This window comes from Oryzomicrobium sp., from assembly GCF_021287045.1.
GTDB lineage: Bacteria > Pseudomonadota > Gammaproteobacteria > Burkholderiales > Rhodocyclaceae > Oryzomicrobium.
Window position 1 is genome coordinate 337383 of the sequence record NZ_JAJTBG010000001.1, and the last position, 56347, is coordinate 393729.

Consider the following 56347-nt stretch of genomic DNA (forward strand, 5'->3'; position numbering starts at 1 on the left):
TGGAAGGCAAAGCCCCGGTCGTAGGTGATGGTGCCTCGGTCACCGGTCTGGCCGCCGGTGACGTTGATCTTGAGGCCTTCGGCCGGGCCGGGGCCGCCCGTGAGGGCCTGGCCGCTGCCGGAGGCCGGGTAGCCGCCGATGGTGCCTTGTACGTCGGTGCCGGCTGTGTTGGAGCGCGATGAGCCGAACAGGGCCGAAGCGCCGTCGCCGGAAATGGTGACATTGGAGGCTGAGCCATACTTGTTGGAGGTCACCAGCAGGCCGCCGGTGCCGGTACCATTGGTACTGACGGCGGTACCGAACAAGGTGCTGGCATTGGCGCTGGCGTTGCCGTTGCCATCGGTGCTGCTCACGCTGACCTGGGACGTGGTGCCGACGCTGGTGGAGGTCAGGGAAATAGCGCCGTTGCTGACGCTGACCAATACTTTGTTGTTGCCGAAGGCGGTATTGAGCTTGGTCTGCAGGCTGTTGGCAAGATCGCCGACGGTGGCAAAAGTTGCCGGGTTGGTGCCGTCGGTGAGATCGATGCTCTGTGTGTTGCCGTCGACCGAAATTTGGAGGGGATCGCCCGGGTTGTAAGTCAGCCCTGCGGCGGCAGAACCGGCAACCTTGCCTTGGGTACCGTCAACGCTCACCGTGACGCTGCTGCCTGCCTTACTCAGGGTGGTGGAACCGTTGATCTTCGACTGCAACTCGGATGCCAGCTGTTGCAGGGTGTACTTACCAGCAGTCAGCGCAATCGAAGCGGAGGTTCCATCTACCGCGACGGTGAGGTTCTGGTTAGTGTTGTCGATCGTCAGGGTCGACGGGGCAGCGCTCGGGGTGAGCTTGCCCTGGCTCGCGATCTGGGTGATGTTGATGTTGTAGGTGCCCGGCGTCGCCTTGTTGTTCGACGACGAAAAACTGATCAGGCTATCGCTGGTCTTGCCCAGGCTGGCAAACAGGCCGGTGATGTCGTTGTTCGGGTCGTTGAAAGCAGCGGTCAGCTTGGTATTGTCGATTTGCAGCGTGCCGTCCCGCTGTACGCTGATGCCGACATCCGACAGGCGTTGAAAACCACCCGCCGACGTGGAAAGCGGAGAGCTGACGGCGTTTTGCAGCTGCGTGGTGATCGTGCGCACGGTGGCGTCACCCTGCAGGATCGCCGCGGTCTTGGTGTCGGCGTTGTAGGCCGATGCCTGCTTCAGAGCCTTGATGGCATCGTTATATGCCTTGACGAAGCCCTGGATGGCGGTTTGGGCGGCCGTGGTGTCCTGGCTGACTGTCAGGGTGTTGGTAGTGCCGGGGACTGCCTTGGTGAGGTTCAGCGTGACGCCCTGGATGGCGTCGGTGATGGTGTTGCTGGCCTTGGTGATGAACATGCCGTCGATGGTGGCGGTGGCGTTCTGCGCCGCCATGGTCTGGGTCATGTTCTTGCCGGCCCCCGCTGCCGTAGTCGGATCGTAGGCAAGCTGGGAAAGGCCATTGGCGTCGCCATTGGCGCCGTCGGCATCGCTCACCGTAATCTTCATGCTGTTGGCCTGGCCGGTGTCGTTCGACGAAATGACGAGGCGGTTGCCGGTGCCGTCGTTCACGATCGAGGCCGTCACCCCCGCCTTGGCGGAGTTGATGGCGTCACGGATGCCGGTCAGGCTGTTGCTGTTGGGGTTGATGGTGATGCTGGTGGAACTCTTGTCCGGGTTCACGGTGAACGTGTTGTTCACGCTGTCGTAGGTGCCGAACTGAATCGTGATCGAACCCGTGCCGACCGGGGCGCTGGTATTGGCGAAAGTGGTCGATGACAGCTTCTGCGCCTGGGCCAGGGTCTTTACTTCCACCGAATAGCTGCCGCTCGTTGCATTGGTGCCCGCAGATGCGGAGAAGACCGTGCTGTCCGAGACGGATGTCTTCATCGTATTGAACGCCGACGCGGAGCCCAGCGCGGTCAGGGAGCTTTGCAGCGAAGACAGGGTGCCTTTCAGGGAGCCGAAGGCCGACAGCTGCGCCTGGTAGCTGGCTTCTTTCTTGTCCAGTGCCTGGAGGGGCTGGCTCTCGATCGACATCAGCTTCGAGACGATGCCGGTGACGTCCAGGCCCGAGCCGATGCCGGGGGAAGAAATACTGGCCATGACGATGCTCCTGAAAGGTGGGTGGGGACGTGTCCCCGGTGTTGCTTACAGACTCAGGCCTTCTGCGACACCAGCAGCCCCTTGAGCTTGTCGAGGGCCTTGGCGAGCGCCAGCATGTCCTCGGAGGGAATCTGCTTGATGACTTCCTTGGTCGAGGTGTCGACCACTTTTACCACCAGCTTGTCCGTATCCTTGTCCACGTGAAAGTCAAGGCTGGTGTTGGTGTCTTTGATGAAGTTCTGAATTTCCTTGACGGCTTTGTCCAGTTCAGACCGATCGACCTGGGTCGATGAACCGGATGCACTCCGGCTTTCTTGAGCATTTACCGTGCCAGATTGCGCCTGTTGTGCGGCCCCAGAGGCGGAAGACGCAGCATTCTGAGACGCGGTGCCAGGCGTGGGCGCGGTGGATGGCTGAATCGCCGGGATGGTGCCTTGAGAACCGAGGGGCTGGATATTCATGATGAACCTCCTATCGCTCCATGGAGAGAGGGCGCGGAAGCGTTTCCGCTGCCGCGCCCTTGAAGCTCAACCCTTACGCGCTGTTAGCGGAGCAGGGAGAGCACGCTGTTGGGCAGCGAGTTGGCCTGGGCCAGCATGGCGGTACCGGCTTGCTGCAGCACCTGGGCGCGGCTCAGATTGGCGGTTTCCGAGGCGAAGTCGGTGTCCTGGATGCGCGACCGGGAGGCCGTCAGGTTCTCCGACGTGGATTGCAGGTTGGAGATGGCGTTGGTGAAGCGGGACTGCATGGCGCCGTAGTTGGCGCGCTGCCCGTTGATGGCGGCCAGGGCCGAATCCACGATGGCCAGGGTGCGGTTGGCCGAATCCACCGAGCTCACGTCCAGATCGCTGACCTTCTGCAGTTGACCGGAAGTCAGGGTGGCTCCCGTGATGAACGACGTGTCGTTATTGTTACCCTTGGCGGCGCTGATACTGAAGCTCTTGTTCGAATCGAAGGTCAGCTGGCCGCTGACGATGGTGCCCTGGCCGGCAGTCACCGAGGTACCGGCAACCTTGATATCCGAGCCGGAAGCGGCGGCGTCTTGGCTGCCGAGACCAACGTTTTCACCCGAGGCATTGAGCAGGGTGATGCCATCGCCGGAATCGTTGATCCGGGCGGTGACGCCGGTCTTGGACGACACGTCGTTGAAGGCATTGACGGCGGCCGAGAGGCCGTCGGCGTTGTTGGCGCCGACGGTGAAGGAGACGGTTACCGGCGTTTTGGTGCCAATGTTGGAGTTGGAGAAGACGTCGAGGGTGTAGCTCTGGTTTGCGGCAAAGGTGACGTCGAACTCGGTCTTGGCGCTGGCGGTGACGCCGGTGTTGCCGGAGGCCTTGTTGATGTTGGCGGCAACGGTCTTAGCGCTGTCTCCAGCAGTGATGGTGACGGCTGAACTGCCGGCCGAGCCGTTGATGGTCAGGGTGTCGGCGGCGATGTTGCTTTTCAGGACCGTGGTGCCGCTGGTATAGGCGGCACCGGCTTGGGCGGTGGACTGGTTGGTGCCCGCCGTCGAGTTCATCGTCAGATCGCCGACACCGTTGGCGGTCGCGGCAACCTGGGCGCCGATGCGGTAGTTGCCGTAGGCGCTGGTGCGGAAGTTGGCCGAGGTCATGGTGATGGTCTGACCGGCGTTGGCACCCACCTGGAAGGTGGCGGAGGTCATGGAACCGTCGAGCAGGTTCTGGCCGTTGAACTGGGTGGTCTGGGCGATGCGGTCCAGTTCCTGGCTGAGCTGGCCGACTTCGGCGTTGAGGGCCTGGCGGTCGGACGCGGAGTTGGAGGCGTTGGCGGACTGGACGGCCAGGGCGCGGATACGCTGCAGGATGTCGCCGGAGGACTGGAGGGCGCCTTCAGCGGTCTGGGAGAGGGAGATGCCGTCGTTGGCGTTGCGCTGGGCCTGGTCCAGGCCGTTGATCTGGGCGGTCATCCGTTGGGAGATGGCCAGACCGGCGGCGTCGTCCTTGGCGCTGTTGATGCGGAGGCCGGAAGACAGGCGCTGCAGGGAGGTGGACAGCGAGTTCTGCGAATTGGTCAGGTTACGTTGCGCATTCAGGGAGGCAACGTTGGTGTTGATGATGGCGGGCATTTGATAGCTCCTTTAGCGAAAGTTCAGGCCTTCGACATCTGGGGCACCGAAGTGCTTTGTCAGCGTCTTGAGTCCTTTAACGTCGGGAGAGTGGAGAACTTGAGGCCGGCATTCAATTTTTTTTGGGGGGCATTCGAGCGTTTCGAAGGTCAGCATCCCATGGCGGCCTTAAAAAGAAAAAGCCCGCCATGGAGGCGGGCTTGCAGGCAGGGATCGGCGGGTTAGCCTTGCAGCAGCTTCAGCACGTTCTGCGGCAGGTTGTTGGCCTGGGCCAGCATCGCGGTGCCGGCCTGCTGCAACACCTGGGCACGGCTCAGGTTGGCGGTTTCGGCGGCAAAGTCAGTGTCCTGGATGCGCGACCGGGATGCAGAAAGGTTCTCTGAAGAGGTCTGCAGGTTGGAAATGGCGTTGGTGAAGCGGGACTGCATGGCGCCATAGTTGGCACGTTGCCCGCTGATGGTGGATAGTGCGGAATCGACCATGGCCAGGGTGCGATTGGCCGCATCGACCGAGCTTACATCCATGTCGCTGACTTTTTGCAGCACGGCAGCATCGGCCGTGTTGATGAAGAAAGACGTGGAGTTGTTTGCGCCATTGGTCGTGGCGATGCCGAAGCTTTTGCCAGAATCGATGGTCAATTGGCCGTTGACCGAGGTGGCATTTCCTGCCGTTATCCCCACCCCGGCAGCTGTAACCGTGCCGCCCGAAGCTGCGGTGTTGCCGATGCCCACGTTTTCGCCCGAAGCATTGAGCAAGGTGATGCCATCGCCGCTGTCGTTGACCCGGGCGGTTATGCCGGTTTTGGCGGATACGTCGTTGAAGGCGTTGACGGCGGCTGACAGGCCATCGGCGTTGTTGGTGCCGACGGTGAAGGAAACGGTTACCGGCGTGGCGCCGTTGTTGGAATAGAGATCGAGGGCGTAGCTCTGGTTCGCGGTAAATGTGACATCGAATTCGGTCTTGGCACTGGCGGTAACGCCCGTGGTGCCAGACGCCTTGTTGATGTTGGCGGCGACGGTCTTGGCGCTGTCCCCGGCGTTGATGGTGACTACGGAACTGCCGGCGGAGCCGTTGACGGTCAGTTTGTCGGCAACGATAGCGCTGGTCGGAGCGGTATTTGCGACATAGACGGCGGACGCACTGGCGGTGGACTTGTTGGTGCCTGCAGTTGATCCCGTGGTCAGGTCGCCAGGGCCGTTCGCGATCTGGGCAACCTCGGCGCCGATGCGGTAGTTGCCATAGGCGCTGGTGCGGAAGTTGGACGAGGTCATAGTGATCGTCTGTCCCGCATTGGCACCCACCTGGAAGGTGGCAGAGGTGAAGGAACCGTCGAGCAGGTTCTGGCCGTTGAACTGGGTGGTCTGGGCGATGCGGTCCAGTTCCTGGCTGAGCTGGCCGACTTCGGCGTTGAGGGCCTGGCGGTCGGACGCGGAGTTGGAGGCGTTGGCGGACTGGACGGCCAGGGCGCGGATACGCTGCAGGATGTCGCCGGAGGACTGGAGGGCGCCTTCAGCGGTCTGGGAGAGGGAGATGCCGTCGTTGGCGTTGCGCTGGGCCTGGTCCAGGCCGTTGATCTGGGCGGTCATCCGTTGGGAGATGGCCAGACCGGCGGCGTCGTCCTTGGCGCTGTTGATGCGTAGGCCGGAAGACAAGCGCTGCAAGGACGTGGACAGGGAGTTCTGGGTGCTGTTCAGGTTCCGCTGCGCGTTCAGCGACGGAATATTGGTGTTGATCATTTGCGGCATCGTAATCTCCTCGTCGGGGTGACACCCCAGTGCAAGCTGGACATGAGTGCTGTGCGGGCCGGAACCAAGCCGGCACGGACGTCCGACTTTGACGAGCGGAATTAAGCATCAGCCGTGCCAGGTTTTGTCAGGCCCCGACTGGCGTGGGGTTTGCCAGGCATGGCAGGCTGGTGTCAGGTGGGGCGGCAATATTTGCCGCCGGCATTGCCGGGGGGCGGCGAGGCCGGCCATCCCCTGCATTCAGGCTGACTGCGACAAGCGGTTTGGACAGGTGACGGACGCCTCGATCTATGCCGAGCCGGCCATTGCCTCCGCCGGGCGCTGCCGGTACAGTCGCCCCCATGCCTGAAATCCTGCCTTTTTTCGCCCGACTTCATGCCCGCGGCCGACTGCTGTTGGGGCGCTGTTTTTCCCGCTCCGCCCTGGCGGCACTGCCGGCGGCCCTGGTCGTCACCGGGCCCGGTCCGGCGGCCCAGGAGTTCCCCCGCATGGAGCTGGCCGCCGGCATGTACCGCATCGAGGCGGAAGTGGCGGCGACCCCCGACACCCGGGAAAAGGGGTTGATGTACCGCACCGCGCTGCCCCTCAACCAGGGCATGCTGTTCGTCTTCCCCCAGGCGGCGCGCCATTGCATGTGGATGCGCAACACCCTGCTGCCCCTGTCCGTGGCCTTTCTCGACAGCCAGGGGCGCATCATCAACGTGGCCGAGATGCAGCCTCGCACCGACACCAACCATTGCGCATCCGAGCCGGCCAGCTACGCCCTGGAGATGAACGGCGGCTGGTTCAACGCCCGGGGGCTGAAGGCCGGCGTCCACCTCCAAGGGATCGAACGCGCCCCGGCGGCGCGCTGAGGTCCGGTGGCCGGTCGTCCCTTGCTTCCTTGATTCCGCAGTGAGCTCCGCTGTACCCCGTTCGCCCTGGCGCGGCCATGTGGCGGTGCCGGACCGGTTGCGTCCGTTGCGCGCCTGGCTGACCGGCCGGCATTCCCTGACCCGCCGCCTGGTGGCGGCCAGTTCCTCCTTTGCCGTCGTGCCGCTTTTCGAGGGCCGGACCGTCCCCCGTCCGGACGAAGCGCGCCTGCTCGGCCTGCGCCCCGGCGTTCTGGCCCGGGTGCGCCAGGTGGCCCTGGTGTGCGATGGCCAGCCGGCAGTGTATGGGCATACCCTCTTGCCCCTGGCCCCGCGCCATCCCTTCGACCGGATCTTTCGCGGCCTGGGGCGGCGTCCCCTTGGCGGCGCCCTGTTCGCCGACCCTCGCATCCAGCGCGGCCCCCTGCGCTTTCGCTGGCTGGACGGCCGCCACGGCCTGGGCCGCGAGGCGGCTCGTCATGCGATGGTGGAAGACCAGGCGCTGCTGCCCCGCTCGTCCGGCCGCTTCCTGGCGCGGCGTTCCCTGTTTTCCGGCGCCGGCAAGTCGGTGCTGGTGACCGAGGTCTTCCTGCCGGGCCTGCCGCCGCCGCCCGCCGGGTAGGGCGGCGGGCGCGGGTCAGAAGCGTGTCAGAGGCTCCGGATATAACCGGGGCATGAAATTTCCTACTCCTTTTGCAGCCTTGCGTCCGGGCCGGATCGGCCTGGCCGCCTTCGCCTGGGCCCTGGCCGCGTGCCTGCCGGCGGGGTTCGCCGCCGCCGAGGACGGGCCCGCCACCATGGTCGGCGTGATGCCGGCCCAGGTGGTGGTCAAGCGCCTGCCCGGCGCCTCCCGCCTCCCCAGCGACGATGCGGTGGCCGGCAACGACGGGGACACGGGCGGATTCACGGTGGACGTGGACGTGCGCGCCCCGGTGCCGCGCCGGGTGGCTTACACGGTGTTGAGCGACTTCGCCCACATGGCCGCCTTCGTGCCCAACGTGGAAAAGAGCGAGGTGCTGTCCCGGGACGGCAGCCACCTGCGGGTGCAGCAGCAGGGGCGGATGCGCTACGGCCTGTTCTCGGTGGGCTTTTCGTCGGTGCGGGACGTGGAGCTGCTGCCCGACCGCATCCTGGCCAAGGGCGTCGCCGGCACCACCAAGCACATGGAATCGGAGCTGCGCTTCGAGGCGGTGCGGGCCGAGGGGGCGCCGGAGCCCCCGGAGACCCGCTTCCACTACCACGCCTGGATCGTTCCCGAACTCGGCCTGCCGCCCCTGATCGGCCCGGCGGCGGTGCGCCACGAGGTGGCCGAGCAGTTCACCGCCATGGTCCAGGAAATGATCCGCCGCCACGCCCAGGCTGCGCACTGACGGGGGCACGGTTGCCCCAGGTTTTCTTCAGTGCAGAAGGGGCGCGGGGAGAACAAAGCAAAAAGGGCGGGTAGGGCGGGGTGGCTTTAGCCCGATACTTGAATTTTTTTAATGTTTCGTACGGAGCATGGCTACAAGATCCAATAGGGGTGCGGACCTTTGTTTTCATGCTGGCGAAATATATTAATTTTTTTCAAGTATCCGGCGTTCGATACACGCCCCGACCCCTCACCATCGCGGCACCCGGCTGAGCTGGCGGCGCGGGGGCCCCGTCTTGGCGAATGCGTGGTGCCCCGCAGGCCTGGCGGTTCGCCATGGCGGCGCTTCCTGGCCTGGCGGCAAACCATCCCGGCAGTCGGGTTGCCTGGGCCGGCAACCCGTCCGGCAGCGGCAAATTTCGGTCTGGGGGGATCAGGCCGTATCATTCGCACCGACATCGCTTTGCCCCCTTCATTTCCGATCCCCGTTCATGAGCTACAACGCCAGCGACATTGCCGTACTGAAGGGCCTGGAGCCCGTCAAGCTGCGGCCCGGGATGTACACCCGCACCGAGAACCCCCTGCATATCATCCAGGAGGTGATCGACAACGCCGCCGACGAGGCCATCGCCGGCCACGCCAAGCGCCTTTCGGTGATCCTCCACGACGACGGCTCCGTCTCGGTGGCCGACGACGGCCGCGGCATCCCGGTGGAAATCCACCCGGTGGAAGGGGTGCCGACGGTGGAAGTGGTCTATACCCGCCTCCACGCCGGCGGTAAGTTCAACAAGGGCGCCGGCGGTGCCTACACCTTCTCCGGCGGCCTGCACGGCGTCGGCGTGTCGGTCACCAACGCCCTGTCCACCCGGCTCGAAGTCGAGGTGGTGCGCGACGGCGCCATGCACCGCCTGGTGTTTTCCGGCGGCGACGTGATCGAGCCCCTGGTGCGGGTCGGCGACGCGCCCAAGCGCGCCAGCGGCACCCGGGTGCGGGTCTGGCCCGACGTCAAATACTTCGATTCCCCGACCATTCCGCGCCACGAGCTGGAGCGCACCCTGCGCTCCAAGGCCGTGCTGCTGCCGCGCTTCCAGGTCAGCTTCACGGTGGAAAAGACCGGCGAGGAAAAGGTCTGGATGTACGAATCGGGCATGCGCGACTACCTGGCCGAGCAGCTTTCCGGCAGCGACCTGCTGGTGCCGATGATCGTTGGCGAGAAGTACATCACCAGCCGTGACGACGACACCTTCGCCGAGGGCGAGGGCGCCGCCTGGTCGGTGGCCTGGAGCGAGGAGGGTGGCGGGGCGGTGCGCGAGTCCTACGTGAACCTGATCCCCACCCCCGGCGGCGGCACCCACGAAGCCGGCCTGCGCGAAGGGGTGTTCGGTGCCCTGAAGACCTTCATGGAGCACCACAGCCTGGTGCCCAAGGGCGTCAAACTCTTGCCCGACGACCTGTTCGGCCGGGCCAGCTTCGTCCTCTCGGCCCGGGTCCTCGATCCGTCCTTCCAAGGCCAGACTAAGGACCGCCTGAACAGCCGCGACGCGGTGCGCCTGGTCGGCAGCATGATCCGCGACCCCTTCGAGCTGTGGCTCAACGAGCACGTGGACGACGCCAAGAAGCTCGCCGAGCTGGCCATCAAGCAGGCCCAGAGCCGCCTGCGCGCCGCCCAGAAGGTGGAAAAGAAGAAGAGCAGCGGCGTGGCCGTGCTGCCCGGCAAACTCACCGACTGCGAAACCGACGAGGCCGCCCGGGCCGAACTGTTCCTGGTAGAAGGCGATTCCGCCGGCGGCTCGGCCAAGCAGGGCCGCAGCAAGGAATTCCAGGCCGTGCTGCCCCTGCGCGGCAAGGTGCTCAACACCTGGGAAGTGGAGCGCGACAGCCTCTACGGCAACGCCGAGGTCCACGACATCGCCGTGGCCCTGGGCATCGAGCCCCACGACTTCAACGACAACGCCGACCTGTCCGGCCTGCGCTACCACAAGCTGATCGTGCTGTCGGACGCGGACGTGGATGGCTCCCACATCCAGACCCTGCTGCTCACCCTGTTCTGCCGCCACTTTCCGATGCTGGTGGCCCGGGGCCACGTCTATGTGGCCCAGCCGCCCCTGTTCCGCCTCGACGTGCCGGGCCAGGGCAAGAACCGGCCGCCGAAGAAGCTCTACGCCTTGGACGAGGAAGAGCGGGAGGCCCTGCTCGACAAGCTCGGCCGCGACGGCATCAAGGCCGACCGGGTGTCGATCAGCCGCTTCAAGGGCCTGGGCGAGATGAGCGCCGAACAGCTCTGGGAAACCACCCTCAACCCGGATACCCGCCGTCTGGTGCAGATCAGCATCGACCGGGCCGGCTGGGACGAGATGGTGGCCATGATGCGCATGCTCATGGGCAAGGGCGAATCCGGCTCCCGCCGGGAATGGATGGAACGGCGCGGCAACGAAGTCGAAGCCGACGTTTGACGCAGATTAGAGTAGGCAGACCATGACCCACCCCACCGACGACCTGACGCCGGACCTGTTCGCCCCGGGCGCCGCCATGGCGACGGAGACGGAAACCGGCACGGCCGTGCAGGACGAGGCCGACCTGGCCCTGTCCGCCGCCGGCGACGACGCTCCGGCCGACGCCGCCGATCTGGACCTCCCGGCCCCGGGCCCCGCCGCCCCGCCGGCGCCTCCCCAGACCCCCACTCCCTTCGTCTGGGACGGCGAATCCCCGTTCCCCCTGCACCGCTACGCCGAGGACGCCTACCTGCGCTACGCCATGAGCGTGGTGCGCTCCCGGGCCATTCCCGACACCGCCGACGGCATGAAGCCGGTGCAGCGGCGCATCATCTTCGCCATGCACGAGCTGGGGCTCAACGCCACCACCAAGCCGGTCAAGTCGGCCCGGGTGGTGGGGGACGTGATCGGTAAGTACCACCCCCACGGCGACACCGCGGTGTACGACGCCATGGTGCGGGTGGCCCAGGACTTTTCCCTGCGCTATCCCCTGGTGGACGGCCACGGCAACTTCGGTTCCCGGGACGGCGACGGGGCGGCGGCGATGCGCTACACCGAATGCCGCCTCACCCCCATCGCCCAGCTGCTGCTGGCCGAGATTGACAAGGGCACCGTCGACTTCCAGCCCAACTACGACGGCGCCTTCAAGGAGCCCCAGTACCTGCCGGCCCGGCTGCCGATGCTGCTGCTCAACGGCGCCTCGGGCATCGCCGTGGGCATGGCCACCGAGATTCCCTCCCACAACCTGCGCGAAGTGGCCAAGGCCGCCGTGGCCCTGCTCAAGAAGCCCGAGCTGACCACCGCCGAGCTGCTCGAACACGTCCAGGGCCCGGACTACCCGGGGGGCGGCCAGATCATCTCCACCGCCGCCGAGATCCGCGACGCCTACGAGAGCGGCCGCGGCTCCCTCAAGGTTCGTGCCCGCTACACGGTCGAGGAACTGGCCCGGGGCCAGTGGCAGCTGGTGGTGACCGAGCTGCCGCCGGGCACCTCGTCCCAGAAGGTGCTCGAAGAGATCGAGGAACTGACCAATCCCAAGGTCAAGAAGGGCAAGAAGACCCTCACCCAGGAGCAGAGCCAGACCAAGCAGCTGATCCTGGCCCAGCTCGACCGGGTGCGCGACGAATCGGACAAGGACCACGCCGTGCGCCTGGTGTTCGAGCCTCGCTCCTCCAAGCTCGACCCCCAGGAATTCGCCACCCTGCTGCTCGCCCACACCAGCCTGGAGAGTTCCGCCTCCATCAACCTGGTGGCCCTGGGCCTGGACGGCCGGCCCGGCCAGCGCACCCTGCGCGGCCTGCTCGACGAGTGGACCACCTTCCGCCGCACCACCGTGCAGCGGCGCTGCGAGCACCGCCTCAACCAGGTGGAAGACCGCATCCACATCCTCGAAGGGCGGCGCCTGGTGCTGCTCAACATCGACGAGGTGATCGCCCTGATCCGCGAGTCGGACGAGCCCAAGGCCGACCTGATCGTGCGCTTCCACCTCACCGAGCGTCAGGCCGAGGACATCCTGGAAATCCGCCTGCGCCAGTTGGCCCGGCTGGAAGCGATCAAGATCGAGCAGGAACTGTCGGAACTGGAAATCGAGCGGGGCGAACTCAACCGCCTGCTCGACGATCCGGCCGCCATGACCGCCCAGATCATCAAGGAGATCAAGGACGACGCCGCCAAGTACGGCGACGAGCGCCGCACCGTCATCGAGGAAGCCTCCCGCGCCCAGGTCACCCAGGCCGTGGTGGACGAGCCGGTGACCGTGATCCTGTCGAAGAAGGGCTTCATCCGCACCCGCCAGGGCCACGGCGTGGATCTGGGCACCATCACCTTCAAGGAAGGGGACGGCCTGTTCGCCACCAGCGCCTGCCGCACCGTGGACCAGGCCATCCTGCTGCTCGACAACGGCCGGGCCTGCTCGATTCCCGTGGCCAGCATCCCGGGCGGCCGGGGCGACGGCGCGCCGATCACCTCCATGATCGACACCGCCGGGGCCAAGCTCGCCGCCTTCGTCGCCGGCCCCGCCGACCTGGGCCTGCTGATCGCCACCAGCGCCGGCTACGGCTTCACCTGCCGCTTGGGCGACATGATCGGCCGCACCAAGGCCGGCAAGCAGTTTGTCACGGTGGACGACGGCGCCGCCATCCTGCCGCCGACGCCGCTGAAAACCGGCGAGGTGCCCATGGTCGCCGCCCTGTCCTCGGACGAGAAGCTGCTGATCTTCCCCCTGCTCGACGTTAAGGAACTGTCCGGCGGCGGCAAGGGCGTGATCCTGATGGGCCTGGCCGACAACGCCAGCCTGATTTCGGTGGCGGTGGTCACCGACCCGGCGGTGGTGGTGGAAGGCACCGGCCGCGCCGGGGCAAAAAAGGTGGCGACCATTGCCGGCGGCGCCATCGGCGAGTACCTGAGCCAGCGTGCGCGCAAGGGCAAGAAGACCCCGGACGCCGCCGGCAAGCCGGTGCTGGTGCGGGCCGTGGAGGAAAACAAGGCCTGACTGGCCAAAGCCGATCAGCCTTTTCCCAGGGCCTGCGCCAAACCCCGCGCCAGGAGCCAGTCTCCAGGCACACCCCGTTCACACCCTGTGAAACGCCGCGCCAGTCGCGGCGTTTCACATGATGGGGAGCCTTGTTAGCCGGGGGCGGAGGGGCGCGTCCGACCGATTCGGCTGCCGGAGCGGCGGGGTGGCGGGGCGGGATTACGGCAATTTGCCGCTTTTTGCCAGTTTTTGCGCGTTTCTTCCCGGCGGCTCCGGTATACCATTGCATTTGCACAATGCTATTTCTGCCGGACACGAGGGATACCCATGGACCCCATCGCAAGCGAGAACAAAACCGGGGCCGCGCTGAACGCTCAGCGCTTTCAGATGCTGGAAGACATCGCCAAGGAGTTGCAGGGCGATGTCACCTTTCCCACCTGCTTCGACGTGGTGGTGCGCCTGCGCAAGGCGCTCAACGACCCCGACGTGGCCCTGGGCCATGTCGTCACCCTGCTCGGCGCCGAGCCCCTGATCAGCAGCAAGCTGCTGCACCTGGCCAATTCCGCCGCCTTCTGCCCGGGCGACAACAAGGTCCGCGACCTGCGCGGCGCCGTGGAGCGGGTGGGGCTGAAGACTGTGCGCACGGTGGCGATCTCCACCGCCATGAAGCAGCTCATCCTGGCCCGGGACATGGCCTGCTTCAGCGAGCTGATGACCAGCCTGTGGGAGCACTCGCTGCAAACCGCCAGCGCCGCCAGCGTGATCGCCGCCCGGCTCACCCGCATCAACCCGGGGGAAGCCATGCTGGCCGGGCTGATCCACGACCTGGGGGCCTTCTACATGCTCTACCGGGCGGCCCAGTACGAAGAGCTGCGGGTCCGGCCCGACACGGTGCGCTACCTAATCATCCAGTGGCACGAGAGCATCGGCGACACCCTGTTCCATGCCCTGGGCCTGGAAGAAGGGTTGATCGAGGCCCTGCGCGACCATGACCAGCCGCGCCCTGTGCCGGTGACGCCGAAGAGCCTCGGCGACGTCATCTTCGTCGCCAACATCCTGGGCGGCGGCCTGTTCGAGTGGCTCGGCCAGGATAAGGAAATGGTGGCCGAATGGGAGGAATCCCTCGGCGATACCTACCTCTCGCTGCGCGACGAAATCAAGCAGCGTTGCGAGGAAATCCGCGCCGAGTTCGTCTGACCCGTCTGACGCCCTGGACGCTGCCCGATCCGGGGGCCTCTCCGGCCTGCCGGCGCAACGGCCTCAGGGTGCGCGGCCTAAGTGCCGCCCTGTGTCAGCCAGTCAGCGCCCCGGCGCTGTTGCGGCGGCGGGAGCAACTGGGGCGGCGGGTGCGGTGGCCGCGGTGGTCCGCGGCAGCTGGCGCTTGGGAATGCGCCAGCTCGGGTCCGGGTCGTAACGGCTCATCTCCCGCGCCAGCACATCGGTGCGGGGGCCCAAATTCTTCTCGAAGACGATCCCGTTCTGGTTGACGATGAAGGTCATCACCCCGGTTTCGCCGTAGCGCGCCGGGAAGGCCACCAGGGCAAAGCCGCCGCTCAGGCGCCCGTTTTCCACATAGTCGGCCGCCCCGCCCGGGGCGTGGGCCCCTTGCCGGGTCAGGATGCGGTAGTAGTAGCCGTGGTACGGCGCCGGCGCGATGCCGCCCGGGGGCTGCTCGCCGCTGGCCGCCGCGGCCACCATGGGGCCCAGAGGGCTTTCCGGTTCATTCTGCCCTTCCTGCCCCTGGGGCCAGTACAGCCCGTCCTGCCGGCCGTCGCTGCTTCCCAGCCGCTCGGCGTAGCGGCGCCGGCCATCGGCGTCGGTGTGGCGCAGGGCATATTCCCGCTGGGCTTCCACATAGGCGCGGCAGACCTGGATGGCGTTCAATTCGTTGCGGCCGATGCGCCGGGACAGGATTTCTTCCTCGCCGGCCCGGGTGTCGAAGCGCCAGCCCTTGCCCGCCTTGGCCAGGGGGATGGGAAACGGGAAATTGTCCTGGCCCAGGATCAGCAGGGCCCGGTCGTCCCCCACCGGCTCGATGGCGTGGTGGGCGTCGTAGGCGGCAGCCAGGGTGGCCCGGGCGTGTTGCGTGGCGGCCGGATCGTCGCTGTGGAGCAGGCGCTGGCCCCGGGGGCCGAAGAGGCGCGCCAGGTCCGCCGTCCGGCCGCTGTGCCAGGCGGCGGCCAGGGCCTCGCCGGCCTGTTCCGGCGTGGCGAAGGTGCGTTGCCCACCCATGCCGTGCCCGCCGGCCTGGGCGCCGGCGGCATGGAGCACCAGGGCGGTGGCGAGGGCCGCGCCGATGCGGGCGAGGGGGGTACGGTGAATGGGCTGGATGCGGGGGATGGTGTGGGCCATGGTGGTTCCGCCGGTGTCGTCCATGCGTCGTTGAAGGGGCAAAACTGGGCCGGGGCTGGCTGGATCAGCGGTGGTGGCCGCCGCCTTGCTGCCGGCCGCCGCTGTCGCCGCCGCCATGGGGGGCCGGCGCCGGCATGGACTGGCGGCTTTCCCAGCCGCGCTCGGCCTGGCCGCGGATTTCGGCGCCCCGGCCGTAGGATTCGAACACCGGGGGCGGGGCCGGGCGATAGACCGGGGCCGGCGCGGGGATGGGCCGTTCCACCGCCGGTGCGGGCCGAGGCGCCTGGAATGGGCGTTCCTGGGGCCGGTTGAACTGCCGTTCCGGCGGTGCTTCATAGAGCGGGGCCGACGGTTGCTGGGGCCTGGATTGGGGAACGGGTTGTGAAACGGACGGGGGGGCGTTGGGACGGTTCGGCGTCTGGAAGCCGGCACTGCCCGGCGAGCGGGGTTGGACCGGCGTCGGGCCGGCACCGGCCTGGCCGCGCAGGGCGCCGGGCACCTGCCCGGCATTGGGCCCGGCGGCGGGATAGCCGCGGAACGTCCGCTGGGCTTCCGGGGAGCCCTGGGCGCCGAGGAAGCGGGCACGGGTGGCCGGGTCCCGATAGGGCACGCTGCCCCGGTGGGCGGGATCGTGCTGCCAGATGCCGGACGTTACCGGCGGGCGGTGCCAGTTGATGGCGTTGAAGCGGGCCGGATCGACGCGCAGGTAGTGATGGTGCCAGTCGAAGATTCCCCAGCCCCACAGGGGCACCACCACGGCAAAGGCCAGGCCGTAGTCGATGCCGAGGGCGAAATCCGTCGGGTAGAGGGGGAAGTAGTAGGGCGGGTAGGCCGGGTAGGGCCAGACGCCGTACACCGTGGCCGGATCGTAGGCCGGCAGGTAGACGTACTGGGCGTCGGCGGGCTCGATCAGGGTCTCCGGGCCGTCCTCGGAGACCACGGCCTGGGGCGTCGAGCGCAGGGTGCCCGCCGCCCGGGCCCGGGCGCGCAGGCGCTGCACCGCGTCCATCACCTCGGGTTGCTGGGCCAGGAAGGCGTCGCCGAGGCGCTGCATCCAGGCCAGCTGGTCGTTCATCATTTGCAGGATTTGGGGAAAGGGCACCAGGGACTTCACGCTCGGGTCCCAATCCTGGGCTTGCAGGGCCACCGCCAGCCGGTTGCCCTTCAGGTCCGCGTTGCCCGGCTCCTGGAGCCAACGGGCGGCCTCCACCACTTCCAGGGGGTAGGTGGCGGCGATCAGGATTTGCCCCAGCAGGGGGTCAGGATAGAGGGCGATGGGGGCCACCAGCTGTTCCAGCTGGGGTGCGCTGAACGGCGCCGGTGCCGGTGTCTGGACCTGGGCATAGTCCGCCGCCGGCCAGGCCAGGGCCAGGATCGCGGCAACCCAGGCTAGGGCGCGCCACAGCGTCGCCTTCATGATCGGCCTCCTTGTGGTGACGGACACCCGAGCGCGGCGATGCCGCGTTCGGGCCTTCAAGGTTAGAGGGCCACGCTACCGCCCCGGTTCGTCCCCGCCCTGTAAAAAAGCGTAAGCCCCGGCCAGACCGGGGCGGCTGCCCTGCTAGAGGGTGTAGAAGCCGTCGTCGTAAGCGGTGGCGTAGGCTTTCCAGTCGTCCTTCACCTGCTCGGCGCAGCCCTCGGCCAGGGACAGCAGGGTGGGGCGCCAGCGCGGGTCGTGGCCGAAATCGATCAATTCGTCGGCACTGGCCGAGCCGTCCCGGCCGCTGCTGCGCAGCTGGTCCCAGGCCGCCAGTTCGCCCATGGTGCGCAGCACGCTTTCCAGGCGGCGCAGCTTGCGCCCGTTGCCGCCGTCCAGGGCCACCCGGTCCTCGCTGGGCAGGAGGCCGCGCAGGATGTAGGCCTTCTTGCCCATCGTCACCGGCTGGAGAAAGGCCATGGATACCGCCTGGGAGCGCCGCTGCACCGCCACCACCCGTTCCGCCTCGCTCTTCCAGCGGGGCTGCTTGAGGTGCAGGTGGGGGACCAGGGAGGAGGGCAGGGCCTCCTTCAGGTCCAGGATGTAGTTGCCGTCCGGCGAGCCCTTGCCGGCCACCAGGATGGCGTAGCGGTCCACCCCCAGGCTGCCGGTGCCGGCGATGCGCCGGGCCACGTCGATGACCTTGTAGAACTCCGGGTTGGGCTGGGTCTTGGCGAAGGCGGCCATGAAGGCTTCCACCTTGGCCCGCTGCTTGGCGCTGGCGGGCAGGGCCTTGCGGCCGTCGGCGCGCAGGACCCGCTTGCGCCCCTTGGGGGACTTGAGGGTGCTACGGCTGTCGAGGAAGGCGGAGCGGGGGCGGTTGCGCAGGCTGTCGAGCAGTTCGCGCACCAGGCCCTCGGCGGTGTCCCGCTCGATCCAGCGGGCCTTGCCCTGGGCCAACCCATTGGCGTAGCCCTCTAGGAACACCTGGCCCAGGGCCAGGGCCTCGGCCCGGTTCACCTTGAGGCTGGCGGCGGCCACCAGGATGCTGGTGAGCAGCCGCACCGGGTCCCAGGTGCAGGGGGCCAGGGCCGCCTCGTCGAAATCGTTCAGGTCGAAGTAGGCGAGCCGGTTGTCGCCCTTGTAGCTGCCGAAGTTCTCCAGGTGCAGGTCGCCGCACACCCAGGCCGCCGGGGCGTGGCGGAAGATGCGTTCGTTGGGCAGGCGGTCGTAGAACAGGTGGCAGGTGCCGCGCAGGAAGACGAAGGGGCTCGCGCGCATGTTGCGGTACTTGAGCACCAGGCGCTCCGGGTCGCGGCCGGCGTTGTAGTCGCGGATGCAGGTGAGGGCGTCGAACATGGCGGTCCTTTCTTCGTGGCGGGGGACGGGAACGGCGGGGCGGATCGCGGGACGGATCAGGGCGCCACGGCGAGCAGGATCTTGCCGATGTGGGCGCTCGATTCCATCAGCCGGTGGGCTTCAGCCGCCTGTTCCATGGGGAAAGTGGCGTGAATGCGGGATTTCACCCGGCCCTCGGCAAGGGCCGGCCAGACGTGTGCGAGCAGGGCGTCGCGGATCGCTTCCTTCTCCTCGCGGCTGCGCGGGCGCAGGGTCGAGCCGGTGATGGTCAGGCGCTTGGTCATCACCGGCAGGAAGTCGAAAGGCACCTTGCTGCCATTGAGGAAGGCGATGTACACCAGCCGGCCGTCGCGGCGCAGCAGGGAAACGTTCTTCTGGATGTAGTCGCCCCCCACCATGTCGAGGATCACGTCCACTCCTTCGCCGTTGGTGGCGGCGCGGATTTCCTCGACGAAGTCCTGGCGGCGGTATTCCACCACCCCATCGGCGCCGAAGGCGCGGCAGGTGGCGGCCTTCTCGGCGTTGCCCACGGTGGTGAACACCTGGGCGCCGGTGAGCTTGCCGAGCTGGATGGCGGCCAGGCCGATGCCGCTGGAACCGCCGTGCACCAGCAACCGCTCGCCGGCCTTGAGATGGGCGATGTCGCGCAGGTTGGACCACACGGTGAACCAGTTCTCGGGCAGGCCGGCGGCCTGTTCGAGCGGCACGCCGGCCGGCACCGGCAGGGCGTGGCCGGCGGGCACCGCGCAGTATTCGGCGTAGCCGCCCCCCGGGGCCAGGGCGACGACCGGGTCCCCCACCCGCCAGGCATCCACGCCCTCGCCCAGGGCGGCCACCTGGCCGGCCACCTCCAGGCCCAGGATCGGCGAGGCCCCCGGCGGGGGCGGGTAGAGCCCCTTGCGCTGGAACACGTCGGGCCGGTTGATGCCGGCATAGCGCACCTGGACGAGAATCTCGCCGGGGCCGGGCTTGGGCACCGGGCCTTGGGCCACGTGCAGGGTGGCCGGGTCTGGGGAGGGGGTGTAGGCGACGTAGCGCATGGAGTCGGGCAGCATGGCATCCTCGAAAAACGATGAAACGCGCCCAGCGCAAGCGGTGGGCGGCAAGGTCCCGGGGCGGGGGGCGCCTGCCGGGCGGGTCTGACGATGCAGCCATGATATACGGCTGGTGCTGACCGGGTTCCGCCGAAGCGCGCGGCAGCGTGCCGCCGGGGCGCTACAATGGCGCCCCGCGCCGCGTTTCCGGTGTTCAGCGGCGACGGCGGGCGCGTCCCCCCGGCCTTTGTGCATCCATTCCTCGCCTGTCTTCTCGTCTGCCCATCACCATGCCGCTTCTCACCGCCACCGGCGCCTGCCTTGCCTACGGCCACGTGCCGCTCCTCGACCACGCCGATTTCCAGCTCGACAAGGGGGAGCGGGTGGCCCTGATCGGCCGCAACGGCAGCGGCAAGTCGTCCCTGTTGAAAGCCCTGGCCGGGGTGGGGCACCTGGACGACGGCGACATCTGGCGCCAGCCGGCCCTCAAGCTCGCCTACGTGCCCCAGGAACCGCCGCTCAACCCGGAATCCACCGTGTTCGAGGCGGTGGTGGACGGCATGGGCGACACCTCGGCCCTGCTCGCCGAGTACCACGCCGTGTCCCATGCCATGGCCGAGGCGGACGCCGACCACGAACCCCTGCTGGCCCGCATGCAGGAACTGCAGAGCGAACTGGACGCCCGGGGCGCCTGGTCCTACGCCTCCCAGGCCGACCGGGTGATCGAGCGCTTCGGCCTGGACCCGGACGCCAAGGTGGCCAGCCTGTCCGGCGGCCAGAAGAAGCGCCTGGCCCTGGCCCAGGCCCTGGCCATCGGCCCGGAGGCGCTGCTGCTCGACGAACCGACCAACCACCTGGACCTGGACGCCATCGCCTGGCTCGAAGAGCAGCTGGTGTCCGCCGGGGTGACGCTGCTGTTCATCACCCACGACCGGCGCTTCCTCGACCGGCTCGCCACCCGCATCGTCGAACTCGACCGGGGCAAGCTGGCCAGCTACCCGGGCTCGTTCTCCGCCTACCAGGAGCGCAAGGAGCAGGAACTCAAGGACGAGGCCCTGGCCAACGCCCGCTTCGACAAGCTGCTCAAGGAAGAAGAGGTGTGGATTCGCAAGGGCGTCGAAGCCCGGCGCACCCGGGCCGTGTTCCGCGTCCAGCGCCTCGACCAGCTGCGCAGCGAGCGGGCGGCGCGGCGCGAGCAGCAGGGCCGGGTGGACTTCAACCTGGACGCCGGCGAGAAGAGCGGCAAGGTGGTGGCCGAGCTGGCCCACGTCGGCAAGGCCTTTGGCGACAAGACGGTGATCCGCGACTTCTCCTGCCGCATCCTGCGCGGCGACAAGATCGGCCTGATCGGCCCCAACGGCGCCGGCAAGACCACCCTGCTCAAGCTCATCCTCGGCCAGCTGGAGCCCGACTCCGGTACCGTTCGCCTGGGCACCAAGATGCAGGTGGCCTACTTCGACCAGTTCCGCGAGGCCCTGGACCCGGAGGCGGCCCTCACCGACGTGATTTCCCCGGGGTCCGATACGGTGGAGATCAACGGCGAGAAGAAGCACGTCATCGGCTACCTGGGCGACTTCCTATTCGCCCCGGAGCGGGCCCGTTCGCCGGTCAAGAGCCTGTCCGGCGGCGAGCGCAACCGGCTGCTGCTGGCCCGCCTGTTCGCCCGCCCGGCCAACGTGCTGGTGCTCGACGAACCGACCAACGACCTGGACATCGACACCCTGGAACTGCTGGAGAATCTGTTGCAGGACTACCCGGGCACCGTCTTCCTGGTCAGCCACGACCGGGCCTTCCTCGACAACGTGGTGACCCAGGTGATCGCCGCCGAGGGCAACGGCGTGTGGCGCGAGCACGTCGGCGGTTACGACGACTGGGCCCGTTGGCGGGTGGCCCAGGGGGCGCGTCCCTCGGGCTTCGCCGACGCGCCCGCCGCGAACGCCGCGCCGCGCAAGGCGTCCAGCGATGCCCCCGTGGAGAAGGCCGCCCCGTCTGGGGTTTCGGCCGATGCCCCGGCCAAGGCCAAGCCGGTCAAGCTGTCCTACAAGGAGCAGCGCGAACTCGATGCCCTGCCCGATCGCATCGCCGCCCTGGAATCCGAACAGGCCGCCCTGACCCAGCGCCTGGAAGACCCCAACCTCTACGCCAACGCCCCCCAGGAGGCCAACGCCTTCGCCGCGCGCCTGTCGGCCATCGACGACGAGCTGCTGGAACTGCTCGGCCGCTGGGAGGAGCTGGAGGCCAAGCAGAAGGGCGCCTGAGCGCCCCGGCCTACTCCTGGGACTCGGGGATGGCCTGGCGCACCGGCAGGATGACCTGGAAGCGGGTACCCACCCCTACCTCGCTGTCCACTTCGATGCGCCCGTGGTGGCGCTGGACGATCCCGTAGGAGAGGGAGAGGCCGAGGCCGGTGCCCTTGCCCACGGGCTTGGTGGTGAAGAAGGGGTCAAAAATGCGGGCCAGGTTTTCCCGGGAGATGCCGCAGCCGGTGTCGGTGATGCCGATGCACACCTCGTCCTGTTCCGGCAGGTGGCGGGTGGTGACGGTAATGCGCCCCTTGTCCTGGATGGCGTGGGCCGCATTCACCAGCAGGTTGAGGAACACCTGGTTGAGCTGGCTCAGATTGGCCTCGATGGGCGGCAGCTCCCCCAGGTCGGTGACCACCTCGGCCTTGTACTTCAGTTCGTTGTGCACGATGTTGAGGGTGGAGGCGATCCCCGGGTTCAGGTCCACCCAGGCGAACTTGCCCTCGTCCGGGTGGGAGAAATCGCGCAGGTCCTGGACGATCTTGCGCACCCGGGCCACCCCGTCCCGGGATTCGGCCAGCAGCTTGGGCACGTCGTCGCGCAGGAATTCCAGGTCCCGCTCCGCGCTGGCGGCGCGGATGCGCTGGCGCAGCGGATGCCCGTCGGGCAGGGCGTCACCCACCTCTTCGAGCAGGTCGGCAAGGGCGAACAGGTCGTCCAGGTAGGAGCTCAACGAGCCCAGGTTCGATTGGACGAAGCCCACCGGGTTGTTGATCTCGTGGGCCACGCCGGCGGCCAGCTGGCCGATGGAGGCCATCTTTTCCGAATACAGCAACTGCTGCTTGGTGTCTTCCAGGCGGGTGATCAGGGCCGCCTGTTCCTTCTTTTCTCGTTGCAGGGCGACTTCCGTTTCCTTGCGCTCGACCAGTTCCCGGCGCAGTTCGTCGTTGCGCTGGTTGAGTTCGGTCGAGGTCAGGTCCAGGGCCCGCTTGATCAGGTCCAGGTCCCGGTCGGATTGTTCGTAGGCTTCGCTCACGGCGGCGAACAGGGCCGGCCAGGCCGGGGCGTCGGGTGCGGGCAGGGGGGCGTCCTCCGCCGTTTTCAGGTAACGGCGGAGTTGGCGCTGGAGCAGCGGGTGCATGGCGGGGCGTCGCTCGGTCAGTCGTCGAGGTGAATGGCACCGTCGGGGCCACGCCGGACCTGGGTGATGCCCGGCTCTTCTGCCTCGAGGCGGCGGCGCTCCAGTTCCTCGGCGGACAGCTGGCCCAGCTCGCCGCGGCGCTCGTCGGCCAGGCGTCGGGCTTCCTCGTCCTTGGCCTGGTCCGCCAGGGCCGCCGCCAGGGCGTCGGCCATCTCCCGGTCGTCCCAGGGCTTGATCAGGTAGCGCTGGAGGCCCACGTCGTTGACCGCGCTGACCAGCACGTCGAAGTCGGTGACGCCGGACAGCATCAGCCGTCGCGCCCGGGGCTGGAGTTCGCTGAAGGCCTTGAGGAAGGCCAGCCCGTCGAGTTCGGGCATGCGGTAGTCGCTCACCACCAGGGCGAAGGGCACTTCCAGGGCCCGGGCCAGGGCCGCCCGGGGCGAGGTGTGGGCCTCGACCTGGGCCGTGCCGGCAAGCTCCCGGCGCAGGAGGCGTTGCAGGGCGGACAGCACGTGGGGTTCGTCATCCACCAGCAGGATGCGGGGCAGGGGGTGTTCAGCCATGGCGGGGGGCCTCCACGGGGGGGCGGACGTGCAGTTGCAGGCGGCCGCCCTCGGCGCGCTCGTAGTCGCCGATCTGGCGGATCAGGCCTTCGTCCAGGATGTAGTCGGCGGCCAGGAGCAGGACGCCCTCCCGGCTGATGAAGTCGCGGGACAGCACCATGCCCGGCTTGAGGTCCGCCGGGGCCAGGGCCAGGTCGGTGACCTGGGCTTCCTTGGCGCCGCCGGAGAGGGCGAAGAAAGTCTCCACCACCTGGGGGTCGTAGCGCTTGCCCTTGCCCTGGAGCAGGTGCTGGCGGGCCTCCTGCTCGTCCAGGCGCCGGCCGGTGACGCTGCCCTCGCGCAGGCCGTCGTAGTCGTTGGCCAGGGCCAGGATGCGGGCGCCCAGGGGGATGATCAGACCGGACAGTCCTTCCGGATAGCCCTGGCCGTCGTAACGCTCGTGGTGGGAACGGATCAGCCGGGCCGCGCCGCGCAGGTCCTCCAGGGCCATCAGGGCCTGTTCGCCCTTGGCTGGGTGTTTGCGCCACAGGCCGCGCTCGTCGGCGCTCATCTGGGGTTCCGGCTTGTTCAGCAGGTGGTCGGGGATGCCGATCTTGCCGATGTCGTGGAGCAGACCGGCAAGAAAGACGTCCTGGACTTCCCAGGGGGCCAGGCCCATGTGCTTGGCGATGCGCCGCGCCAGGTCGGCGACCCGGCGGGAATGGCCGGCCATGCGCCCCTCGCGCAGCTCGATCAGGTTGGCGAAGACCCGGATCGAGGTCATGAAGCCGGTCTTGAGCTTGTCGTTGGCCTTGCGCAGTTCCTCGGTGCGGGCCCGGACCTTGTCCTCCAGGCTGGCGTTGAGGGCCTTCAACTCTTCGTTCTGGGCCTGGGTGAGGGCCTCCAGCCGGGCCTTTTCCCGCTCCAGGGACTGGCGATCGAGCACGTCGCGCACCGTCAGCAGCACCTCGCCGTCGTTCCACGGCTTGGCGATGTAGCGGTAGATCTCGCCCTGGTTGATGGCCGCCACGGTGGATTCGATGTCGGCGTAGCCGGTGAGCAGGATGCGCGCCGGCCGGGGCCAGCGGGCCTTGACCTGGGCGAGGAAGCGGGCGCCGTCCATCTCCGGCATGCGCATGTCCGAGATCACCACGTCCACCGCGCCGTTCTCGGCCTCGAGCAGGGCCAGCCCTTCGGCGCCGCCGTTGGCGATCAGGACCCGGTAGCCGGTGGGGCGGAACAGGCGGCGCAGGGCCGAGAGGATGTTGGCCTCGTCATCCACGCACAGGATGGTGGCGGGCTGGGGGGCGCCGTCGGTCATGGGGTTGTTCCCTCTTTGGTCTGGCTGGGCTGGCGTACCGGCAGGACCACGCGGAAGGTGGTGCCCTGGCCGGGTTGGCTGGTGACGAGGATCTGGCCGTGGTGCTTCTGGACGATGCCGTAGGAGAGGGAGAGGCCGAGGCCGGTGCCTTTGCCCACGGGCTTGGTGGTGAAGAAGGGGTCGAAGATGCGGTGCAGGTGCTCCGGCGCGATGCCCCGGCCGGTGTCGGCCACTTCGACCCAGACCCGTTCGTCGGCATCGCTGCCGCTGTGCCCGGTGCGCAGGGTGATGCGTCCGCGCTCGCCGTCGGGCATGGCGTGGGCGGCGTTGACCAGCAGGTTGAGGAAGACCTGGTTGAGCTGGGAGGGCAGGCATTCGATTTCCGGCAGGGCGCCGTAGTCGCGCACCACCTCGGCCCGGTACTTGACCTCGTTGTTGACGATGTTGAGGGTGGAGTCGAGGCCCTGGCGCAGGTCGGCCCGTTGCCAGTCCTGGCCGGAATCGAGGCGGGAAAAATCCTTCAGGTCGGCGACGATCTTGCGCACCCGGTCGATGCCCTCCTGGGACTGGGCCGTCAGGTCCGGCAGGTCTTCGAGCAGGAAGTCGAAGTCCCGCTCTTGCTTGAGCCGGGCCACTTCCTGGGCAGCGGGGTGCTCGGGCGGCAACTGGGCCGCCGCCGCGTCCAGGGCTGCGAGCACGGCATGCACGTCGCTCAGGTAGCGCTCCAGGGTGGTGAGGTTGGACTGGACGTAGCCGATCGGGTTGTTGATCTCGTGGGCGACGCCGGCGGCCAACTGGCCGATGGATGCCAGCTTTTCCGACTGCACCAGCTGTTCCTGGGTTTCCTGGAGGCGGGCGTTCACTTCCACCAGTTCGGCGTTGCGGCGGCGCAGCTCGGCTTCCGAGGCTTCCCGTTTGGCCACGTCCTCTTCCAGGGCCTGCTTGGCCTGGGCGAGCTGGGCGGTGCGGCGTTCCACCAGGGTTTCCAGTTCGGCATGGGCGTTGCGCAGGGCGGCTTCGGCTTCCTTGCGCTCGGTGATGTCCACCAGGGTTTCGATGGCGCCGATGATCCGCCCCTGGTCGTCGTGCAGTGGGGCGGCGGTGAAGAACAGCCAGCGCCCGCCGGTGCCGAAGCGGGGAAAGAATCCCTCGGCCTCGTAGGCGCCGGGGATGACCTCGGAGCGGCGGTAGAAGTTGCCGTAGAAGCTGTCGATGCGCGCTTCGATGTCGCCGTCCACGATCAGGTCGGCCAGCACCGGCCGCTCCGTGTCGTAGAAGCCGGTCCAGGCCAGTCGGGTACCGAGCAGGCGGGCGGCGGGGGTGCCGGTGATCAGGCCGCAGGCGGCGTTCCAGTGGGTGACGCGGTGCTCGGCGTCGATGACGAAGGTGGGCACCGGATCGCCGTCGATGATCTGTTGCAGCACCTGCTGGATGTGGCGCTGGGCGGCTTCGGCCTGGCGCCGCTCGGTGATGTCGATGGCGGTGCCCAGGGCGGCGTAGCCGTCGTCGTAGTCGATGCGGGTGGCGGTGACTTCGAGCCAGCGGATGTCGCCGCCCTTGGTGCGGATCGGTACTTCGTAGATCGGCGCCACCGGTTCGCCCCGCAGCCGTGCGGCGGCCCGGGCGCGCAGGCTCTCCTGGGCGTCCGGCCGGGCCAGCTGGTAGAACGGCATGCCCAGCAGCTCGTCCCGGCTGTAGCCGGAAATGCGCTCCATGGCCCGGTTGGCGTAGATCAACCGTTCGCCCTGGTGGAGAAAAACCGCGGCGCTGATGGTCTCGGTGAGGCCGCGGAAGCGGGCCTCGCTGTGGCGGAACTGCTGCTCGGCCTCCACCAGCCGGGTGATGTCCGAGCCCAGCCCGACGTAGCAATACGGAGCATCGCCGTCCCCGGGCAGGGGCACTACGGTGAGCTCGATCCAGAACTCGCTGCCGTCCTTGCGCCGGTTGGCCACTTCGCCGCGCCAGTCGAACCCGGACCGGGCGGTCTGCCACATGGTGCGGAAGAAGTCCTCGGGGTGGCGCCCGCTGGAGAGCAGGGCGGAGCGCTGCCCGATCAGTTCGTCCCGGGTGTAGCCGCTGGCGTCGCAGAAGCGGTCGTTGACGTAGAGGATGATGCCCGCGTCGTCCACCACGCTGACTTGCAGGTGGCGCAGCAGAACCTGGTCGCCCAGGGCGGCGGAAAGGTCAGGCAATGAGGGCATGGAGGGTGTCCTCGAATTCGCCGGCGATGCGGTCCAGGGCTGGTGGCAGGTTTGCCCAGGAGATGTTGAGGCGGGCCCAGGCGGTGTCGGAAAGGGTCGGCACCGGCTCGTCGGGAGGGGTGGCCAGGGCCAGGGCGTGGGACAGAACGTTGGCGGTGTGGGTGAGGTCCGCCAGGGAATCGGCGGTGGCGTCGTCGGGCTGGTGGTGCAGGGCGATGGCCTCCCGGATCGCCACCGGCAATCCCCAGCGCTCGGCCAGCAGGGCGCCGGCCTCGGCGTGGGTGGTGCCGATCATCTGGCGTTCCACGTCGAGCAGGGGGCTGGCGTGCCGCTGGATCCTCTGGTGGATGGCTGCGTAGTGGGCCGGGAAGGAGACGGCCAATACCAGTTGGCCGATGTCGTGGAGCAGGCCGGCGGCGAAGGCCGATTCCGGGTTGCGCCCGGCCAGCAGGGCCAGGTGGCGGGCGGACACGGCGGTGCCGATGCTGTGGCGCCAGAAGGGGTGGGGGTCGAAGTGCTTGTCTGGCTTGAGGGTGGCAAGGGCCTGGACCGCCGCGGCGGATATGACCAGGGAGCGCACGGCGCGGAAGCCGAGCACGACGATGGCTTCCTGGATCGACACCACCTGGCCCTGGAGGCCGTAGAAGGGGGAATTGGCGACGCGCAGGGCCCGGGCGGCCAGGGTCTGGTCGGCGGCGATGCGCCGAGCGAGCAGGCCCGTGTCCATGTCTTCCATCTCGTTCAGGCTCAACAGGTCGGAGGCGATGCTGGGCAAGGTGGGCAGGGCCGCGATCCGGGCGGCGATTTCCTCGAGACTGGGCCGGGGCGGGAGATGGTCGGACATGGTCAGTCCTCCGCTTTGCCCAGTTGCCGCGTCAGCAGTACCTGGAAAAGGGCCCGACTGGCCGGGTTGTCGCCCGCCTGGGCGAAGCGCCGTTTCAGTTGGCGACGGATTTCCTTTTCCCGGGCGGTGGCCGGGTCGCCGGCCGCTGGGTCGGGCGGGACGACGGGCAGGCTGGCGATGCCCTGGCGGGCCAGTTCTTCGAGCCGGCGGGCATCGAGCCGGGAGCCGGCGGTGAGGATCGTCTGGCCGGCGGCATCCAGCAGGTCGGCGCCCAGGTGCATGTCCGGCGCGATGTCGGCGATCGGCATCCAGAGCGGCGGGGTCGTCATGGCGCGGCTCCTTCCGGGATCAGGGTGATGGCGAGCCCTCGCCCCGCCGAGGACAGGCCCAGGGCGTGGCGGCAGGCCCGGTAGGTGCGGCCGCCCAGGGTCACCGGCAATTCCTGGGCATTCTCGCGCAGGAAGCTGTCCACCACCTGAGGCGGGAGCACCGTACCCAGGGGCAGGCCGAGCAGACCGCCCTGGGGGCCCATCAAGTCTTCGGCCAGGCTGTTCATGGCGACGATCAGGCCGTCCTCGTCCACGCCGAGCAGGGGCCAGGGCAGGACTTCCAGGACCTCGTGCAGCACGCCCAGGGCGGTTTCGTTGCGGCTGATGCGCTCTTCCCGCTCGGCGAGCAGCTGTTGCAGGCGCCGGTTGGTCGCCTCCAGCTCCCGGTTGGCCCGCTGCACGGCGCTGGCCAGGCGCAGGTTCTCGTCCGCCAACTCTTTCTGGCGGAAGGCCTCGGCGATGTGTTCGCGCAGGTGGTCGTCGTCCCAGGGCTTGGTCAGGAACTTGTAGATGGCGCCCTCGTTGATGGCGCCGGTGATCGATTGCAGCTCGGTGTAGCCGGACAGGACGATGCGGACCGTGTTGGGGAAGAGAACCTTGGCGCGGCGCAAGAATTCGACCCCGGTCATGCCCGGCATGCGCTGGTCGGAGATGATCACGTCCACCGGATGGTTGGCCAGTACCTCCAGGCCCTCTTCGCCACCCGCGGCGGTGAGGATCTCGTAGCCTTCCTTGCGCAGCAGGCGCTTCATGGCCGAGAGAATGTTGGCCTCGTCGTCCACCAGCAACAGGGTGCGCTTCTTCTCCTGGGGGCGGATCAGGTCGCCTGGAATCGCCTTGCCTGCCATGAGCATCTGCTCCATCTCGGCGGCCGGCACGGGGCGGCTGAAGTAGTAGCCCTGAATCTCGTCGCAGCGGTTGGCGATGAGCAGGGCCAGTTGGGCCTCGGTTTCCACACCTTCGGCGATCACCTTCATTTGCAGGGCGTGGGCCATGGTGATCACCGCCCGGGTGATGGAGATGTCGTTGGGATCGGCGGCAATGTCCTGGACGAAGGAGCGGTCCACCTTCACCGCATCCAGGGGGAAGCGCTTCAGGTAGGCCAGGCTCGAATAGCCGGTGCCGAAATCGTCCACCGATAGCCGTACCCCCATGGCGCGCAACTCGGTGAGGATGGCGATGGTGTCTTCCACATCCTCCATCAGCATCGATTCGGTCAGTTCCAGTTCCAGCCAGCGCGGCGGCAGGCCGGTATCGGCCAGGGCCTGGCGCACTTTGGCCACCAGGTTACCTTCCTGGAGCTGGCGTCCCGACAGGTTCACCGCCATGGTGAACGGCCCCAGCCCCTGGGCGTGCCAGCGGGCGGCCTGGATGCAGGCCTGGCGCAGCACCCAGTGGCCCACCGCCAGCACCAGCCCGCTTTCTTCCATGGCCGGGATGAACTCGGCGGGGGATACCAGCCCGCGCTGGGGGTGCTGCCAGCGGATCAGGGCCTCGGCGCCGATGATGGTGCCGTTGCTACAGCTGACCTTGGGCTGGTAGTGGAGGATGAATTGGTCTTCCTGGATCGCCTGGCGCAGGGAGTGTTCGGTCTGGAGCTTGGTGCGCAGCCGCTCGTTGGCGGCGGCCTCGAAGAAGCGGTAGCTGCCGCCGCCGTTTTCCTTGGCGTCGTGCAGGGCGGTTTCCGCCCGGTAGAGCAACTGGTCGATGCTGTCGCCGTCGGTGGGAAAGGCGGCGATGCCGATGCTGGTGCCCAGGTACAGAGTGTGGCCGTCCACATCGAGGGGGGCGGAAGTCTGCTCGATCAGGCGGCGGGCGGCATTGGCGATGTCGATAGGGCTGTCCAGTTCGCTCAGGAAGACGCCGAACAGGTCGCCGCCGAGCCGGCCGAGCAGGTCACCGGCGCGCAGGTCGCGCCCCAGGCGCCGGGCCAACTGGGCCAGGGCCTCGTCCCCGGTCCGGTAGCCCAGGTTCTCGTTGACGCTCTGGAAACCGTCCAGGCCCAGGCAGAACAGCACCGCCTGGCGGTGGTGCCGCTCGGCATGGCGCAGCGATTCGGCCACCTGCTCGCGGAACTGGTTGCGGTTGGGCAGGCCGGTGAGCTCGTCGAAGTGGGCCAGGTGGTGGGCCCGGGCCTCCGCCGCCAGGGCGTCGGTGACGTCGAAGGCGATGCCGCCGATGGTGTGGGGGCGCGGGCCGTCGCCGATGGCGAAGCTCTTCATGTGCAGCCAGCGCACCTCGCCGGTGGGGCCGATGACCCGGAAGCGGATATCCAGCCCCCCGTAGGGGCGGCGGTGGAGGGAGGCCCGCAAGCGGCCCACCTCTTCCGGATGGACCCGGTTCAGCCAGTCGAAGCGGTCGGCGAAGAGCGCGTCCCGGGAGGCGTTCCAGACCTTTTCATAGGCCGGGTTGGCGTAGACCACCCGCCGTTCGATCACATCCACCAGCCAGAGGCTTTCCGGCAGGAACTCGGCCAAAAGGGCAATACGTTCCGCCAGCCCGGCCGGAGGCGGGCTCGTGGTGATTGTGGACGTGGGTTCCATGCCGGGCGCGTATATGGGGTTTGGCTTCAATCTTTTCGCCAAATCCCAAAAACTGCAAGGGCATATGTCCTATGCCTAGCACCGCATTCGGGGGGAAGACCTGTTTCCCCTGGGGGCGGAGCGGTCAGCCTTTTATCGACTTGGCGTAGCTGGCCCGGTCCAGGTCGGCGATCTCGGCGGAAAGCTGGATCGTCAGGCCGTCCACCGCCGGCACCCCGGCGTGGAGGGCCCCGGCCACGGCGGCGGCCAGTTCCTGCTTCACTTCCGGCGGGCGGCCGGAGAGGATCGCCAGCCGCACATGGACGAAGCCCCGGCCGGTGTTGTGCACGCCGATGGCGTAGTCGTCGAGGCGGATCGCCCGGCTCTTGATGTCCGGCTCGTCGAAATGGCCCGAGGCGGCCAGCTCGGCGTTGATGCCGGCGAGCAGGGTAGGGGCGTCCAGGGCACCGTCCAGGTTGGCGGTGTATTCCAGGGTCAGGTGGGGCATGGGGAATCCTTGGGCGGTGGCGCCCGCCGCGACGGCGGCGGGCAAGGGGCAATGGTAAGGCCGGCCGGGCAGAGGTGTCCGAACGCGGCGCCCGCAAGGGGCGCCTAAAGCGGGGCGCCTTCGGCCCACAGCCAGGGCAGGCCGGCCACGGCGGCGAAGAACAGGGCCAGGTGGAACAGGCACCACAGGCCGTAGCGGCGGGCGAGCTTGGCTTCGGACAGATTGCTCACCAGGAACAGGCGGCCGTCGGCGGGGCGGGCGAGGAGGTGGATGTCCGGGGCGGCGCGCAGGGCGTCGTGGTTGCGCGCCACCTCGCGCTTGGCCGCCTGGCGGGCGAGCAGCCATTCCTGTTCGTCGATGGTGCCGTCGCCGTTCAGGTCGAAGCGCCTGGCCAGGGCGGCCGGGTCCTTCTTCCATTCGGCCAGCAGGTCGCGCACGTCGGCGTTGGGGTCCAGCTCCCCGGACAGGCCGGTGACGGTGCGGAAGTCGCCGATGGCGTAGAGCGGGTCGCCATTGAGCAGCAGCCACAGGGTGGTGCGGGTGTCGTCGGCGACGGTGGTTTCCTTGTGCCGGGTGACGATTTCGGCGCCAGCCGGGTCGATCAGGCACTGGCCGGTGCCGTCGTCGAGGATGAAGGAGCCCTCGGACTCGCTGCGCTGCACCTCGGTCCATTCCCGCTTGTGGTTGCGCTCTTCCACCAGGTAGCGGAACCACAGGCAGGGCACGTGGCGGCCCGGGGCGACGATGGGCAGGCCGTCCAGGGGGCGGCCGGTGCCGGTCAGTTCGGCGTAGCCCTGGGCGGCGGTGGCTACCTTGGCGGTGGGAGTGTCGGTGATGGCGCGGCGGCGCCGGTAGGCCGAGGCCCAGGCGACCAGGCTGATCGCTGCCAGCAGCGCGATGCACACCAGCCAGCCGAGGCGGGAGTGGGTCTGGGCGGCGATGGCCAGCAGCACCAGCTGGACACCGGAGGTGGCCCGGTGGACGCTGCTCCAGCGGCTGAGGCGCAGGCCGTCGAACACAGCGGGAGGGCCTTAGCCGAACAGGGCCTTCAGATCCACGTCGGCCTTTTCGGCGACGCTGAATTCGAGCAGGGGTTGGGATTCGAAGCTGCCCAGGCGGGCCACCAGCACGTCCGGAAACTGCTCCAGGCGCACGTTGAGCAGGTTGGCCGCCTCGTTGTACAGCTCGCGGCGGTCGGCGATGGCGTTTTCCAGGCCGGTGATGCGGGTCTGCAACTGCATGAAGTGTTCGTTGGCCTTCAGTTCCGGATAGGCCTCGGCTACCGCGAACAGGCGCAGCAGCCCCTGGCGCAGGCTGCCTTCGGCCTCGCCCAGGGCGCCCACGTCATGGGCTTCCCGGGCCTGCTGCACCTGGGAGCGGGCCTCGATCACCCGTTGCAGGGTGGTCTGCTCGAATTCCTTGTACTGCTTGCACACCTCCACCAGCTTGGGCAGCTCGTCGTGGCGCTGCTTGAGCAGCACGTCGATGTTGGCCCAGGCCTTGGCCACGCCGTGCTTGAGGCCGACCAGGGCGTTGTAGGTCATCACGGCGTAGAGGACGACCACGGCGATGAGGCCGAGGAGGACGGCGGTGCTGATGCTCATGAGGGGGCTCCGGGAAGAGGGGCGGCCGGCGGGCGCACACGCCAGGGAAGACGAGGACATTCGCCGCGGGCGCCGGCTATCATACCGGGATGGACGACCTTCGTTATGACAAGCCCGTGGGCCATGCCGCACCGGCCCGGGGTGCCCGCCGACTGTGGCTGGCGGTGGGCGCGGCGGCGGCGCTGCTGGCCCTGGTTGCCGGCTTTTTCGCCTACGGGCGGCCGGATCTGCTGCTCGACTTCGCCAACCTGCGCTACTGCGGTTGAGGCGGGGGAGGGGGGGCAGCCTCATCCTGCGGCGCGGGCGCGGAATCCGGCGCGCCGCCATCGCTGCCACTGTCGCCATCGCCTTCGCCCGTGCCGTCGTCGGGAGGCGGGGCGCCGACCCGGGCGCGCACCGCTTCCGGGGTCAGGTTGAGCAGTTCGCCGATGGCCGCGTAGTCGTCGGGCAGGGCCGCGTCGTCCCAGCCGTTGGCCGAGTGGCGGGCCAGATTCACCGCCAGCACCACGTTGCGCACCCGGGGGTGCTTGGCGTGCTGGTCGTCCATCAGCCGGGGCAGCAGGTCGGGCAGGGCCCAGGCATGGCACAGGGCTTGTTGCAGTTCGATGAGCTGGATGCCCAGCACCTCCTGCTGCACGGCGGCGCTGCGCAGGGTCCGGTCGCCACGCTGACGGGCCAGAATCTCCAGGGCCAGGTGGGGGGCGAAACACCACAGCAGGATTTCCGCCAGGTCGTGGAGCAGGGCGGCGATGCGCACTTCCTCGGCGTTCAGGTCGTGGCGCCACAGGGCCCAGTCGTAGGCGTAGCGCGAGGCACGCTGGGCGCGGCGGGCCACGTGGAGCAGGCCGAGCAGGGCCTGGGGGTGGGCCTTCAGGGTGTCTTCCACCACCAGCACGTTGTGAAAGTGGCGGAAGAAGGGCTCGATGCCGAGCATCATCACCGCCTGTTCGACGGTGGTGATTTCGCCTTGCAGGCGCTTGCCCCGGTAGGGCTGGATGTAGGCCAGCACGCGCACCGTCATGAGCGGGTCGTGCAGGGCCACGGCGGAAACGTCGCGGCCGTTGATGCGGTCCAGGTCCTGGGCGAGGGCCTCCAACTGACGGGCCGTGTGGCGCAGCACCGGGATTTCGTTTTCGGAGAGGTAGGCGACCCAGGAATCCAGGTCCGGCAGGGTGGTCTCGATCATGGCGGGACGATCCGGCGGAGGATGAGTTGCCCTAGGGTATCCCGGGGGCGTAGCGCCGCCAATAGGGATGCGCCAGCATTCGTGGGAATCGGCGAGAATTCTCAGGGATTCGTGGCGTAATGCGCAGTGCGTAGTGTCGAAGCACTGTCCTTGAGCCATACGGATGTGTCAGGCCCGCGGCGGACGCTTTGCGTTGCCGTGGCCCTCACGCAAGATGGCGGCACGGATGCTCCCCCACTCCCGGGCGGCGTTGCCGCCGCTGTCTGCCTGGGGGCGGTTTTGTCCAGGTTTCATGCGTTCGGGGTATCGGCCGTTTTTCCTTGTCTCCCTCTGTCCTTTTCCGTGACGCCCACCATGTCTTTTCGTGCTTTCCACGCCCTGGCGGCATCGCTGCTGGCCCTGAACCTGGTGCCGGCCCGGGCCCAGGCGCCCCTACCCGGCGCGCCGGGTTCGCTCGTTTCAGGCCCCGGCGCCTGCGTCGGCATCGCCAGCCCCCTGGAGCGGCTGGCCTGCTACGACCGGTCCCTGGGGCGGCGCAGCGCCACCGAGCCGGCCCCCGGCGAACAGCCGGCGGCTGGGTCCGAAACCGGCCAGCCCCTGGCCCACGTGCCGCCGGGGGCGCCGGCCCCCGCATCCGCCCTGGCCGAGCAGCTGCCGGCGGCCAACGCCGCCGGCGGGCTGCGCGCCGTGCCGGGGGGCGGGCTGGTCAGCGATGCCATCCTCTCGGCCGAGGTGACGCCCTTCGACGACCGCTGGGAGCTGACTCCGGCGGCCAAGCGCGGCACCTGGGTGATCCGCCCCTACAAGCCGGTGTACCTGCTGCCGGTGTTCTACACCCGCACCCCCAACCGGGAGCCCACCAGCCCCAATCCGGCCAATCAGGTGCACAGCCCGCTGCCCTTCGACAGCACCGAGGCCAAGTTCCAGTTGAGCCTCAAGACCAAGGCCTGGGAAAACATCTTCGGCGACAACGGCGACCTGTGGCTGGGCTACACCCAGTCGTCGCGCTGGCAGGTCTACAACGGCGGCATTTCGCGCCCCTTCCGCGAGACCAACTACGAGCCCGAGGCCATGCTGGTGTTCCGCACCAACTACAGCCTGCTGGGCTGGAACGGGCGTCTGGCCTCGATCTCCTTCAACCACCAGTCCAACGGCCGGGCCGATCCCCTGTCGCGCAGCTGGAACCGGGTGATCGGCAGCCTGGGCTTCGAGAAGGGCGACTGGAACGTGATGCTGCGCGGCTGGTACCGGGTGCCGGAAAAGGCCGAGACCAACGACAACCCGGACATTTCCGACTACATGGGCCGGGGCGACCTGCTGGTGGTGCGTCGCTGGGGCGGCCACGTGTTTTCCCTGGGGCTGCGCCATTCCCTGCGCACGGGCGAGCGCAACCACGGCTCCGCCGAGTTCGACTGGGGCTTTCCCATCTCCGGCAACCTGCGCGGCCACGTGCAGGTGTTCTCCGGCTACGGCGAGAGCATGATCGACTACAACTACCGGGCCACCTACTACGGCCTGGGGATTTCCCTGGTGGAGTGGTAAGCGGGGACTGCCACCGGGGCCGACTTCAGCCCCGGGGGCGCTTCCAGAACACCGGGGTGACTTCCACCGGGTCGCCCTCGCCGGCCACGTAGAGGTGGCCGTCCTGAATGGTCACTTGCAGGCGCATGGTGCGCGCGGCCAGGGTCGCCAGGGCCTGGGTCTCGGTGGCGGCCAGGTTCACCACGGTGAGGTTGTCGAGCCGCGCCAGCTTGTTCTGGTTCTGCTCCCACCAGATCTCGGCGGCCCGGCCGCCGTAGGTGTACAGCACCACCTCGTTGGCCCGGTTGCTGGCCTTGCGGATGTCGCGCTCGTCCGGCAGGCCCACGTCGATCCATTGCTCGATGGCGCCGGTCAGGTCGAGGCGCCACAGGTCGGCCTCGTCGTCGGTTGAAATGCCCCGGCCGAACTCCAGGCGCTCGTCGGCGTTCAGCGCAAAGGCGAGCAGCCGCACCATCAGGCGCTCGTCGGTTTCGGAAGGGTGGCGGGCCAGGGTGAGGGAATGGTCGCCGTAGTAGCCGCGGTCCATGTCGGCCACGCCCAGGTCGGCCTTGAATACGGTGGATTTGAGAGCCATGGGGTCGGGTAAGGTGGCAGGCCGTACAATGCCGGCCTGAACGGAAATCGAAAAACCCGACATGTTAAGTTATCGCCACGCCTTTCACGCGGGGAATCACGCCGACGTGCTCAAGCACGCGGTGGAAATCGCCTGCCTCGACTACCTGGGCCAGAAGGACAAACCCTACTGGTACCTGGACACCCACGCTGGCGCCGGCATGTATTCCCTGGAAACCGGCTTCGCCACCCAGAACGCCGAGTACGAGAGCGGCATTGCCCGCCTGTGGGACGAGCCCGGCCTGCCGCCGCTGTTGGCCCGCTACGTCGAGGTGATCCGCGCCATCAACGCCCGGGAGCGCGGCAACGGCAGGGACGGGGTGCCCCGCGCCCTCAAGGTCTATCCCGGCTCCCCGGTGATCGCCGACGTGGTGGCGAGCGAATCGACCAAGCTGCGCCTGTTCGAGATGCACCCCTCCGATTCGCCCCTGCTGGCCCGCTGCTTCAAGGACGCCGGCAGGCGCGCCCTGATCTACGCCGGCGACGGCTACGAGGGCCTGAAAGCCCTGCTGCCGCCGCCGCCGCGCCGCGCCCTGGTGTTGATCGACCCGTCGTACGAAGACAAGAGCGAATACGCCCGGGTGGTGGCCGCCCTCAAGGACGCCCTCAAGCGCTTCGCCACCGGCACCTACGTGCTCTGGTACCCCCAGCTGCACCGCCTGGAAACCCGCCGCCTGCCCGACCAGTTGAAGGCCCTGGGGGCCAAGAGCTGGCTGCATGTGGCCCTCACCGTGCGCAAGCCCACCGCCGACGGCTTCGGCATGCACGGTAGCGGCCTGTTCATCCTCAACCCGCCCTGGGTGCTGGCCCAGCAACTGGCCGAGGCCATGCCCGCCCTGGTCGAACTGCTCGGCGAGGACGAGAGCGCCGGCTACACCCTGGAACACGACGGGCTGTAAGGGCATCCCCTGCGGCCCGCGCCATTAGGAACGATAAGGAAACACCCGCCATGTGGTTCAAGAACCTGCAGTTGTACCGCCTCGCCAGCCCCTTCCCCCTTGCCCTGGCCCAGCTCGAAGAGCAGCTCGGCCGGGTGGTGTTCACCCGCTGCGGCAGCCAGGACAAGCAATCCCGGGGCTGGGTCCCGCCCCGGGGCAAGCTCGAAAAAGCCGACAAGGACGCCGCCAGCGCCGCCCTGCCCCTGGTCCATTCCGTCGGTGGCCAGTGGTTGATCGCCATGGCCACCGAGCACCGCCTGCTGCCCTCGTCGGTGGTCAACCAGGTCGCCGCCGACCGGGCCGACGAACTCGAAGCCCAGCAGGGCTTCCGCCCCGGCCGCAAGCAACTGCGCGAACTCAAGGAACGGGTCACCGAGGAACTGCTGCCCCGGGCCTTCACCCGCCGCTCCACCACCTGGCTGTGGCTCGATCCGGTCAACGGCTGGCTGGCGGTGGACGCTGCTAGCCGCGGCAAGGCCGACGACGCCCTGGAGCTGCTGGCCAAGTCCCTGGACGACTTCCCGGTCAAGCCGATCAAGACCGAGCGGTCCCCCACCTCGGCCATGGCCGACTGGCTCGCCGCCGGCGAAGCCCCCGCCGGCTTCACCGTGGACCGGGACTGCGAACTGAAGGCCGTCTCCGACGAAAAATCCACCGTGCGCTACGTCCGCCACGCTCTGGACACCGACGAAGTGCAGGCCCAGGTGCGCACCCACCTGGAAGCCGGCAAACTGCCCACCCGCCTGGCCCTCACCTGGGGCGACCGGCTCTCCTTCGTGCTCACCGAAAAGCTCGAGATCAAGCGCCTCGCCCACCTGGACACCAAGGAAGAAGAGGCCAACGAAGCCAATGGCGCCAACGGCGACGAACTGTTCGATGCCGAATTCGCCCTGATGAGCGGCGAGCTGCAACGCTTCCTCCCCGACCTGCTCGAAGCCCTGGGCGGCGAAATCCGCGACGGCGAGGGGGCTTCGGCCGAAGCCGCTGCCGGCGCTACCGCCGCTGCAAAGCCGGCCAGCCCCACTCAGGCTCCGGCCCCGGCCGCCACGGCGGACGACGATCCCCCCTTCTAAACCCCAGGCTGGACGGGCATCTTCGCGATGCCCTCTTGAAACACCGCGCCCCTGTTGGCTTCTGGCGGATATCCGCTGGAGAGCGAGCGGGGGCGCGGTGTTTTGGGGGAATGACCGATGGCAACCGCCGATCACGGTGACTGGCCGGAGCAATGTTAGCTATCGGCCAAGAGCGGACATTTGGGAACCATTCCCCAAAGCAGACTTTGCTCCGGCGCAGTTGTCCGGAATATTGATGTTGTTATACTGGCAGCTGATATTCTAAGTGACTGAAAGCAATGAGCTTAGGGCAATAAATATGATGTCACCAATATCAATTGTTATGAGGAACTCTGCGTTCGTGTAAACACTGTTAGATTTGCCAACCAACATGGGAGGAGTGACATGGCCCTTTACAAATACGGCAATCATTTGGCTCAGTCTCAGAATGCTGCTTTTGATGCAAAACACTCCCCTGGAACGGAGGCGCCGTACCCGGGCATCTATCGCTGTACTTCCTGCGGAGATGAAATCGCAATTGCAGGTGGCCACACACTTCCACCGCAAAATCATCGCCAACACAATCCCGCTAATGGGCCCATTCAGTGGCAGCTACTGGTTTATCCAGTACAAAAGTAAGAAATTTAACTTTCCGCTCCAGCCGACCGTCAAAAGGCTATGCCTTTTGACGGTCGGGGCTGAGCTTGTACGTTAAGTTTTTGGCCAAGATGATTCACGATTCTAGCTACTGGAAAGATGATCTTCTTAAGCTTGCACAAAGCTTAGAGAAAAGGATCCTTCAAACTCGCTGGGGGGGCAAAAACCTCTTTGTTGTTGAGAAAGAGATTTTTCTCGGTTTCTATGCGATTCGAAAATTGATTGAATCCAAGAAGGTTTCTGACAGTGTATCTAAGCGCAAGTATGAGCTAAGGGAGTTCACCTATAGCGGCGATCCGAATTCGCTTATAACCCACATAAGAGAAGCGGAGTACGATCTGACAAGTGGGAAAACGGTTTGGTTAAGCACTGTTGATCTTTGTAACCAATTTATTCACAGTCATCACTTCGTACTATTTCTTCCAGATGGTAAACATCTGGTGGGATTTTTCTTCTGCTCGGATCGAAAGCGGACCTCTGGAATTTATCTAATTACCATCTTTGATGTTGTCAGCATCTATCGATCTGTTGGATTTAATTACCCTGCATCCATGCACATGGAGCGACTACCAAATGGGAAATTTTTCAACAGTATCGAATAGGCGTACTTAAACTCATGAGCCACCTAACACTACAGTTGAGTGGGACAGTCACAAGCTATGCTTGTGGTTCCCTATACTTCGCTTCGGCTGCCCCTCACTTTAACATTGAAGGTCCGCTTTATCAGTAAGCGGATTTCCGCTTTGGATCGCTAGCAGTCATTCCTTTCCTCTAGAGTGAGAAATGCCATTGTTTATTCGCCTCGCCTCCGTACTGCTGTTAGCCGGAGCACTGAATACCTTCGCCCTCGCTGAAGGCCTGCCGGCACCCGCACGAACCCAAACTCAAACTCAAACTCTCCTCCCCTTTGCCTCCCCCGAAGGCTTGGATCGTCTCTCCCGTTCCACGGCGAAAAGTGACTTCGCCCCCCTGGCCAACCAGTTCGAGCCCCAGGCGACGATTGCCTTCTGCGCGCCGGCCACGGCGGCCATCGTGCTAAATGCCCTGGACCCCCAGGGCGTGGAGGCGTCCCACGACCGCAGCCGGCTGACCCCATCGGATACCCGCTATCTGCCCCGGGGGCTGGAGCTGACGGATCGGCGCTATACCCAGGAAAGCGTCATCGCCGCAGGCAGAAAGACCCGGGCCCAGGTGCTGGGGGAGCCGATGGCGGTGGAGGGGCGGATGGTGCGCGACGGCGGCTACCAGCTGCGCCAGCTCGACGAGTTGCTGCGGGCGTACAAGGTCGCCACCAGGCTGGTGATCGTCGATAACCAGAAGCCCGAGGCGGAGATTCGCCGCGATCTGGTGGAAAACCTCCAGCGCGGCGGCGACTACGTGATCGTCAATTACCTGCGTTCGGCGGTGGGCCAGGCCGGAGGCGGCCACATTTCGCCGGTGGGCGCCTACGACGCGGCCACGGATTCGGTGCTGGTCCTAGACGTGCATCCCAGCCACTACCCCTGGGTGTGGATGCCCCTCGCCACCCTCATCCAGGGAATGCGCACCCGGGACGGGGCGGAGAACCGGGGCTACATCCTGGTGCGGCCGCGCTGAATCAGCGGCAACCCCAAACAAAAACGGCGAGGCCCGTAAGGCGCCTCGCCGTTTTTGTTTGAACCGCGCCAGAACTGCCGGCGTTAGCGGCCCGTCAGGCTGGGGGCCAGCCCTTGCTGCTTGTTGAGGATCAGCAGCAGGCCCATGCCGGCCACCATCACCACGGCGGCGACCACCAGGGAGCCCAGGTAGCTGCCGCTGGCGGCGGCGATGTAGCCGGCCATGGCCGGGGCGGCGATCTGGGCCACGCCGTAGCTCAGGGTGAGGCGGGCCATGGCCTTGGCCGGGTTCTCGGGGAAACAGCGGCCGATCAGGGAGAGGGTCAGGCTGACGATGCCGACGAAGGTGCCGCCGAAGAGCACGGCGCCCACCAGGTTGAGCACCGGGTCCTGGGAGAGCACGGGCAGGACGATGGAGACGATCTGCAAGCCGAAGCCGAGCAATAGGGCCGGGATCTGGCCCATGGACCCGGCGATGCGGTCCCACAGGAAACAGGAAGGGGTGGCGGCCACGCCGACGATCACCCACACCAGGGCGCCCTTGCCGGCGAGCAGGGGCAGCTTTTCCAGGATGGCGACGATGAAGGTGGCGCTGACGACGAAGCCGAAGCCGGCGCAGAAGTAGGCGGCGATCAAGAGGCCCATCCAGCGCCGCGACGGGGGCGTGGCGGCGGCCTTGGCGGCGCCGGCGGCCAGGCTGGCCGGGGCGGGCAGCCACCACCAGGCGGGCAGGAAGAAGGCCACGCCGAGGACTCCCAGGGTCAGCCATTGCTCGTCCCAGGCGAGGCGCCCGGCCATGGCGGCGGCGGCCAGGCCCGAGACGACGATGCCCATGCCCAGGCCGGCGAAGTGCAGGCCCAGCTCGGGCTTGTGCCCCTGGCGGATCAGCCAGTTGAGCACCAGGCCCGAGGCGATCAGCATCCCGGCGGTACTGGAAAGCCCGGCGACAAAGCGCAGCAGCACCCACAGGTAGAGGTTGTCGGTCAGCCCCATGGCCGCCGTGGTGGCCACGGCCAGGATGAGGCCGATGCGGTAGAGGCGGTACTTGAGTTGCAGGTCGCTGATCGAGGCGGCGAACAGGGCCCCGGCGATGTAGCCGACGTAGTTGAAGGTGGCCAGCCAGCCCCCGGCCAGGTACGACAGCCCGGCCTCGTGGCGCATCAGCGGCAGCAGGGGGGTGTAGGCGAAGCGGGCCAGGCCCACGGTGAGGATGAGGGCGCAGATTCCGGCGAAGATGACGCGGTAGCGCTCGGCGGTGCTGCTGTGGGGAAGGGCGGCGGCGTTGGGGGGCATGTCTCGTCCTGATTGTTATGGGTTTGTGGGGCCCATGCTACCGGGACGGGGATTGGGACTCTTTCGATACAATGACGAGTTGTATCGATGAAGCGACACGCTGATATATCATCTGGCGAGGTGTGTCTTTCGACGCCGCTACCGCCACCAGTGATGCGCCGGTGCCGCCAACCACCGGGACAAGCCAGCGGGTACTGCCGGCATGGGTGGCGAATAGGGTGGCGAATCGGGTGGAATAAGCCAGGGAAAGTACCGGGAAATGGCCCGGAAATTACCTGGAAATTACCTGGAAATTACCTGGAAATTACCTGGAAATTACCTGGAAAAGGCCAGGAAGAGCGCCCGGCAGCGAGCCGGATCGCGGGAGACCCCATGCTGGAAACCGACGGTTGGATCACCATCGACGTGCCCGAGATCGAGACGCTGCCCAAGCCGATCTTTCCCCGCTCCCAGAACCTCACGGCGCGGCAGGTGTTCCCGCTGCACAGCCACCGCTGGAACCAGCTGGTCTATGCCACCTCCGGCACCCTGGTGGTGACCATTGCCGACGCCTGGCACGTGATCACCCCGGAGCAGGCCATCTGGGTGCCCACCGGGGTGCTGCACACCACCGGGGCCCTCAACGGCGCCCAGTTCCGCAACCTCTACGTGGCCGACCAGCCCGGGCTGGAGATGCCGGACACCTGCACGGTGCTCGCCGTCACACCGCTGTTGCGGGCGCTGATCGTCGAGCTGGAGGCGGTCAGCCCGGCCATCGGCCCGGCGGGCGTGCCGGTGGGTATTCCCGAGGAGGATGCCGGCGGGGCGGCGGAAAACGACGCCTACATCGACAAGCTCAATGCCCTGATCGTCGAGCAGCTGCGCCGCCTGCCGGTGCAGAACTTCCGCCTGCCCTGGCCCCAGAGCCCCATGCTGCACCGCATCTGCGAGGCGCTTTACGCCAACCCGGCGGATGGCCGCAGCGCCGACGACTGGGGGCGGGAACTGGGCGCCTCCGCCCGCACCCTGGCCCGCCACTTCGAGCGCGAGGTGGGCATCACCCTGCGCGACTGGCGCCACCGCCTGCGCCTGTTCCGCGCCCTGGAATGGCTGTGCGCCGGGCGCAGCGTCACCGACATCGCCCTGGACCTGGGCTACGCCTCCACCTCGGCCTTCACCTACATGTTCCGCCAGGAAATGGGCTGCGCCCCCACCGAGTGGCGGGCGCGCTGACGCCTGGGGGTTGGGCAGGCCGGAGCGGCGCAGGCGCCGACGTTATGGCCGATCTATTAATTTTATTCATGTTTCGCGCCGGCCGTTTTTCAAAACGCAAGAACTGGCGCGGACCTTTTCTTTTTTGCCTGCTCAATACATGAATTTTATTAAAGTATCTGGGAGCACGCCCCGATGCCGGCCGGCCGAAACCGGGGCGGCGACCGGTGGCCGGCGAAATGGAGAAAACGTTCCGCTCAACCCACCCCGGCGTCGGCCAGCTTGAGACCGAAGCCGATGAACAGGCCGCCGATGCCGCCGGTGGCTCCGGCCGCCAGGCGCCGGCGGCGGAAAGTCTCAGCCAGATAGCTGCCGCCGAAGATCAGGGCCGACAGATAGACGGCGCTGCAAATCTGCACGATGGTCCCCAGGATGAGGAAGGACAGGGCCGGGTGGGCGTAGCCGGGGGAGACGAACTGGATGAAGAAGGACACGTAGAACAGGATCGCCTTGGGGTTGAGCAGGCTGATCAGCAGGGCCACCTGGAACGGCCGGGCGGCCTCCGGCGGCGGGGTTGCCGGTGTTTCCGGGGCGGCCTGGGCCGCGCCGCGCCAGCGCCGGATGCCGGCGCGCACCAGGTTCAGGCCGAGATAGACCAGGTAGGCGGCCCCGGCGTACTTGAGCACCACGAACAGGGCCGGGTTGGCCTTGAACAGGGAGGCCACGCCGGTGGCCGCCAGCACCATCAGGATCAGGTCGCCGAGAAAGATGCCGCAGGCGCCCCGGTAGCCAGCGGCGATGCCCTGGCGCGAGGCCACGGTCATCACGTACATGGAGTTGGGGCCGGGCACCAGCACGATGAAGATGGTGCCGAGGACGAAGGTGGCCAGGTCGGTGATGCCGTAGTGCATGGCGGTCGGTCCCAGGGAGGCAAAGGAAGGATGGTAACGCCGCGGGGCCGGGCGGCGCGACCCGGTCCGGGGGTATCGGGGCGGTGCGGCGCGTGGTGCTTGGTGGCAGGGGGCGGTGGCTGTGACGGTGACGGATGCTCGGCCGTGGCGGGTCCGCTGCCGGTTGATACGGCGCGGCCACACCTACGTTCCGGCTTCCTCCGCTTGTTCAGCTTGCCGTCGCCCCGTGCGGCCCTGAGGGGGCGGTTCGGCCTTGGCCTTGATTTCGCCCTAAATCGCCAGCCCGAGCGCGCTGGCCAGGGCCGTCAGGGCGTCCCGGGCGCCGGCAGCGATGCTTACGCCTTGGCCCCGGGGCAGGTCCGGATGGCGGGTGTTGATGCGGATCAGCGGCGCATCCAGGGCTTCGCCGATGTGGCGGATGGCGGGCAGGTCGATGCCGGCGCCCAGCTCGATCACCACCGGGGCTTCCACCGTCTGCCGCCATGCCTGGAAGCGGCGCCGCTGGGCGTCGCTCGGGGCGCTGTGCCACTGCCAGTCGTCGAACATCAGGATGTTGGGCCGGGCCAGTCCGCCGCACTGGGGGCAGGCCGGCAGGTCGGCGCCGGTCCATTCGCAGCGCCGGGCGTCGATCTGCGGCACCACGCCGTCGGCCGGCCACACGGCGTTGTCGCACGGCGTGAGGCATTGCAGGTGGTGGATCGAGCCGTGGATTTCCAGCACCCGGTCCGGGGCGAAGCCGGCCTTCTGGAACTGGCCGTCCACGTTGCTGGTGACGACGAAGGCGCCCCCGGGCATGGCCGCGCCCAGGGCGCGCAGCACGGCGAAGCCGGCGTGGGGCGCGGTGTCCCGATAGAGGGCCAGACGGTGGCCGTAGAAGCCCCAGGCCCGGCGGGGTGCGCGCACGAAGGCGGCCGGGTTGGCGATGCGGGTGAAGTCGATGCCCGCCTCGGCCAGGGCCGGGTAGGCGCGCCAGAAGCCGGCGTTGCCGCGAAAATCGGGCAGGCCCGAATCCACCCCCATGCCGGCGCCGGCGGTGACGATCAGGCCGTCGGCCGTGCCGATCAGCGCGGCGGCCCGGGCGATGGCCTGGTCGAAAGGGGAGGTGGGAGCAGTCATCGGCGTAGCGGAACGGAGGGGGCGGTTGGCGGTGGGGCGGGTGTCGGCAATGCAGCGGGTACGGAGGCGGGGGACGGCACGGAAAAATCCTGGCGGCGCACTCGGCGACCCTCGCGCCTCCGTGGCTCCGTATCGTCCACGCCGCAAGCAGCCAGTTTGACTGGCTGGGCGGTTGTCCGGTCAGCCAGGGAATGCAGACACCGGGCTTTCCATAAAAAAACGGCGAGGGCCGCAAGGCGCCTCGCCGTTTTCGTGCCGCTCCCGCGCAGGACGCGGGGCTGCTGGTTCAGGCTGTCGCGGCCTTAGTCGTCCCGGCCGAAGCGGGACGCCCGGTTGCCGCCATTGCCACCGTTGCCACCGGTGCCACGGCCGTCATGGGCGTGGTGCTGGGCGCGCTCGCCGGGGCGCTTGAAGCCGCCCTGCTTGGGGCCGAAGCCGCCGGGCTTGCCGCCGCCACGGTTCTTGTCGGTGCCGTTGAAGCCGCCCTTGCCCCGGTTGCCGTCGCCGAAACCGTGGTGGGTGAAGCCGGTGTAGTGCTCGGAGGCACCCTGGGCGCCCTTGCCTTCGCGGGCCAGGAACTCGCGGCGCTGAATCTCGCGCTCGTCGAAGTCCCGGGGACGCTCGGGGCGGGCGTAGGGGTTGGCGTTGCCCCAGTTGGAGGGCTGACGCTCACCGCCGAACTTGCGTTCGCCGTAGGGACGGTCGTTGCCGAACGGACGGTCGCCCTGGGGACGCTTGCCGTAGGGGCGGTCGCCGCCGTTGCCGTAGGGACGATCGCCTTGCGGACGGTCGCCGTAGGGACGGGCCGGACGGTCGCCCCGGTCGGCGAACTGGCGGTCTCCGCGATCGCCGTAAGGCTTGCGCTCGCCGCCGCCGAAGCCACCTTCCTTGCGGAAGCCGGGCTTGCCGTTGCCGTAGCCGCCCTTGTTGCCGAACTTGCCGCCCCGGTTGTTGCCGCCTTCGCGGCGTTCCTGGCCGGGCTTGAAGCGGGCTTCCAGGCCCTCGATCTCGGTCACTTTCACCTTGTTGCCGATGAAGCGCTCGATGCGGCGCAGGGTGAACACGTCCTGCTTGCCGACGAAGGACACGGCCATGCCGGTGGCGCCGGCGCGGCCGGTGCGGCCGATGCGGTGCACGTAGTCCTCGGCGAACTTGGGCAGGTCGAAGTTGAAGACGTGGGTGATGGCCGGCACGTCGATGCCGCGGGCGGCCACGTCGGTGGCCACCAGCACCCGGGCGGCACCCTGGCGCAGCTGGTTGAGCATGCGGGTGCGCTGGCGCTGTTGCAGGTCGCCGTGCAGGGCCACGGTGGAGTGGCCGGCGGCGCCCAGTTCCTCGGCGAGCAGCTCGGCGTCGCGCTTGGTGGCGGTGAAGATGATGGCCTGGCCGGTGTCGTCCTTGGCCAGCCAGTGGTCGAGCAGGCGGCGCTTGTGGCCCATGTCGTCCACGTACACCACGTGCTGGTCGATGGCGTCCTGGCGGGACACTTCGGCCTTCACCGAGATCATCTGGGGCGACTTCATCAGTTGGCCGGTCAGGGCCTGCACGTTGGGCGACAGGGTGGCGGTGAAGCACACGGTCTGGCGTTCCGTCGGCAGCGCTTCGGCAATCGCCATCACGTCATCGGAGAAGCCCATGTCGAGCATGCGGTCGGCTTCGTCCAGCACCAGCATTTCCAGGCGGGAGAAGTCGATGCGGCCGCTGTTCATCTGGTCCATCAGACGGCCCGGGGTGGCCACCAGGATTTCGTAGGGGGAGGACAGCACCCGGTTCTGGTTGAAGTAGGACTCGCCGCCGGTGATGCACACCGTCTTCATGCGGTTGATGCCCTTGGCGAAGCTGATGGCGGCCTTGGACACCTGCTGGGCCAGTTCGCGGGTCGGGGTCAGCACCAGGAGGCGGGGGCCGATGGCGCGGGCCTTGGCGGGCTGTTGCTGCATGCGGGTCATGGCCGGCAGCAGGAAGGAAGCGGTCTTGCCGGTGCCGGTGGGGGCAGAGGCGATCAGGTCGGCGCCGCCGAGCAGGATCGGCAGGGCCTGGCGCTGCACCGGGGTGGGGGCGGTGATGCCCAGGGTGGTCAGGTTGCGCACGATGGGCGCGACCACGCCCAGTTCGGCAAAGAGGTTGGCCGGTGCTTCGGCGGCATCGGTGGCAATGGCGATGTCGGCGGCCTCGGCAGCAACGGTTTCGGTCGGCTCGGACGCCTGGGCGGGCGCGGCGCTGGCGGTAACGACGGCCTCGGGGGCGGCGTCGGCAGCGTCGGCGATGGCAATGGGGGCAGCGTCGAGATTCTCGATCGAAGAAACGGTCATCAGGTTTTCCTTGGATTGCGTAAAGGCTTGCCTGGTGGCAAGGGCGGGCCTCGGCAAACGCGAACGGCACCCAGCGCGCAAACACGACATGCGCAATTGGCCGCAACGGATTGGCGTAATCAACACCCACATCGACGCCAACCGTTATGCCGACCAGGAAACCCGGAAAACGGGCCCTGACGATAGGGGGCTAGAGATCGATGACTAGCGGTGACGGAAAAGCAATTCTGGCTGCCGGACTACACGGCTACGAGAGCAACGACTTCGCCGGCTGGCGGGGCTTTTCCCTGGAACGGTCAGAAAATTTTCGCCCACGTGACACCGGGCGAGGCACTCTGACTCCGAGGCAAGGGCGAGATTATGGCAGCTTTTGCTGCGCGGCACAAACCCGGGACGGAAAAAGGCAATGGCCCATGGTCGGGAGCGCAAGCGGTGGGTCGCCCGGAGTGGCCTATAGTGAACGGATGGGCCGGGATGAAACCGGACGGCGCAGCGGCGCACCTGCGCATCGCGCTTGCCGTCCAGCCCCGGCCGTTCAGGAGTTGCGATCATGAGCAAGTTCAGACACGGCACCAAGGAACCGAAGAAGACGCCCCTTCTCACCCCCAAGGAGCGCAAGGCGGCCAAGATGGCCAAGAAGCACCCCCACGAGGTCGAGGACGTGGTGGCGCCCTTGGTTGCCGGCGCCCAGCCTCATCATCACTGAGGTTGTTTTTCCGGCACGGCCGGCAGGGTGGGGGGGGGCGGCGTCGCCGGTTCGTCGCTGCCTTGCCGCTGCTTCGCGCTGCTTCGCGCTGCTTCCGCTGGCGCGGCAGGGCGTTGTGGCGTCTGCCCGTCCGACGCCGGGTAGCTTGACCAATACGGCAGCCCGGCGCCGGGTGTGCCGCGCAGGTTGGCGTGTTCAGCCCGCCTTGGGCTTGAGCGACTTTCTGGCGTAGATGTCGTAGCGGCTCGACTTGCCCTCCAGCACGAAGCTGGGGGCCGGGCCGGCAATGGCTGGCGCCTTGCGCGGGCGCTTCACCACCACCCGGTGGCTGGCCAGGGGCAGGGCTGCGGCCAGCAGGGCCGGGGCGTCGTCGTCGTCCCCCACCAGGGGGCGGAACAGGCGCATTTCCTTCTTCACCAGGGCGCTCTTGTCCCGGTGCGGAAACATCGGGTCCAGGTAGATCACCTGGGGCGGCTCGTCCGCCCAGGCGGCCATCGCCTCGATGGCGTTGCCCCGGATCAACCTCATGCGCGCCGCGATGGCGCCCACCTCCGGGTCCGCCGCCGCCCGGACCAGGCCGTCGGCGAGCAGGGCCGCCACTACCGGCTGGCGCTCCAGCAGGGTCATGGCGCAGCCCAGTTGGGCCAGCACGAAGGCGTCGCCCCCCAGGCCGGCGGTGGCGTCCAGCACCGTGGGACGCACCCCGGGCTGCAAGCCCACTGCCTTGGCGATCATCTGCCCGGCCCCGCCGCCGTAGAGGCGCCGATGGGCCGCCGCTCCGGCGACGAAATCCACCCGAATCGGCCCCGGGGCGCCAGGCCCCAATTCCACCAGCTGCACTCCCTCGGGCCCCACCTGCACGGCGAATTCCGCGGCAGATTCCGCCCCGGGCAGGCCCAGTTGCGCCGCCAGGGCGGCGGCGGCAGCAGCGAACTCGGGGGCAAGGGGCTCGACGCGCAGGGCGAGGGCGGGATGGTCGGCGGACATGTGGCGGTGGGGGAGGAAAGACGTTGGGGCGGATTCTGCTACCGGCTGCCGTGAATCTGTGGGCCGGTGGGCTGGGCGGGCCGGGCAGGGCTGCCGGGGCGGGAGCCCGAAATCGAGCGCCCCATCCCGGGCCACGCTTGACGGGCCCGGGATGCGGCGATGGGGGTTACGGCTTACTCGGCGGCGCCATTGCCGCCCGTGCCACCCTCGGCCGCCCCGCGCGGCCGGCGGCTGCGCGGGGCAGGCTTGCGGGCTGCGCTGGGCTTGCCTTGGGACGGTGCTTCCGCGGTGGGCGCGGCGGAGGCGGACGGCGTGTCCCCGTGCTTCGGCTGTTCCGCCTTGGCCGGCTTGGCCCGTTTGTTCGATTTTTCCGCCTTGTCCGCTTTCCCTGCTTTTGCCGCCTTGTTGGCGGTGCCCGCGCCGGCCGCACTGTCCGTTGCCGCTTGGGCGGGCGCCGCCGGCGTGTCCGCCGCGGCGGGCGCGGTGGTCTTGGTCGGGTTGCTGCTAGCGGCCCTGGCGGTGCGGGCGCCCTGGCGGGGCGGCTTGCGCGGCGCGGCAGCCGGAGAGGCCGGGGCGGCGCTGTCGGCCGTACTCGCTTCGGCCTGGGCCGGCTGGCTGGGGACGGCGGTCGCGGCGGTATGGTCGGCCGGTACGGAGGGGGCTGCGGGCGTTACCGCGCTTTCCGATCCGGCGCCTTTGGCGCCGCGCGTATCCTGGCCGCGGCCCCGGCCACGGCGGCGGTCGCCAGCGGGCTTGGCCTGGGCCTGGGTCGGTTCCGCCGGGGCGGAGTGCGGCTGGGCGGCGGCGCTGGCCTCGCTCGAAGCTGTTGATTGGTGCGCGTCGGCGGCCGGTGCCGCCTCGCCGCGGGGAGCGCTCTGGCTAACCTGAGCCGCACTGTTGGGGCGGCAGACGTAGGTGCCGGACTTCTCGTCCCGGCCGATTTCCAGCAGGCCCCGGCTCTTGGCCTCGTCGAGCAGGCTGCCGAAGGCGCGGAAGCCGTAGTAGGCCTCGTTGAAGCCCGGGTTGCGGCGCTTCAGGGCCTCCTTGAGCACCGAGGCCCACAGCTTCTCGGTGTCGCTGCGGTCGGCCATCAGGGCGTCGAAGGTGGCGGCCACCATGTCTACGGCCTGGGCGCGGCGCTTGTCCATCTCTTCCTTGCGGCGTTTTTCCTCTTCCGGCGTGCGCTTGGGCGGCTGCTGGCTGTCCCGGTTGCGCTTGGCGGCGGCGCGCTGGCTTTCACGCACCAGGTCGTCGTAGAAGATGAACTCGTCGCAGTTGGCGATGAGTAGGTCCGAGGTGGATTGCTTCACCCCCACGCCGATCACCTGCTTGGCGTTCTCGCGCAGCTTGGAGACCAGGGGCGAGAAGTCGGAATCGCCGGAGATGATGACGAAGGTATTGACGTGGGACTTGGTGTAGCAGAGGTCCAGAGCGTCCACCACCAGGCGGATGTCGGCAGAATTCTTGCCGGACTGGCGCACGTGGGGGATCTCGATCAGCTCGAAATTGGCCTCGTGCATGGTGGCCTTGAAGCCTTTGTAGCGCTCCCAGTCGCAATAGGCCTTCTTGACCACGATGCTGCCCTTGAGCAGCAGGCGCTCCAGCACCGGCTTGATGTCGAATTTATCGTACTGGGCATCGCGCACGCCCAGGGCGACGTTCTCGAAGTCGCAGAACACCGCCATGCTGACGGTGTCGTTGGATGAAGCCATGTTGTTCTCCGTGGGGTGCCGGGCAACGGCCCGGGGCACCGAGGGCGCCATGATAACGAGTCCGGGAACGGGGGCGGGGAAATCTGCGGGGGCGAACTGGCGCCGCGCCCGTGGTTTCAGGCCGGATCGGCGAGTCGGTAGAGGATGACTGCCATTGTGACGGCGACCAGGATCAGGAATTTGCGCAGGTCGCCGTCACGGGCTTTGCCTAGCAGGCCGCGAAAGACGTAGAAGCCGATGAGGAGCCCGAGGGCTTTGATGACGATATCCATCGTATGGCAGGGTTTATTTAATCAAGGTATGCATTATGTATTTTTTGCCTGTTTCTTGGGCGTTCTGTCATAGCCTTGAGCTAAAAGAGTAATTCAGTGTTATCCACAGCCCTGTCCCCATTTTCTGGGGAAAGTGCCGGGCGTCCGAATGGTCGCCCTTCCAAACCCCGCGCCGGACAAGGGATTCCAGAGGGTGTGGCTGGAGAGCGAGGTGGGGCGCGGGGTTTGGCCCTGGCGGGCTGGAGATGGCCGCCCAGCCTGGAGTTTGGGGCCGGCATCTTTATGCGCCTCCATGGTGGTGGCATGGCCGGGGTGCGGCCGGCTAGGTCCGGCGGGCGGGGCGGGCGTAGCATGCGACCTTTGCACCGTGCCCGCCGATGAGGGGCGGCGCGGTCTGGCGTTGGAGCATGCGGCGATGAACGTTGCCTTCCTGAGACGGCAATTCAGCAGCAACCGGTGGCGGGTGCGCGCCACCTTGTGGACGGCGGCCCTGGTGGCGGGCGGCACGGTGGTGTTCTTCGCCAAGCTGGCGGAGTGGGCCTTGCACCTCTTCGACGGCCTGGTGGCGGGGCGGCCCTGGCTGCCCTTCCTGCTCGCCCCGGCCGTCGGCATGGCCACCGTGTGGCTGACCCGACGCTACGTGCCCGGGGCCCAGGGCAGCGGCATTCCCCAGGTGATCGCCGCCACCCGCATCGCCGCCAAGGGGGGCGAGGTGGGGGGGCTGGTGTCCCTGCGCATCGCCGCGGGCAAGGTGCTGCTGGGCGGGTTTGCGCTGCTGGGCGGCTTTTCCGCCGGGCGGGAGGGGCCGTCGGTGCAGGTGGCGGCGTCGATCCTGCATTTTTCCCACCGCTTCCTTCCCTATTCCCGGGCGATTCGGCCCCAGGATCTGTTGATCGCCGGGGGCGCGGCGGGCATCGCGGCGGCCTTCAACACGCCGCTGGCCGGCATCGTCTTCGCCATCGAGGAACTGGGACGGCGCCTGGAGGCCCGCACCAGCGGCGTGCTGGTCAGCACCATCATCATCGCCGGCCTGGTGGCCATCGCCCTGCTCGGCAATTACAACTACTTCGGCAAGCTCAAGGTGGCAGCCCTGGGCGATTCGGTGATCCTGCCCGTCTTGGCCGGCGGCCTGGCCACCGGCTTGCTCGGCGGGCTGTTCAGCCGCCTGATGCTGTGGCCCCTGTATCGCAGCGACAGCCCTCTTTGGCAGTGGCGCGCCCGCCATCCGGTGCTCTTCGCCGGGGGCTGCGGCCTGGCGGTGGCGCTGCTCGGCCTGGTCAGCGCCGGGGCCTCCTACGGCAGCGGCTACGCCATCACCGCCCAAGTGGTGGCCGGCGAGGTGCAGCTGCCCTGGTACGTGGCCATCGCCCGCTTTCTCGCCACCCTGGCCAGCTACTTCTCGGGCATTCCCGGCGGCATCTTTGCCCCGTCCCTGGCCATCGGCGCCGGGCTGGGCTCGACCCTGGCCCAGCTCCAGGCCAGCACCGACGCCATTCCCCTGATCGCCCTGTGCATGGCCGGCTTTCTCGCAGCGGTGACCCAGTCGCCGATCACCTCGGCGATCATCGTCATGGAAATGGTGGACGGCCATGAGATGGTCATCAGCCTGATGGCCATCGCCCTGCTGGCCAAGGCGGTCAGCTCGCGCATCAGCCCGGAGCTGTACCAGAAGCTCGCCACGGGCTGGCTGCCCGCGCCGCGCAAGGGGCCCGAGGCGTAGGCCGCGCCATCGCGCCGCCTGTTTTTTGGGCGGTGCGTCATGTGCCCGGGGCAAAAGGGAAAAATCCGGTTGTCCACAGCCCTTTCCCCAGTTTCTGGGGAAATTCTTCAGGCCGCCCCGCCAAGGTCCGCGCCGGATAAGGCGTTCCACGATGCCTGCCTGGAAAACCAATAGGGACGCGGGGTTTGGCGGTGGCAATCCGAAGGTCGGCGCCCCTATTGGTTTTCCGGGGGGCGGATAAAAAAAGCCCGGCAGCGGAAGGGGCGCTGCCGGGCCAAGCGAGTAGCGTGGATCGTGGGAGTCGGGCATCCACGGGGCGGCCGTCACGACCCCGGGCGGGGCCGTGGCGGCCGGTCAGGCGGTGGCGCCCTCCAGGGTCGGGTAGTCCAGGTAGCCCTCGCTGCCGCCGCCGTAGAAGGTGGCGGAGTTGGCCTTGTTGAGGGGGGCGTTATCGCGCAGGCGGCGCACCAGATCCGGGTTGGCGATGAACGGGCGGCCGAAGGCCACCAGGTCGGTATGGCCGGAGGCGACGGCTTCCACGGCGGTGTCCCGGGTGTAGCCGTTGTTCACGATCCAGGCGCCGGGGAAGGCGCGGCGCAGGGCGTCGTAGTCGAAGGCCGGGGCGTCGGGCGGGGTGCGCTTGCCGCCAGTCTCGCCCTCGATCATGTGCACGTAGGCCAGGCCCAGGGGGGCGAGCTGGTCCACCACGTAGCCGTAGAGGGCCTGGGGATCGCTGTCGAGCGGCGTGGCGCCGCCGAAGGTGGTGAGGGGGCTCAAGCGGATGCCGGTGCGGCCGGGGCCGGCGGCCTGGGCCACGGCCTTGGTCGCCTCGAGCAGCAGGCGGGCGCGGTTTTCGATGCTGCCGCCGTAGGGGCCGCTGCGGTCGTTCACGCTGTCGCGCAGGAACTGCTCGATCAGGTAGGTGTTGGCGGCGTGCACTTCGACGCCGTCGAAGCCGGCCTCGATGGCGCAACGGGCGGCGTGGGCGTAGTCGGCGATCAGGCCGGGGATCTCGTCGTCGCGCAGGGCCCGGGGCGGGGTGGTGTCCACGAAACCTTCGCTGGTGAAGGTCTTCAGGCCGGCCGGGGCGTGGTTGGTGGAGGACACCGGGGCGGCGCCGCCGGGCAGCAGGGAGCTGTGGGAGATGCGGCCCACGTGCCAGAGCTGGATGACGATCTTGCCGCCAGCGGCGTGCACCGCGTCGGTCACCTTGCGCCAGGCCGCCACCTGCTCGGGGGTGTAGATCCCCGGGGTGTCCAGGTAGCCCTGGGCCATGGCGTTGATGGGGCTGGCCTCGGCGATGATCAGGCCGGCGGTGGCGCGCTGTCGGTAGTAGTCCACCATGATCTCGGTGGGGATGCCGCCGATGGCCCGGTTGCGGGTCAGCGGCGCCATGACGATGCGGTTGGCCAGGGCGATGTCGCCCACCTGGATGGGGTCGAAGAGGGTGGTCATGCACGTGCTCCTGTGGGTGTATCGGATGGGGGGGAGGGGACTACAGGGCTGCTTGAAGGATGCGGCGGACGGCGGCGATGTCCACCGTCTGGCGTTCGCCCAGGGCGGTCATGCCGTGGGCCTGGAGCTGGGCGGCGACCTTGTCCGCGGCCTCGGCGCCGATGCCGTAGTCGCCGAGGCGGGTCTTGACGCCGAGGGATTCGAAGAAAGCCTGGGTACGGTCGATGGCCGCGTCGATGCGCTCGTCGGCGCCGCCGGAGTGGATGGCCCACACCTGGGCGGCGTACTGGAGCAGCTTGTCGCGCTTGGCGGCGCGGCACTCGCGCATCAGGGCGGGCAGGACGATGGCCAGGGTCTGGGCATGGTCCAGGCCGTACAGGGCGGTGATCTCGTGGCCGATCATGTGGGTGGCCCAGTCTTGCGGCACCCCGGCGCCGATCAGGCCGTTGAGGGCCTGGGTGGCGGCCCACATCAGGTTGGCGCGCACGTCGTAGTCCTGGGGCGTGGCCAGGGCCTGGGGGCCGACCTCGACCAGGGTCTGCAACAGGCCCTCGGCGTAGCGGTCCTGCACCGGGGCGTTGGCCGGGTAGGTCAGGTACTGCTCCATGACGTGCACGAAGGCATCCACCGCCCCGTTGGCGATCTGGCGCGGCGGCAGGGTGTAGGTCTTGACCGGGTCGAGCACCGAAAACCGGGGGAAGACGTGGGCGCTGGCAAAGCCCAGCTTGGCCTGGCGGGCGCGGCGGCTGACCACGGAGAAGTTGTTCATCTCCGAGCCGGTGGCCGGCAGGGTCAGCACGCAGCCCAGGGGCACGGCTTGGGTCACCTGGGCGCCGTGGGTCTCCAGGATCTGCCACGGGTCGCCCGGGTAGTCGACGGCAGCGGCGACGAACTTGGTGCCGTCGATCACCGAGCCGCCGCCCACGGCCAGCAGGAAGTCGAGCTTTTCGGCGCGGATCAGGGCCACGGCTTCCATCAGGGTGTCGAACTCCGGGTTCGGCTCGATGCCGCCGAAGCGGCGCACGGTACGGTTGCCCAGGGCGGCCTCCACCTCGGCCAGGGTACCGTTGCGCTCGGCGCTGCCGCCGCCGTAGAGCACCAGCACCTTGGCGTCGGTGGGCACCAACTGGTCGAGCTGGGCGATGCTGCCCTGGCCGAAGACGATGCGAGTCGGGTTGTAGTAGTCGAAGTTCTGCATGGCGGGCCTTTGGGAAAACTGTGGTGGATGCGTCGCGGGTACGTCGTGAATGCGGGGGTGCTAATTAGACCGGTCGTCTAGTTGCTGGGTGATGACGGGTACGGTGGGAAAACAGACATGGCGGCCGTTTGGATGGGCTTGGGGTTAGGCAGCGGTGGGTTCGGAAGCCGGCGCGAGCAGCCGCTCGGTGGCGGCCATGGCCTGTTCCAGGGGCGTTGCGGTGCGGTGCAGCTTGGCCAGCAGGCTGGCGCCGAGCCACAGCTGGTAGAGGGTTTCGGCAGTTTCCCGGGGCGGCAGGGCGGGCAGGGAGCCGTCCTCGGCGCCGGCGGCGATGCAGCCGGCCAAGCGGCGGATCACCCCTTCGGTGCCGTCGCGCAGGGCCAGGCGCATGGGTTCGGACAGGTCGGCCACCTCGCCGCTCAGCTTCACCACCAGGCATTTCTGGTCGGTGCAGCCGGTGCATTGGGTATCCACCCACTGCTGCCAGTAGCGCAGCAGGCGCACCCGGGCCGGGTAGGCCGGGTTGGTGAGCAGGGTGTCGACGCGCTCCAGGTAGCAGGCGAAGTAGTCCTCGATGAGGGCCTGGCCGAACTGCTCCTTGGATTTGAAGTAGTGGTAGAAGGAGCCCTTGGGCACATCCGCCGTCTGCAGAATCTCGGTCAAGCCGACGCAGGAGAACCCCTTGCCGGCAATGATGCGCTTGCCGGTGTCGAGGATGTGCTGGCGGGTGTCGTCGTAGTGGGCCTTCATGACGACGCAGGATAGGTTAAATTAGACCGGTCGTCTAGTAATTTTTCTTGCCCGAGGTTCCGGGCGGTGTGAGTGGGTCGGAATGCTGGGCCGGGACACTAGATTCCCGGCGGTCGCGCAGCACCGCACCGGTTGACGGGCTGGGCAACGAGGATGGGAGGAGGTGCGTATGTTTGGTGCTGCTCACGGTGTGGCGGTATTGGTCTTCGTCCTGGCCATTACCGGTGTCCTGCCGGGCTGGCTGGCGGCCATCGTTTTTGCAGCCTTTGGACTGCTGCTGCTGGCGTGGCTCATCCTGATCTTCTTGCCGCCCATCGCCCGCGCTTTTTTCGACTTGTGGCGCTGACTGGCGCGGTGGCCGGGAGCCCAGTGCTATCCACGGCTACGCTGGCCGACACGGGGTTATATGGGACTGACCGCGCCGGCCTTCACCTGCAACCCGCCTTGACCGATGTGCCGGCCGTGGCGCCTCCCGCCATTGCCCGTTTTGCGGGCATGGCGTCATATGCCTGAGGGCAAAGGGGAAATCCGGCTTATCCACAGACCTTTCCCCATTTTCTGGGGAAAGCCGCCGGGCCGCTGCCTGGAACCCCGCGCCAGTGCTCGATCTCCACGATGCCTC

Annotated in this window: 47 protein-coding genes (1 of these 47 running past the window's edge); 17 read left to right on the forward strand and 30 right to left on the reverse strand. The window is 67.9% G+C overall.

The window, feature by feature from the left end:
• From fliD to LWW89_RS01585, 4 genes are all read right to left on the reverse strand, one after another.
• On the reverse strand, positions 1-2108 hold the 5' portion of the coding sequence (gene fliD / locus LWW89_RS01570) for a flagellar filament capping protein FliD (RefSeq protein ID WP_293260074.1). 241 nt of this gene lie to the left of the window's left edge; the window shows 2108 of its 2349 coding nt (coding positions 1-2108); it begins with the start codon at positions 2106-2108; its stop codon lies off the left edge, out of view.
• Positions 2109-2161: 53 nt separating this feature from the next.
• A complete protein-coding gene (locus LWW89_RS01575) occupies positions 2162-2569 on the reverse strand; it encodes a flagellar protein FlaG (protein ID WP_293260077.1) in 408 nt (135 codons plus the stop codon).
• A gap of 83 nt (positions 2570-2652) precedes the next feature.
• Positions 2653-4194 (reverse strand): flagellin, encoded by a 1542-nt coding sequence (locus LWW89_RS01580; RefSeq protein WP_293260080.1) that lies wholly within the window; start codon positions 4192-4194, stop codon positions 2653-2655.
• A gap of 221 nt (positions 4195-4415) precedes the next feature.
• Positions 4416-5939 (reverse strand): flagellin, encoded by a 1524-nt coding sequence (locus LWW89_RS01585; protein ID WP_293260083.1) that lies wholly within the window; start codon positions 5937-5939, stop codon positions 4416-4418.
• A gap of 341 nt (positions 5940-6280) precedes the next feature.
• Between LWW89_RS01585 and LWW89_RS01590 the strand changes: the two genes are divergently transcribed.
• From LWW89_RS01590 to LWW89_RS01615, 6 genes are all read left to right on the forward strand, one after another.
• The gene (locus tag LWW89_RS01590) at positions 6281-6793 is read left to right on the forward strand and encodes a DUF192 domain-containing protein (RefSeq protein WP_365780833.1); all 513 of its coding nucleotides are present in this window, start codon (positions 6281-6283) and stop codon (positions 6791-6793) included.
• 40 nt (positions 6794-6833) lie between these two features.
• A complete protein-coding gene (locus LWW89_RS01595) occupies positions 6834-7412 on the forward strand; it encodes a chorismate lyase (RefSeq protein ID WP_293260086.1) in 579 nt (192 codons plus the stop codon).
• Between the two features lie 52 nt (positions 7413-7464).
• Positions 7465-8160, forward strand: a complete 696-nt coding sequence (locus LWW89_RS01600) for an SRPBCC family protein (RefSeq protein ID WP_293260089.1) — start codon at positions 7465-7467, stop codon at positions 8158-8160.
• Positions 8161-8629: 469 nt separating this feature from the next.
• Entirely contained in the window at positions 8630-10591 is a 1962-nt protein-coding gene (parE, locus tag LWW89_RS01605) for a DNA topoisomerase IV subunit B (protein ID WP_293260092.1), read from the forward strand.
• 22 nt (positions 10592-10613) lie between these two features.
• Positions 10614-13121, forward strand: a complete 2508-nt coding sequence (gene parC, locus LWW89_RS01610; protein WP_293260095.1) for a DNA topoisomerase IV subunit A — start codon at positions 10614-10616, stop codon at positions 13119-13121.
• A gap of 309 nt (positions 13122-13430) precedes the next feature.
• Complete coding sequence (locus LWW89_RS01615) at positions 13431-14300, forward strand: HDOD domain-containing protein (RefSeq protein WP_293260098.1); 870 nt, start codon at positions 13431-13433, stop codon at positions 14298-14300.
• A 102-nt stretch (positions 14301-14402) separates the two neighbouring features.
• Here the strand turns inward: LWW89_RS01615 and LWW89_RS01620 are convergent, their stop codons facing one another.
• The 4 genes from LWW89_RS01620 to LWW89_RS01635 all read right to left on the reverse strand — a co-directional run bounded on the left by LWW89_RS01620 (position 14403) and on the right by LWW89_RS01635 (position 19286).
• Positions 14403-15455 carry a DUF2950 domain-containing protein gene (locus tag LWW89_RS01620; protein WP_293260101.1) on the reverse strand — a complete coding sequence of 351 codons (1053 nt, stop codon included), beginning with the start codon at positions 15453-15455 and terminating at the stop codon, positions 14403-14405.
• A 64-nt stretch (positions 15456-15519) separates the two neighbouring features.
• On the reverse strand, positions 15520-16872 hold the full coding sequence (locus LWW89_RS01625; RefSeq protein ID WP_293260104.1) for a DUF3300 domain-containing protein: 1353 nt from the start codon (positions 16870-16872) through the stop codon (positions 15520-15522).
• Between the two features lie 144 nt (positions 16873-17016).
• Positions 17017-18231, reverse strand: a complete 1215-nt coding sequence (locus LWW89_RS01630) for a DUF2252 domain-containing protein (RefSeq protein ID WP_293260107.1) — start codon at positions 18229-18231, stop codon at positions 17017-17019.
• Between the two features lie 56 nt (positions 18232-18287).
• On the reverse strand, positions 18288-19286 hold the full coding sequence (locus LWW89_RS01635; RefSeq protein WP_293260110.1) for an NAD(P)H-quinone oxidoreductase: 999 nt from the start codon (positions 19284-19286) through the stop codon (positions 18288-18290).
• Positions 19287-19555: 269 nt separating this feature from the next.
• On the opposite strand from LWW89_RS01635, the gene LWW89_RS01640 reads away from it, so the two are divergent.
• Entirely contained in the window at positions 19556-21523 is a 1968-nt protein-coding gene (locus LWW89_RS01640) for an ATP-binding cassette domain-containing protein (RefSeq protein ID WP_293260113.1), read from the forward strand.
• 10 nt (positions 21524-21533) lie between these two features.
• Here LWW89_RS01640 and LWW89_RS01645 read toward each other — a convergent pair whose 3' ends face one another.
• The 10 genes from LWW89_RS01645 to LWW89_RS01690 all read right to left on the reverse strand — a co-directional run bounded on the left by LWW89_RS01645 (position 21534) and on the right by LWW89_RS01690 (position 32520).
• Positions 21534-22649 carry an ATP-binding protein gene (locus LWW89_RS01645; RefSeq protein WP_293260116.1) on the reverse strand — a complete coding sequence of 372 codons (1116 nt, stop codon included), beginning with the start codon at positions 22647-22649 and terminating at the stop codon, positions 21534-21536.
• Positions 22650-22666: 17 nt separating this feature from the next.
• Positions 22667-23212, reverse strand: a complete 546-nt coding sequence (locus LWW89_RS01650; protein WP_293260119.1) for a response regulator — start codon at positions 23210-23212, stop codon at positions 22667-22669.
• Positions 23205-24512 carry an HD domain-containing phosphohydrolase gene (locus LWW89_RS01655; RefSeq protein ID WP_293260122.1) on the reverse strand — a complete coding sequence of 436 codons (1308 nt, stop codon included), beginning with the start codon at positions 24510-24512 and terminating at the stop codon, positions 23205-23207. Before LWW89_RS01655 ends, LWW89_RS01650 begins: the two co-directional genes overlap by 8 nt.
• A complete protein-coding gene (locus LWW89_RS01660; RefSeq protein ID WP_293260125.1) occupies positions 24509-26713 on the reverse strand; it encodes a PAS domain S-box protein in 2205 nt (734 codons plus the stop codon). The genes LWW89_RS01655 and LWW89_RS01660 overlap by 4 nt, the downstream gene beginning before the upstream one ends.
• Positions 26697-27557 (reverse strand): HDOD domain-containing protein, encoded by an 861-nt coding sequence (locus LWW89_RS01665; protein WP_293260128.1) that lies wholly within the window; start codon positions 27555-27557, stop codon positions 26697-26699. Before LWW89_RS01665 ends, LWW89_RS01660 begins: the two co-directional genes overlap by 17 nt.
• Positions 27558-27559: 2 nt before the next feature.
• On the reverse strand, positions 27560-27886 hold the full coding sequence (locus tag LWW89_RS01670; protein WP_293260131.1) for a hypothetical protein: 327 nt from the start codon (positions 27884-27886) through the stop codon (positions 27560-27562).
• The gene (locus LWW89_RS01675; RefSeq protein WP_293260134.1) at positions 27883-30429 is read right to left on the reverse strand and encodes an EAL domain-containing protein; all 2547 of its coding nucleotides are present in this window, start codon (positions 30427-30429) and stop codon (positions 27883-27885) included. The genes LWW89_RS01670 and LWW89_RS01675 overlap by 4 nt, the downstream gene beginning before the upstream one ends.
• A 124-nt stretch (positions 30430-30553) precedes the next feature.
• On the reverse strand, positions 30554-30916 hold the full coding sequence (locus LWW89_RS01680) for a 5-carboxymethyl-2-hydroxymuconate Delta-isomerase (RefSeq protein ID WP_293260137.1): 363 nt from the start codon (positions 30914-30916) through the stop codon (positions 30554-30556).
• A 104-nt stretch (positions 30917-31020) separates the two neighbouring features.
• Entirely contained in the window at positions 31021-31935 is a 915-nt protein-coding gene (locus LWW89_RS01685; protein ID WP_293260139.1) for a hypothetical protein, read from the reverse strand.
• A gap of 12 nt (positions 31936-31947) precedes the next feature.
• Positions 31948-32520 carry a LemA family protein gene (locus LWW89_RS01690; RefSeq protein ID WP_293260141.1) on the reverse strand — a complete coding sequence of 191 codons (573 nt, stop codon included), beginning with the start codon at positions 32518-32520 and terminating at the stop codon, positions 31948-31950.
• Positions 32521-32609: 89 nt separating this feature from the next.
• Between LWW89_RS01690 and LWW89_RS01695 the strand changes: the two genes are divergently transcribed.
• Positions 32610-32786, forward strand: a complete 177-nt coding sequence (locus LWW89_RS01695) for a hypothetical protein (RefSeq protein WP_293260143.1) — start codon at positions 32610-32612, stop codon at positions 32784-32786.
• Here the strand turns inward: LWW89_RS01695 and LWW89_RS01700 are convergent.
• Entirely contained in the window at positions 32774-33706 is a 933-nt protein-coding gene (locus LWW89_RS01700) for an HDOD domain-containing protein (protein WP_293260146.1), read from the reverse strand. The genes LWW89_RS01695 and LWW89_RS01700 overlap by 13 nt on opposite strands.
• 354 nt (positions 33707-34060) lie before the next feature.
• Here LWW89_RS01700 and LWW89_RS01705 point away from each other — a divergent pair, with 354 nt between their 5' ends.
• Positions 34061-35248, forward strand: a complete 1188-nt coding sequence (locus tag LWW89_RS01705; protein WP_293260149.1) for a phospholipase A — start codon at positions 34061-34063, stop codon at positions 35246-35248.
• A gap of 25 nt (positions 35249-35273) precedes the next feature.
• On the opposite strand, the gene LWW89_RS01710 is transcribed toward LWW89_RS01705, so the two are convergent.
• Complete coding sequence (locus LWW89_RS01710) at positions 35274-35822, reverse strand: YaeQ family protein (RefSeq protein ID WP_293260152.1); 549 nt, start codon at positions 35820-35822, stop codon at positions 35274-35276.
• Positions 35823-35883: 61 nt separating this feature from the next.
• Here LWW89_RS01710 and rlmJ point away from each other — a divergent pair, with 61 nt between their 5' ends.
• The 4 genes from rlmJ (at position 35884) to LWW89_RS01730 (ending at position 40103) form a co-directional block, all read left to right on the forward strand.
• On the forward strand, positions 35884-36759 hold the full coding sequence (gene rlmJ, locus LWW89_RS01715; RefSeq protein ID WP_293260155.1) for a 23S rRNA (adenine(2030)-N(6))-methyltransferase RlmJ: 876 nt from the start codon (positions 35884-35886) through the stop codon (positions 36757-36759).
• A gap of 50 nt (positions 36760-36809) precedes the next feature.
• Positions 36810-37871, forward strand: a complete 1062-nt coding sequence (locus tag LWW89_RS01720) for a recombination-associated protein RdgC (RefSeq protein ID WP_293260158.1) — start codon at positions 36810-36812, stop codon at positions 37869-37871.
• A 698-nt stretch (positions 37872-38569) separates the two neighbouring features.
• Positions 38570-39109 (forward strand): hypothetical protein, encoded by a 540-nt coding sequence (locus tag LWW89_RS01725; RefSeq protein WP_293260161.1) that lies wholly within the window; start codon positions 38570-38572, stop codon positions 39107-39109.
• Positions 39110-39290: 181 nt separating this feature from the next.
• Positions 39291-40103, forward strand: a complete 813-nt coding sequence (locus tag LWW89_RS01730; RefSeq protein WP_293260164.1) for a phytochelatin synthase family protein — start codon at positions 39291-39293, stop codon at positions 40101-40103.
• A gap of 83 nt (positions 40104-40186) precedes the next feature.
• Here LWW89_RS01730 and LWW89_RS01735 read toward each other — a convergent pair whose 3' ends face one another.
• Complete coding sequence (locus LWW89_RS01735; protein ID WP_293260166.1) at positions 40187-41395, reverse strand: YbfB/YjiJ family MFS transporter; 1209 nt, start codon at positions 41393-41395, stop codon at positions 40187-40189.
• A gap of 372 nt (positions 41396-41767) precedes the next feature.
• Here LWW89_RS01735 and LWW89_RS01740 point away from each other — a divergent pair, with 372 nt between their 5' ends.
• The gene (locus LWW89_RS01740) at positions 41768-42607 is read left to right on the forward strand and encodes a helix-turn-helix transcriptional regulator (protein WP_293260169.1); all 840 of its coding nucleotides are present in this window, start codon (positions 41768-41770) and stop codon (positions 42605-42607) included.
• A gap of 236 nt (positions 42608-42843) precedes the next feature.
• Here LWW89_RS01740 and leuE read toward each other — a convergent pair whose 3' ends face one another.
• From leuE to LWW89_RS01755, 3 genes are all read right to left on the reverse strand, one after another.
• Positions 42844-43497 carry a leucine efflux protein LeuE gene (gene leuE, locus LWW89_RS01745; protein ID WP_293260171.1) on the reverse strand — a complete coding sequence of 218 codons (654 nt, stop codon included), beginning with the start codon at positions 43495-43497 and terminating at the stop codon, positions 42844-42846.
• 270 nt (positions 43498-43767) lie between these two features.
• The gene (locus LWW89_RS01750) at positions 43768-44613 is read right to left on the reverse strand and encodes a Sir2 family NAD-dependent protein deacetylase (RefSeq protein WP_293260174.1); all 846 of its coding nucleotides are present in this window, start codon (positions 44611-44613) and stop codon (positions 43768-43770) included.
• A gap of 302 nt (positions 44614-44915) precedes the next feature.
• On the reverse strand, positions 44916-46925 hold the full coding sequence (locus tag LWW89_RS01755) for a DEAD/DEAH box helicase (RefSeq protein ID WP_293260176.1): 2010 nt from the start codon (positions 46923-46925) through the stop codon (positions 44916-44918).
• Between the two features lie 550 nt (positions 46926-47475).
• On the opposite strand from LWW89_RS01755, the gene LWW89_RS01760 reads away from it, so the two are divergent.
• Positions 47476-47631, forward strand: coding sequence for a hypothetical protein (locus LWW89_RS01760; RefSeq protein ID WP_293260179.1), 156 nt, complete (start codon positions 47476-47478; stop codon positions 47629-47631).
• 195 nt (positions 47632-47826) lie between these two features.
• Here the strand turns inward: LWW89_RS01760 and LWW89_RS01765 are convergent, their stop codons facing one another.
• The 3 genes from LWW89_RS01765 to LWW89_RS01775 all read right to left on the reverse strand — a co-directional run bounded on the left by LWW89_RS01765 (position 47827) and on the right by LWW89_RS01775 (position 50602).
• Positions 47827-48618 carry a class I SAM-dependent methyltransferase gene (locus LWW89_RS01765; RefSeq protein WP_293260182.1) on the reverse strand — a complete coding sequence of 264 codons (792 nt, stop codon included), beginning with the start codon at positions 48616-48618 and terminating at the stop codon, positions 47827-47829.
• Positions 48619-48791: 173 nt separating this feature from the next.
• A complete protein-coding gene (locus tag LWW89_RS01770) occupies positions 48792-50330 on the reverse strand; it encodes an NYN domain-containing protein (RefSeq protein ID WP_293260185.1) in 1539 nt (512 codons plus the stop codon).
• Positions 50331-50446: 116 nt separating this feature from the next.
• Entirely contained in the window at positions 50447-50602 is a 156-nt protein-coding gene (locus LWW89_RS01775) for a hypothetical protein (protein ID WP_293260188.1), read from the reverse strand.
• A gap of 415 nt (positions 50603-51017) precedes the next feature.
• Between LWW89_RS01775 and LWW89_RS01780 the strand changes: the two genes are divergently transcribed.
• Entirely contained in the window at positions 51018-52322 is a 1305-nt protein-coding gene (locus tag LWW89_RS01780) for a chloride channel protein (protein ID WP_293260191.1), read from the forward strand.
• Between the two features lie 354 nt (positions 52323-52676).
• Here the strand turns inward: LWW89_RS01780 and LWW89_RS01785 are convergent, their stop codons facing one another.
• From LWW89_RS01785 to LWW89_RS01795, 3 genes are all read right to left on the reverse strand, one after another.
• Entirely contained in the window at positions 52677-53777 is a 1101-nt protein-coding gene (locus tag LWW89_RS01785; RefSeq protein ID WP_293260194.1) for an alkene reductase, read from the reverse strand.
• A 40-nt stretch (positions 53778-53817) separates the two neighbouring features.
• Positions 53818-54975, reverse strand: a complete 1158-nt coding sequence (locus LWW89_RS01790; RefSeq protein WP_293260197.1) for an iron-containing alcohol dehydrogenase — start codon at positions 54973-54975, stop codon at positions 53818-53820.
• A gap of 144 nt (positions 54976-55119) precedes the next feature.
• Positions 55120-55725: a TetR/AcrR family transcriptional regulator gene (locus LWW89_RS01795; RefSeq protein ID WP_293260200.1), complete on the reverse strand. Its 606-nt coding sequence runs from the start codon at positions 55723-55725 to the stop codon at positions 55120-55122.
• 169 nt (positions 55726-55894) lie between these two features.
• Between LWW89_RS01795 and LWW89_RS01800 the strand changes: the two genes are divergently transcribed.
• On the forward strand, positions 55895-56071 hold the full coding sequence (locus tag LWW89_RS01800; protein WP_293260203.1) for a hypothetical protein: 177 nt from the start codon (positions 55895-55897) through the stop codon (positions 56069-56071).
• Positions 56072-56347 lie beyond the last annotated feature (276 nt).

Coding starts and splice junctions, on each gene's coding strand:
- LWW89_RS01765 (WP_293260182.1), bottom strand. CDS start 48,618: ATGTCCGCCGACCATCCCGCCCTCGCCCTGCGCGTCGAGCCCCTTGCC.
- LWW89_RS01630 (WP_293260107.1), bottom strand. CDS start 18,231: ATGTTCGACGCCCTCACCTGCATCCGCGACTACAACGCCGGCCGCGAC.
- LWW89_RS01695 (WP_293260143.1), top strand. CDS start 32,610: ATGGACGACCTTCGTTATGACAAGCCCGTGGGCCATGCCGCACCGGCC.
- LWW89_RS01635 (WP_293260110.1), bottom strand. CDS start 19,286: ATGCTGCCCGACTCCATGCGCTACGTCGCCTACACCCCCTCCCCAGAC.
- LWW89_RS01795 (WP_293260200.1), bottom strand. CDS start 55,725: ATGAAGGCCCACTACGACGACACCCGCCAGCACATCCTCGACACCGGC.
- LWW89_RS01740 (WP_293260169.1), top strand. CDS start 41,768: ATGCTGGAAACCGACGGTTGGATCACCATCGACGTGCCCGAGATCGAG.
- LWW89_RS01780 (WP_293260191.1), top strand. CDS start 51,018: ATGAACGTTGCCTTCCTGAGACGGCAATTCAGCAGCAACCGGTGGCGG.
- LWW89_RS01790 (WP_293260197.1), bottom strand. CDS start 54,975: ATGCAGAACTTCGACTACTACAACCCGACTCGCATCGTCTTCGGCCAG.
- LWW89_RS01705 (WP_293260149.1), top strand. CDS start 34,061: ATGTCTTTTCGTGCTTTCCACGCCCTGGCGGCATCGCTGCTGGCCCTG.
- LWW89_RS01710 (WP_293260152.1), bottom strand. CDS start 35,822: ATGGCTCTCAAATCCACCGTATTCAAGGCCGACCTGGGCGTGGCCGAC.
- LWW89_RS01735 (WP_293260166.1), bottom strand. CDS start 41,395: ATGCCCCCCAACGCCGCCGCCCTTCCCCACAGCAGCACCGCCGAGCGC.
- LWW89_RS01755 (WP_293260176.1), bottom strand. CDS start 46,925: ATGACCGTTTCTTCGATCGAGAATCTCGACGCTGCCCCCATTGCCATC.
- LWW89_RS01785 (WP_293260194.1), bottom strand. CDS start 53,777: ATGACCACCCTCTTCGACCCCATCCAGGTGGGCGACATCGCCCTGGCC.
- LWW89_RS01720 (WP_293260158.1), top strand. CDS start 36,810: ATGTGGTTCAAGAACCTGCAGTTGTACCGCCTCGCCAGCCCCTTCCCC.
- LWW89_RS01680 (WP_293260137.1), bottom strand. CDS start 30,916: ATGCCCCACCTGACCCTGGAATACACCGCCAACCTGGACGGTGCCCTG.
- LWW89_RS01625 (WP_293260104.1), bottom strand. CDS start 16,872: ATGAAGGCGACGCTGTGGCGCGCCCTAGCCTGGGTTGCCGCGATCCTG.
- parE (WP_293260092.1), top strand. CDS start 8,630: ATGAGCTACAACGCCAGCGACATTGCCGTACTGAAGGGCCTGGAGCCC.
- LWW89_RS01600 (WP_293260089.1), top strand. CDS start 7,465: ATGAAATTTCCTACTCCTTTTGCAGCCTTGCGTCCGGGCCGGATCGGC.
- LWW89_RS01670 (WP_293260131.1), bottom strand. CDS start 27,886: ATGACGACCCCGCCGCTCTGGATGCCGATCGCCGACATCGCGCCGGAC.
- LWW89_RS01700 (WP_293260146.1), bottom strand. CDS start 33,706: ATGATCGAGACCACCCTGCCGGACCTGGATTCCTGGGTCGCCTACCTC.
- parC (WP_293260095.1), top strand. CDS start 10,614: ATGACCCACCCCACCGACGACCTGACGCCGGACCTGTTCGCCCCGGGC.
- LWW89_RS01645 (WP_293260116.1), bottom strand. CDS start 22,649: ATGCACCCGCTGCTCCAGCGCCAACTCCGCCGTTACCTGAAAACGGCG.
- LWW89_RS01800 (WP_293260203.1), top strand. CDS start 55,895: ATGTTTGGTGCTGCTCACGGTGTGGCGGTATTGGTCTTCGTCCTGGCC.
- LWW89_RS01750 (WP_293260174.1), bottom strand. CDS start 44,613: ATGACTGCTCCCACCTCCCCTTTCGACCAGGCCATCGCCCGGGCCGCC.
- LWW89_RS01615 (WP_293260098.1), top strand. CDS start 13,431: ATGGACCCCATCGCAAGCGAGAACAAAACCGGGGCCGCGCTGAACGCT.
- LWW89_RS01655 (WP_293260122.1), bottom strand. CDS start 24,512: ATGACCGACGGCGCCCCCCAGCCCGCCACCATCCTGTGCGTGGATGAC.
- LWW89_RS01620 (WP_293260101.1), bottom strand. CDS start 15,455: ATGGCCCACACCATCCCCCGCATCCAGCCCATTCACCGTACCCCCCTC.
- LWW89_RS01760 (WP_293260179.1), top strand. CDS start 47,476: ATGAGCAAGTTCAGACACGGCACCAAGGAACCGAAGAAGACGCCCCTT.
- LWW89_RS01660 (WP_293260125.1), bottom strand. CDS start 26,713: ATGCCCTCATTGCCTGACCTTTCCGCCGCCCTGGGCGACCAGGTTCTG.
- LWW89_RS01730 (WP_293260164.1), top strand. CDS start 39,291: ATGCCATTGTTTATTCGCCTCGCCTCCGTACTGCTGTTAGCCGGAGCA.
- LWW89_RS01585 (WP_293260083.1), bottom strand. CDS start 5,939: ATGCCGCAAATGATCAACACCAATATTCCGTCGCTGAACGCGCAGCGG.
- LWW89_RS01590 (WP_365780833.1), top strand. CDS start 6,281: ATGCCTGAAATCCTGCCTTTTTTCGCCCGACTTCATGCCCGCGGCCGA.
- LWW89_RS01640 (WP_293260113.1), top strand. CDS start 19,556: ATGCCGCTTCTCACCGCCACCGGCGCCTGCCTTGCCTACGGCCACGTG.
- rlmJ (WP_293260155.1), top strand. CDS start 35,884: ATGTTAAGTTATCGCCACGCCTTTCACGCGGGGAATCACGCCGACGTG.
- LWW89_RS01580 (WP_293260080.1), bottom strand. CDS start 4,194: ATGCCCGCCATCATCAACACCAACGTTGCCTCCCTGAATGCGCAACGT.
- LWW89_RS01650 (WP_293260119.1), bottom strand. CDS start 23,212: ATGGCTGAACACCCCCTGCCCCGCATCCTGCTGGTGGATGACGAACCC.
- LWW89_RS01675 (WP_293260134.1), bottom strand. CDS start 30,429: ATGGAACCCACGTCCACAATCACCACGAGCCCGCCTCCGGCCGGGCTG.
- LWW89_RS01770 (WP_293260185.1), bottom strand. CDS start 50,330: ATGGCTTCATCCAACGACACCGTCAGCATGGCGGTGTTCTGCGACTTC.
- leuE (WP_293260171.1), bottom strand. CDS start 43,497: ATGCACTACGGCATCACCGACCTGGCCACCTTCGTCCTCGGCACCATC.
- LWW89_RS01575 (WP_293260077.1), bottom strand. CDS start 2,569: ATGAATATCCAGCCCCTCGGTTCTCAAGGCACCATCCCGGCGATTCAG.
- LWW89_RS01775 (WP_293260188.1), bottom strand. CDS start 50,602: ATGGATATCGTCATCAAAGCCCTCGGGCTCCTCATCGGCTTCTACGTC.
- LWW89_RS01665 (WP_293260128.1), bottom strand. CDS start 27,557: ATGTCCGACCATCTCCCGCCCCGGCCCAGTCTCGAGGAAATCGCCGCC.
- LWW89_RS01690 (WP_293260141.1), bottom strand. CDS start 32,520: ATGAGCATCAGCACCGCCGTCCTCCTCGGCCTCATCGCCGTGGTCGTC.